The sequence below is a fragment of the Streptomyces sp. NPDC001922 genome, from assembly GCF_042891165.1.
Lineage (GTDB): Bacteria > Actinomycetota > Actinomycetes > Streptomycetales > Streptomycetaceae > Streptomyces.
This window is the reverse complement of record NZ_JBIASV010000002.1, coordinates 279,874-334,679: the sequence shown is the minus strand read 5'-3', so window position 1 is coordinate 334,679 and position 54,806 is coordinate 279,874. Positions and strand designations below refer to the sequence as shown.

General features: G+C 72.0%; 53 protein-coding genes and 3 pseudogenes. 32 read left to right on the top strand and 24 right to left on the bottom strand.

The genetic code is table 11. The features are described 5' to 3' along the window. Positions 1-18: 18 nt before the first annotated feature. The 5 genes from ACFYYR_RS04955 to ACFYYR_RS04935 form a co-directional block, all read right to left on the bottom strand. Positions 19-960 carry a hypothetical protein gene (locus ACFYYR_RS04955; protein ID WP_388846972.1) on the bottom strand — a complete coding sequence of 314 codons (942 nt, stop codon included), beginning with the start codon at positions 958-960 and terminating at the stop codon, positions 19-21. A gap of 129 nt (positions 961-1,089) precedes the next feature. Continuing rightward, complete coding sequence (locus ACFYYR_RS04950; RefSeq protein ID WP_388846970.1) at positions 1,090-1,467, bottom strand: peptidase inhibitor family I36 protein; 378 nt, start codon at positions 1,465-1,467, stop codon at positions 1,090-1,092. A gap of 114 nt (positions 1,468-1,581) precedes the next feature. Then, entirely contained in the window at positions 1,582-1,887 is a 306-nt protein-coding gene (locus tag ACFYYR_RS04945) for a response regulator transcription factor (RefSeq protein ID WP_388846968.1), read from the bottom strand. A 140-nt stretch (positions 1,888-2,027) separates the two neighbouring features. Then, positions 2,028-3,269 (bottom strand): ATP-binding protein, encoded by a 1,242-nt coding sequence (locus ACFYYR_RS04940; RefSeq protein WP_388846966.1) that lies wholly within the window; start codon positions 3,267-3,269, stop codon positions 2,028-2,030. After that, positions 3,266-3,922, bottom strand: coding sequence for a response regulator transcription factor (locus tag ACFYYR_RS04935; protein ID WP_388847281.1), 657 nt, complete (start codon positions 3,920-3,922; stop codon positions 3,266-3,268). Before ACFYYR_RS04935 ends, ACFYYR_RS04940 begins: the two co-directional genes overlap by 4 nt. 143 nt (positions 3,923-4,065) lie before the next feature. Here ACFYYR_RS04935 and ACFYYR_RS04930 point away from each other — a divergent pair, with 143 nt between their 5' ends. The 4 genes from ACFYYR_RS04930 to ACFYYR_RS04915 are packed head-to-tail and all read left to right on the top strand — an operon-like array spanning position 4,066 to position 7,716. Further along, entirely contained in the window at positions 4,066-4,608 is a 543-nt protein-coding gene (locus ACFYYR_RS04930) for a hypothetical protein (protein WP_388846964.1), read from the top strand. Continuing rightward, positions 4,605-5,840: a peptidoglycan-binding protein gene (locus ACFYYR_RS04925; RefSeq protein ID WP_388846962.1), complete on the top strand. Its 1,236-nt coding sequence runs from the start codon at positions 4,605-4,607 to the stop codon at positions 5,838-5,840. Before ACFYYR_RS04930 ends, ACFYYR_RS04925 begins: the two co-directional genes overlap by 4 nt. Further along, positions 5,837-6,520 carry an ABC transporter ATP-binding protein gene (locus tag ACFYYR_RS04920; RefSeq protein WP_388846960.1) on the top strand — a complete coding sequence of 228 codons (684 nt, stop codon included), beginning with the start codon at positions 5,837-5,839 and terminating at the stop codon, positions 6,518-6,520. Before ACFYYR_RS04925 ends, ACFYYR_RS04920 begins: the two co-directional genes overlap by 4 nt. After that, entirely contained in the window at positions 6,517-7,716 is a 1,200-nt protein-coding gene (locus ACFYYR_RS04915) for an ABC transporter permease (RefSeq protein WP_388846958.1), read from the top strand. Before ACFYYR_RS04920 ends, ACFYYR_RS04915 begins: the two co-directional genes overlap by 4 nt. A 116-nt stretch (positions 7,717-7,832) precedes the next feature. Here the strand turns inward: ACFYYR_RS04915 and ACFYYR_RS04910 are convergent, their stop codons facing one another. Beyond that, complete coding sequence (locus ACFYYR_RS04910; protein ID WP_388846956.1) at positions 7,833-8,138, bottom strand: DUF6204 family protein; 306 nt, start codon at positions 8,136-8,138, stop codon at positions 7,833-7,835. A gap of 2 nt (positions 8,139-8,140) precedes the next feature. After that, entirely contained in the window at positions 8,141-8,779 is a 639-nt protein-coding gene (locus ACFYYR_RS04905; protein WP_388846954.1) for a TetR/AcrR family transcriptional regulator, read from the bottom strand. Between the two features lie 74 nt (positions 8,780-8,853). Between ACFYYR_RS04905 and ACFYYR_RS04900 the strand changes: the two genes are divergently transcribed. From ACFYYR_RS04900 to ACFYYR_RS04875, 6 genes are all read left to right on the top strand, one after another. Next, the gene (locus ACFYYR_RS04900; RefSeq protein WP_388846952.1) at positions 8,854-9,633 is read left to right on the top strand and encodes an ABC transporter ATP-binding protein; all 780 of its coding nucleotides are present in this window, start codon (positions 8,854-8,856) and stop codon (positions 9,631-9,633) included. A 125-nt stretch (positions 9,634-9,758) separates the two neighbouring features. Next, the gene (locus ACFYYR_RS04895) at positions 9,759-10,511 is read left to right on the top strand and encodes an ABC transporter permease (protein ID WP_388846950.1); all 753 of its coding nucleotides are present in this window, start codon (positions 9,759-9,761) and stop codon (positions 10,509-10,511) included. A 255-nt stretch (positions 10,512-10,766) separates the two neighbouring features. Beyond that, complete coding sequence (locus ACFYYR_RS04890) at positions 10,767-11,366, top strand: hypothetical protein (protein WP_388846948.1); 600 nt, start codon at positions 10,767-10,769, stop codon at positions 11,364-11,366. A 180-nt stretch (positions 11,367-11,546) separates the two neighbouring features. Beyond that, positions 11,547-12,473: a YwqG family protein gene (locus ACFYYR_RS04885; protein WP_388846946.1), complete on the top strand. Its 927-nt coding sequence runs from the start codon at positions 11,547-11,549 to the stop codon at positions 12,471-12,473. Positions 12,474-12,761: 288 nt separating this feature from the next. Beyond that, positions 12,762-13,391, top strand: a complete 630-nt coding sequence (locus tag ACFYYR_RS04880) for a GNAT family N-acetyltransferase (protein WP_388846944.1) — start codon at positions 12,762-12,764, stop codon at positions 13,389-13,391. Positions 13,392-13,591: 200 nt separating this feature from the next. Then, positions 13,592-14,152, top strand: a complete 561-nt coding sequence (locus ACFYYR_RS04875; RefSeq protein WP_388846942.1) for a nitroreductase family protein — start codon at positions 13,592-13,594, stop codon at positions 14,150-14,152. A 71-nt stretch (positions 14,153-14,223) separates the two neighbouring features. On the opposite strand, the gene ACFYYR_RS04870 is transcribed toward ACFYYR_RS04875, so the two are convergent. Both ACFYYR_RS04870 and ACFYYR_RS04865 read right to left on the bottom strand, forming a co-directional pair. Further along, positions 14,224-14,709 carry a hypothetical protein gene (locus ACFYYR_RS04870; RefSeq protein ID WP_388846940.1) on the bottom strand — a complete coding sequence of 162 codons (486 nt, stop codon included), beginning with the start codon at positions 14,707-14,709 and terminating at the stop codon, positions 14,224-14,226. Between the two features lie 139 nt (positions 14,710-14,848). Beyond that, complete coding sequence (locus tag ACFYYR_RS04865) at positions 14,849-15,586, bottom strand: TetR/AcrR family transcriptional regulator (RefSeq protein WP_388846938.1); 738 nt, start codon at positions 15,584-15,586, stop codon at positions 14,849-14,851. 89 nt (positions 15,587-15,675) lie between these two features. On the opposite strand from ACFYYR_RS04865, the gene ACFYYR_RS04860 reads away from it, so the two are divergent. The 4 genes from ACFYYR_RS04860 to ACFYYR_RS04845 all read left to right on the top strand — a co-directional run bounded on the left by ACFYYR_RS04860 (position 15,676) and on the right by ACFYYR_RS04845 (position 19,430). Next, positions 15,676-16,644 (top strand): ATP-binding cassette domain-containing protein, encoded by a 969-nt coding sequence (locus ACFYYR_RS04860; protein ID WP_388846936.1) that lies wholly within the window; start codon positions 15,676-15,678, stop codon positions 16,642-16,644. Then, positions 16,641-17,477 carry an ABC transporter permease gene (locus ACFYYR_RS04855; protein WP_388846934.1) on the top strand — a complete coding sequence of 279 codons (837 nt, stop codon included), beginning with the start codon at positions 16,641-16,643 and terminating at the stop codon, positions 17,475-17,477. The genes ACFYYR_RS04860 and ACFYYR_RS04855 overlap by 4 nt, the downstream gene beginning before the upstream one ends. Positions 17,478-17,726: 249 nt before the next feature. After that, positions 17,727-18,449 (top strand): DUF4142 domain-containing protein, encoded by a 723-nt coding sequence (locus tag ACFYYR_RS04850; RefSeq protein WP_388846932.1) that lies wholly within the window; start codon positions 17,727-17,729, stop codon positions 18,447-18,449. Between the two features lie 441 nt (positions 18,450-18,890). Then, entirely contained in the window at positions 18,891-19,430 is a 540-nt protein-coding gene (locus ACFYYR_RS04845; RefSeq protein ID WP_388846930.1) for a MarR family winged helix-turn-helix transcriptional regulator, read from the top strand. A 179-nt stretch (positions 19,431-19,609) separates the two neighbouring features. Here ACFYYR_RS04845 and ACFYYR_RS04840 read toward each other — a convergent pair whose 3' ends face one another. Continuing rightward, entirely contained in the window at positions 19,610-20,212 is a 603-nt protein-coding gene (locus ACFYYR_RS04840) for a TetR/AcrR family transcriptional regulator (protein ID WP_388846928.1), read from the bottom strand. A 158-nt stretch (positions 20,213-20,370) separates the two neighbouring features. Between ACFYYR_RS04840 and ACFYYR_RS04835 the strand changes: the two genes are divergently transcribed. After that, positions 20,371-21,279, top strand: a complete 909-nt coding sequence (locus ACFYYR_RS04835) for an NADP-dependent oxidoreductase (RefSeq protein WP_388846926.1) — start codon at positions 20,371-20,373, stop codon at positions 21,277-21,279. Positions 21,280-21,864: 585 nt separating this feature from the next. Then, positions 21,865-22,821 (top strand): NAD(P)-dependent alcohol dehydrogenase, encoded by a 957-nt coding sequence (locus tag ACFYYR_RS04830; protein ID WP_388846925.1) that lies wholly within the window; start codon positions 21,865-21,867, stop codon positions 22,819-22,821. 53 nt (positions 22,822-22,874) lie between these two features. Here the strand turns inward: ACFYYR_RS04830 and ACFYYR_RS04825 are convergent, their stop codons facing one another. Next, on the bottom strand, positions 22,875-23,213 hold the full coding sequence (locus tag ACFYYR_RS04825) for a nuclear transport factor 2 family protein (RefSeq protein WP_388846923.1): 339 nt from the start codon (positions 23,211-23,213) through the stop codon (positions 22,875-22,877). A 421-nt stretch (positions 23,214-23,634) separates the two neighbouring features. Between ACFYYR_RS04825 and ACFYYR_RS04820 the strand changes: the two genes are divergently transcribed. Next, positions 23,635-24,627 carry a phospholipase gene (locus ACFYYR_RS04820; protein ID WP_388846921.1) on the top strand — a complete coding sequence of 331 codons (993 nt, stop codon included), beginning with the start codon at positions 23,635-23,637 and terminating at the stop codon, positions 24,625-24,627. Positions 24,628-24,757: 130 nt separating this feature from the next. Here ACFYYR_RS04820 and ACFYYR_RS04815 read toward each other — a convergent pair whose 3' ends face one another. Then, on the bottom strand, positions 24,758-25,621 hold the full coding sequence (locus ACFYYR_RS04815; protein WP_388846919.1) for an LLM class flavin-dependent oxidoreductase: 864 nt from the start codon (positions 25,619-25,621) through the stop codon (positions 24,758-24,760). 137 nt (positions 25,622-25,758) lie between these two features. On the opposite strand from ACFYYR_RS04815, the gene ACFYYR_RS04810 reads away from it, so the two are divergent. Continuing rightward, entirely contained in the window at positions 25,759-26,733 is a 975-nt protein-coding gene (locus ACFYYR_RS04810; RefSeq protein ID WP_388846917.1) for a GNAT family N-acetyltransferase, read from the top strand. Positions 26,734-26,932: 199 nt separating this feature from the next. Here ACFYYR_RS04810 and ACFYYR_RS04805 read toward each other — a convergent pair whose 3' ends face one another. Continuing rightward, positions 26,933-28,099 carry a magnesium and cobalt transport protein CorA gene (locus ACFYYR_RS04805; RefSeq protein ID WP_388846915.1) on the bottom strand — a complete coding sequence of 389 codons (1,167 nt, stop codon included), beginning with the start codon at positions 28,097-28,099 and terminating at the stop codon, positions 26,933-26,935. A gap of 609 nt (positions 28,100-28,708) precedes the next feature. Here ACFYYR_RS04805 and ACFYYR_RS04800 point away from each other — a divergent pair. Continuing rightward, on the top strand, positions 28,709-29,449 hold the full coding sequence (locus ACFYYR_RS04800) for a PP2C family protein-serine/threonine phosphatase (protein WP_388846913.1): 741 nt from the start codon (positions 28,709-28,711) through the stop codon (positions 29,447-29,449). A gap of 154 nt (positions 29,450-29,603) precedes the next feature. Beyond that, positions 29,604-30,734: a winged helix DNA-binding domain-containing protein gene (locus ACFYYR_RS04795; RefSeq protein WP_388846911.1), complete on the top strand. Its 1,131-nt coding sequence runs from the start codon at positions 29,604-29,606 to the stop codon at positions 30,732-30,734. Positions 30,735-30,872: 138 nt separating this feature from the next. On the opposite strand, the gene ACFYYR_RS04790 is transcribed toward ACFYYR_RS04795, so the two are convergent. Beyond that, positions 30,873-31,745 (bottom strand): response regulator transcription factor, encoded by an 873-nt coding sequence (locus ACFYYR_RS04790; protein WP_388846909.1) that lies wholly within the window; start codon positions 31,743-31,745, stop codon positions 30,873-30,875. Positions 31,746-31,835: 90 nt separating this feature from the next. Here ACFYYR_RS04790 and ACFYYR_RS04785 point away from each other — a divergent pair, with 90 nt between their 5' ends. After that, positions 31,836-33,509, top strand: coding sequence for an AMP-binding protein (locus ACFYYR_RS04785; protein WP_388846907.1), 1,674 nt, complete (start codon positions 31,836-31,838; stop codon positions 33,507-33,509). Beyond that, complete coding sequence (locus ACFYYR_RS04780; RefSeq protein ID WP_388846905.1) at positions 33,506-35,128, top strand: AMP-binding protein; 1,623 nt, start codon at positions 33,506-33,508, stop codon at positions 35,126-35,128. The genes ACFYYR_RS04785 and ACFYYR_RS04780 overlap by 4 nt, the downstream gene beginning before the upstream one ends. A 112-nt stretch (positions 35,129-35,240) precedes the next feature. Here ACFYYR_RS04780 and ACFYYR_RS04775 read toward each other — a convergent pair whose 3' ends face one another. Together ACFYYR_RS04775 and ACFYYR_RS04770 are read right to left on the bottom strand one after the other, a co-directional pair. After that, complete coding sequence (locus ACFYYR_RS04775; protein WP_388846903.1) at positions 35,241-35,987, bottom strand: hypothetical protein; 747 nt, start codon at positions 35,985-35,987, stop codon at positions 35,241-35,243. Between the two features lie 220 nt (positions 35,988-36,207). Further along, entirely contained in the window at positions 36,208-37,665 is a 1,458-nt protein-coding gene (locus ACFYYR_RS04770; RefSeq protein ID WP_388846901.1) for a catalase, read from the bottom strand. 364 nt (positions 37,666-38,029) lie between these two features. Between ACFYYR_RS04770 and ACFYYR_RS04765 the strand changes: the two are divergent. Further along, positions 38,030-38,602 (top strand): annotated as a pseudogene (locus ACFYYR_RS04765) (TerD family protein); the annotation flags it as partial. 389 nt (positions 38,603-38,991) lie between these two features. Here ACFYYR_RS04765 and ACFYYR_RS04760 read toward each other — a convergent pair. The 4 genes and pseudogenes from ACFYYR_RS04760 to ACFYYR_RS04745 form a co-directional block, all read right to left on the bottom strand. Further along, positions 38,992-39,243, bottom strand: coding sequence for an SCO4226 family nickel-binding protein (locus ACFYYR_RS04760; RefSeq protein WP_388846899.1), 252 nt, complete (start codon positions 39,241-39,243; stop codon positions 38,992-38,994). 325 nt (positions 39,244-39,568) lie between these two features. Next, positions 39,569-39,751, bottom strand: a pseudogene (locus ACFYYR_RS04755) (transposase); the annotation flags it as partial. A gap of 170 nt (positions 39,752-39,921) precedes the next feature. Then, a complete protein-coding gene (locus tag ACFYYR_RS04750; protein WP_388846897.1) occupies positions 39,922-40,584 on the bottom strand; it encodes a hypothetical protein in 663 nt (220 codons plus the stop codon). 256 nt (positions 40,585-40,840) lie between these two features. Then, positions 40,841-41,258 (bottom strand): annotated as a pseudogene (locus ACFYYR_RS04745) (ATP-binding protein). Positions 41,259-41,452: 194 nt separating this feature from the next. Here ACFYYR_RS04745 and ACFYYR_RS04740 point away from each other — a divergent pair. Both ACFYYR_RS04740 and ACFYYR_RS04735 read left to right on the top strand, forming a co-directional pair. Next, positions 41,453-42,211, top strand: a complete 759-nt coding sequence (locus ACFYYR_RS04740; protein WP_388846895.1) for a GntR family transcriptional regulator — start codon at positions 41,453-41,455, stop codon at positions 42,209-42,211. A 420-nt stretch (positions 42,212-42,631) separates the two neighbouring features. Beyond that, complete coding sequence (locus tag ACFYYR_RS04735) at positions 42,632-43,126, top strand: lamin tail domain-containing protein (RefSeq protein WP_388846893.1); 495 nt, start codon at positions 42,632-42,634, stop codon at positions 43,124-43,126. 294 nt (positions 43,127-43,420) lie between these two features. On the opposite strand, the gene gcl is transcribed toward ACFYYR_RS04735, so the two are convergent. The 3 genes from gcl to ACFYYR_RS04720 all read right to left on the bottom strand — a co-directional run bounded on the left by gcl (position 43,421) and on the right by ACFYYR_RS04720 (position 47,250). Beyond that, on the bottom strand, positions 43,421-45,127 hold the full coding sequence (gene gcl, locus ACFYYR_RS04730; protein WP_388847279.1) for a glyoxylate carboligase: 1,707 nt from the start codon (positions 45,125-45,127) through the stop codon (positions 43,421-43,423). A 79-nt stretch (positions 45,128-45,206) separates the two neighbouring features. Further along, positions 45,207-46,160 (bottom strand): 2-hydroxy-3-oxopropionate reductase, encoded by a 954-nt coding sequence (locus tag ACFYYR_RS04725; RefSeq protein WP_388846891.1) that lies wholly within the window; start codon positions 46,158-46,160, stop codon positions 45,207-45,209. A gap of 208 nt (positions 46,161-46,368) precedes the next feature. Then, complete coding sequence (locus ACFYYR_RS04720) at positions 46,369-47,250, bottom strand: TIM barrel protein (protein WP_388846889.1); 882 nt, start codon at positions 47,248-47,250, stop codon at positions 46,369-46,371. A 280-nt stretch (positions 47,251-47,530) separates the two neighbouring features. On the opposite strand from ACFYYR_RS04720, the gene ACFYYR_RS04715 reads away from it, so the two are divergent. The 7 genes from ACFYYR_RS04715 (at position 47,531) to ACFYYR_RS04685 (ending at position 53,468) form a co-directional block, all read left to right on the top strand. Then, the gene (locus tag ACFYYR_RS04715; protein ID WP_388846887.1) at positions 47,531-47,782 is read left to right on the top strand and encodes a hypothetical protein; all 252 of its coding nucleotides are present in this window, start codon (positions 47,531-47,533) and stop codon (positions 47,780-47,782) included. A gap of 50 nt (positions 47,783-47,832) precedes the next feature. After that, positions 47,833-48,156 carry a helix-turn-helix domain-containing protein gene (locus tag ACFYYR_RS04710; protein ID WP_388847277.1) on the top strand — a complete coding sequence of 108 codons (324 nt, stop codon included), beginning with the start codon at positions 47,833-47,835 and terminating at the stop codon, positions 48,154-48,156. 190 nt (positions 48,157-48,346) lie between these two features. Beyond that, positions 48,347-48,862 (top strand): 2-oxo-4-hydroxy-4-carboxy-5-ureidoimidazoline decarboxylase, encoded by a 516-nt coding sequence (gene uraD / locus ACFYYR_RS04705; RefSeq protein WP_388846885.1) that lies wholly within the window; start codon positions 48,347-48,349, stop codon positions 48,860-48,862. After that, entirely contained in the window at positions 48,859-49,284 is a 426-nt protein-coding gene (locus ACFYYR_RS04700) for a hydroxyisourate hydrolase (protein ID WP_388846883.1), read from the top strand. Before uraD ends, ACFYYR_RS04700 begins: the two co-directional genes overlap by 4 nt. A gap of 7 nt (positions 49,285-49,291) precedes the next feature. After that, the gene (gene pucL / locus ACFYYR_RS04695; RefSeq protein WP_388846881.1) at positions 49,292-50,248 is read left to right on the top strand and encodes a factor-independent urate hydroxylase; all 957 of its coding nucleotides are present in this window, start codon (positions 49,292-49,294) and stop codon (positions 50,246-50,248) included. 209 nt (positions 50,249-50,457) lie between these two features. Continuing rightward, positions 50,458-51,831 carry an 8-oxoguanine deaminase gene (locus ACFYYR_RS04690; protein ID WP_388846879.1) on the top strand — a complete coding sequence of 458 codons (1,374 nt, stop codon included), beginning with the start codon at positions 50,458-50,460 and terminating at the stop codon, positions 51,829-51,831. Between the two features lie 221 nt (positions 51,832-52,052). Next, complete coding sequence (locus ACFYYR_RS04685) at positions 52,053-53,468, top strand: nucleobase:cation symporter-2 family protein (protein ID WP_388846877.1); 1,416 nt, start codon at positions 52,053-52,055, stop codon at positions 53,466-53,468. Between the two features lie 40 nt (positions 53,469-53,508). Here ACFYYR_RS04685 and ACFYYR_RS04680 read toward each other — a convergent pair whose 3' ends face one another. Next, a complete protein-coding gene (locus tag ACFYYR_RS04680) occupies positions 53,509-54,342 on the bottom strand; it encodes a chitosanase (RefSeq protein ID WP_388846875.1) in 834 nt (277 codons plus the stop codon). Positions 54,343-54,806 lie beyond the last annotated feature (464 nt).

The window sequence follows — 54,806 nt, the reverse complement described above, 5'->3', positions numbered from 1 at the left end:
CCCGCGTGGGGCCGCGGCCTACCGCGGTCCCGCGCGGGACACCCCGGTGGTGACGGCGCGGGCCATGCGCAGCCGCTCCCCGTTCGCCCGCCGGACGATCTGCAGTGCGCCGGAGTTCTTCCGGATGAGTTGCCGCTGGTACGCGGATTCGACGGTGAACCAGATGCCGATCAGATTCGTGCGCTTCTTGCACCGGATGTCGGCCGTGGCGGTGGCCACCGCTTCGGCATTGCCGTCCCCGCGCAACTGGGGATCCGCCATCGGGGACAGCGGGTCCGGGTAGTCGTAGCCGCGCTCCTTCATGCACGCGGACCACGCCCGGGACGCCTTTTTCACCCGGGAGTCCAGCTGTGACCGGTTGAAGGATTCCATGGACAGTTTCTGCGGCAGGTCGAGAGGCGAGGAAGCACTTGCGGAAGACGGCGCGGTGAACTCCCGCTCGGCCGCGCCCGCACACCCTCCCTCGGGAATCCTCTGTCCCCTGACGGTCGATCGCCCCTTGCCGAAGAGCACCGACTCCGCGGCGGGTTCGATTTTCGGGCGCGCGGGAGGGGGCTGCCGGCTCGGGTCCCGGTCGCCGAGACCGTAGCCGTCCTCGGCCGCGAGTTTCGCTTCGGAGATGCCGTACCGCCGCTCCGTCAGGCTGCGCGGGCCGTACTCCCGTTGCGGCGGCGGAATGGTGTAGTCGAATCCGAACCGCTCCATGCAGCGGTCGATCAGTACGACACGGGCCCGGTCCGTTTCGCGCAGCTCCTGCCGGCTGGGGAGATAACGCTCCAGCGGCATCCGCAACTTCGTACTGGCGAGGACCGAGGGAATGCCGGTGACCTCGGGCTCCCGCCGGTCCGGCCCGGCCGTGCCGGAGGAGCAGCCGGCGGACACCAGGAGCGCGCAGCACAGTGTGAGCAGAGTCGCGGCGCGCTGTGCGGGGAGGGGGAGTCGGCGGCCTGGCCTGGGCATGGTGGGCTCCCTGCGGAATGCGGATAGAGTGCGGGCACCGGTGCTCCGCCCAGCTCCAATGGGCGGAGCACCGGCCCCTTTTTGCGTCAGGCGAGTCGGAACGGAACGATTCCGATCAGGCGGGTCGGATCAGGCGTAGTACGCCGACGTCACCGTGTTCTTGAAGGTGGCGCTGAAGTTGGCGTACTGGCCCGGGTTGATGTAGCCGCAGCCGCCGCCGTAGTTGGCGTTCAGGCACACGTACCAGGTGAACGAGTCGCGGTTCCAGAAGGACTCGGTGTTGTTGTTGGCCGAGATGCTGGTGCCCGGGAACACGTCGTTGCTGAAGTCCGCGTCCGAGACGTAGAGGTCGAAGATGGGTGAGCGGTAGTCCGTGAGGTAGTACAGCCCGAGTTCACCGACCTCCACCACGCCGTTCTTCCCGGCGGCGTCCGCCGTGCCGGCCGTGGCGACGCCCAGGCCGCCCAGGGCGGCCAGGGCCGCCGCGGTGGCCAGAGCTCGGTGCATTCTTCGTCTGATATTACCGTGCATGCTTCCCCCAGATTTCTGGTTGCCGATGCGATGGAAATCCGGCCCCTTCGGCCGGACATGGCAATGGCAGCAGATACCGGGAGGTGTCATCTATTGGCCCTTGGGACAGTTCTGGGCGTGATAGGCGCAGGCGATCAGGCAGGCCTGTAAACGGGACTTGACCGCCAACTTGCTGAGAATGCTCGAAACGTGGGCCTTTGCTGTTCGCTCGCTGATGCACAGTGCCTGGGAGATATCGCGGTTCGACGGGCCGCCGGACAGGAGCAGGAGGACGTCCCGCTCGCGGTGGCTGAGCAGGCCGACCCGCTCCAGTACGGCCGTCGTGCCGCCCTCCGCCCCGTGCTCCGGGAGGAGCAGGCACAGTGCACAGATCCGGCACTCGTTGCGCGAGTCCATGGTTGCCTCATTTGCGATCCGTCGATCCGTCCGAGATGTGCCAGGTCCGTTCACCGCCCCCAGTGATGTCGGGGCAGACATAGCGCGCGGAAGACGTATACCCATACATACACGGCGCGTATCGGCGCATCAGGGCACACTCAGTGCGCGGGGAGCGTGACCGCCACCTCCAGTCCGCCCCCCTGGCGCGGTGTCGCAACGGCGGTGCCGCCGTGCGCCCGGGCGACCGAGCGGACGATCGAGAGCCCGAGCCCCATTCCCCCCCGCGCCGAGCCGACCCGGTCGTCGAGGCGCCGGAACGGCTCGAAGAGCGCGGGGACTTCGTGCGCCGCGACGACCGGACCGCTGTTGGCGAGGGTCAGCCGGACGGACCCGCCGCTGCGGCGGCAGGTGCCGCGCACCCACCCGTCGGCGGTGTTGTACCGGATCGCGTTCTGCAGCAGGTTCTGCACCAGGCGCTCCAGCAGCACTGGATCGCCCGTGAGCGGCGCCGGGGTCGCGTCCCAGGACAGCGTCACGCCGGCGCGCGCCGCCTCGGGCCCGGCGGCGTCCACCGCGTGCCGCACCAGGTCGTCCAGGTCCAGCGGCACCGGGTCGGCCACCGTGTACTCGGACCGGGCCAGCATGAGGAGACCTTCGATCAGCCGTTCGTGCCGGGCGTTCACCTCGATCAGGGTCTCCCCGAGGTGCCGGAGCTGCGGCGGCGCGTCGGGCCGGGCCATCGCCACGTCCAGCAGCGTCCGGTTGATGGCCAGCGGCGTCTTCAGCTCGTGGGAGGCGTTGGCCACGAACCGCCGCTGCCCCTCGAACGCCGCGCTCAGCCGTCCCAGCATGTCGTCGAAGGTGTCGGCCAGTTCGCGCAGTTCGTCGCGCGGTCCGGTCAGCGCGATCCGCTCGTGCAGGCTGCGGTCCGCCACCCGCCGCGCGGTGGCCACGATCCGGCTGATCGGCCGCAGCGCCCGCCCGGAGACCAGCCAGCCGATCCACAGGCCCCCCAGGGCGAAGATGCCCAGTGTCAGGGCCCCGCGGCCGATCAGCGGGTCGAGCGTGCGCCGGCGGAACTCCTGCCGGAGCTCCTCGGTGGCGGCGGTGAGCCGCCGCTTGGCCGCCACGGCCTCGCGCTCGTCCCCGCCCGCGGGCAGGGGTGCCGGTGCCCCGGCCGACGCCCGGGGGCCCGGCGAGGCCGGTGCGGACGGCGCGGGTCCGGCCCCGGCGCCCGTCGCGCTCGCCGGCATCCCCGTCGGGGGAGTGATCGGCTGGGTGGCGATGATCCGGTCGAGCATCACATAGGTCACGGTCAGCAGCGCGAGCCCGGCCAGCAGGACCAGCCCGCCGTAGAGCAGGGTCAGCCGAACGCGGATGGTCCAGGAGTTCGGCTTCACGGGATCCGGTATCCGAACCCCGCGACCGTCCGCACCACTTGCGGCGGTCCCAGCTTGCGGCGCAGGGTCATGACCGTGACGCGGACGACGTTGGTGAACGGGTCGATGTTCTCGTCCCAGGCCCGCTCCAGCAGCTGCTCCGTGCTCACCGCGCTGCCCTCGCCCCGCAGCAGCTCCTCCAGCACGGCGAACTCCTTGCGGGACAGCGGGACGTACCGGCCGTCGCGGAAGACCTCCCGGCGGCCGGGGTCGAGCGAGATGCCCGCCCGGACCAGCACCGGGGGAGTGGCCGGGCGGGCCCGCCGCCCCAGCGCCCGTACCCGGGCGACCAGCTCGCCGAAGGCGAACGGCTTGGGCAGGTAGTCGTCCGCGCCGAGCGAGAGCCCGGCGATGCGGTCGCCGACGTCGCCGGCCACGGTCAGCATCAGAATGCGCGTGCCGTACCCCTCGGCCACCACGGCGCGGCACACCTCGTCGCCGTGCACCCGCGGCAGGTCCCGGTCGAGCACGAGGACGTCGTACTCGTTGACCCCCAGCCGGTCCAGCGCCGCCGCACCGTCGTACGCGACGTCCACGGCCAGGGACTCCTGCCGTAACCCCTCGGCGATCGCGTCCGCCAGGAGTTCCTCGTCCTCCACCACGAGCACCCGCACCACCGGCCACCCCTCGAGTCGATTCCCGGATGGTGCGCCATCGCCCATAAGGCACGCATAAGCGCTCATCCTGACAGCGAACTTACAAACCGTTCGCTCTCATCGGCTACGGCACGGACCGGCCAAAGGGAAGGAATCCGACCATGGCTGGACAACGAACGGTACGACTCGCGGCGGCGGCCCTGCTCGCGGCGGTGCTGGGACTCACCGGGTGCGGCAACGACCACGGACCCGGAGTGGCCACGGCCGACGGCTCGCCGACGGCCCGCGGTTCGGCGGACCCGGACGACGGGAAGCGCGCCCGGGAGTACGCCGCCTGCATGCGCCGGCACGGCGTGGTGCTGGAGGAGACCTCCGAGGGACTGCCCCAGGTGGACAAGGACGGCACCCCGGTCCGGAAGATCACCGAAGCGGCCGAGAAGTGCCGCGACCTGCAGCCCGGCGGCACCGCTCCGGAGAAGGCGTCGCCCGAGGACATCGAGAAGCGCGGCCGGTACGCCGCGTGCATGCGGCGGCACGGGGTTCCGCAGTACCCCGACCCCGATCCGCGCACCGGCGAACCGGAGATGGACGCGGAGCTGGCCGAACGGGTCAAGAAGGATCCCCAGACCCCCGAGGCGCTGGAGGCCTGCCGTGAACTCCTGCCCGGCGCCGGCGCCGGCGGATCGGCGGTGAGCGGCGGATGAGGAAGGCAACCCGCCGGACGCGGATCGTGGCGGCCGGCGCCGCCGTGACGGCCGTGGCCGCGGTCGTCGCCGTGGGCGTCGCGGGCACCGGCGGCGGAGACGAGCCGCAGCGCCGCGACGGCCCCGCGGCCACCACCCGTGTCACCCGGCAGACGCTGACCGACGCGACCACCGTGGACGGCGAACTCGGATACGGCCCCGCCACGCCGGTCGCCTCCCGGGCCGGTGGCACGGTGACCTGGCTGCCGGCCGTCGGCAGCACCGTCACCCGGGGCGCACCGCTGCTCCGCGCGGACGACCGGCCGGTGCCGCTGCTCTACGGCGCCCTGCCGATGTACCGCGAGCTGAGGAAGGGCTCCCGCGGCCGGGACGTCCTGCAGTTCGAACGCAATCTGGCGGCGCTCGGCTATGTCGGCTTCGACGCCGACGAGCGGTACACCGCCTTCACGGCCGCCGCGGTCAAACGCTGGCAGGCGCGCCTCGGCCTGCGCAGAACCGGATCGGTCGCCGTCGGGCAGGTGGTGTACGCGCCGGGTCCGGTGCGGATCGCCGGGCACACGGCCCGCGTCGGCGGCTCCGCGGACGCCGAGGTCCTGACCTGCACCGGTACCGAGCGGGTGGTCACGGCCGAGGTGCGGGTGATCGACGCCGGCTGGGCGGTCCGGGGAGCGAAGGTGCGGGTGGAGCTGGAGAACGGACGGACCGTCCGGGGCACCGTCACGGGCACGGGCGCGGACGAGGGCTCCGGCGAGGGCTCGCAGGACGGCTCGCAGGACGGCACGGACGGGAACGCGTCGGGCGGTTCGGGCGGTTCGGGAGGCAGCGGATCTGGCTCCTCCGGATCCGGCGGCGGTGCGGGTGGTGGTGCGGGAGGCGGTGGTTCCGGAGGGTCCGACGGGGGCGGCTCCGGCGGCTCCGGAACCGGCGGCGACGCCACCGTCCGCATCACCGTGTCCGTCGCCGACCAGCAGGCGCTCCGCGGCCCGGAACACACCCCGGTCGGCATCCGCTTCACCGCCGACCGGCGCACCGGAGCCCTCACCGTGCCGGTGGCCGCGCTGCTCGCCCTCGCGGAGGGCGGCTACGGCCTGGAACTCGTCGAACCCGGGCGGAACGGCGCACCACCGCGCACCCGGATCGCGCCCGTGCGCACCGGTCTCTTCGCCGAGGGCCGGGTCGAGGTGCGCGGCGAGGGGATCAGGGCCGGCCGCACGGTGGGGATGCCCGGATGAACGTCGTCGAGCTGCACCGGGTCTCCAAGGTCCACCCCGGTGGCGTGGAAGCGCTGCGCGGTGTCGATCTGACCGTCGCCCACGGCGAGTTGGTCGGCATCGTCGGTCCGTCCGGTTCCGGGAAGTCCACGATGCTGCACATCATCGGCACCCTGGACCGGCCCTCCTCCGGCCGGGTGCTGGTCGACGGGCACGACGTCGCCCGGCTGTCCGACCGCCGGGTCTCGGCGCTGCGGGCCCGCCGGATCGGCTTCGTCTTCCAGCAGTTCCACCTGTCCGCCGGGACCTCGGCCCTGGACACCGTGGCCGGCGGGCTGCTCTACGCGGGCGTGCCGCTGCGCGAGCGGCGCCGGGCGGCCGCCGACGCCCTGGAGCGGGTAGGGCTGGGGCACCGGCTCGGCCACCGCCCGCACCAGCTCTCCGGCGGTGAGCAGCAGCGGGTGGCGATGGCCCGCGCGGTCGTCGGCGACCCGGTCCTGCTGCTCGCCGACGAGCCGACGGGCAACCTGGACTCCGCCTCCGGCGCCGCCGTGCTGGCGGTCCTCCGGGAGCTGCACGCGGCCGGCACCACGGTCCTGGTGATCACTCACGACCGGGACGTCGCCGCCGGACTGCCCCGCCGGGTGCACATGCGCGACGGCCGCCCGGCCTCCGAACCGGCACCGGGCGGGGCGTCGTGACCGGGCCCGGGGAACTGGTCCAGGCGCGGCTGAGCGCCGCCGATGTGGTCCGGGTCGGCACGGCCGGTCTGCGCACCCGTCCGCTGCGGGTCGTGCTCTCCGCGCTCGGCGTGGCCATCGGTATCGCGGCGATGCTCTCGGTGGTCGGCATCTCCGCCTCCAGCCGGGCCGGTCTGGACCGTGCCCTGGACCGGCTCGGCACCAATCTGCTCACCGTCGCCCCCGGCAGCACGATGTACGGCGGCTCGGCCGAACTCCCCGAGCGCGCCGTGGCGATGGTCCGCCGGATCGGGCCGGTGCGGTCGGTGTCGGCGGTCGGCCGGGTCGAGGCGCACGTCTACCGCAACGACCGCATCCCCGTCGGGCAGACCAACAGCATCGAGGTGCTGGCGGCCCGCGCCGACCTGCCGCGCGCCCTCGCCGGCCGGGTCCGCTCGGGCTCCTGGCTGAACGACGCCACCTCCCGCTACCCGGGCGTCGTCCTCGGCGCCTCGGCGGCCCGGCGCCTGGACGTGCGCACCCCCGGACTCCGGGTCTGGCTGGGGGAGGAGTGGTTCAGCGTGACCGGCATCCTGGCCCCGATGCCGCTCGCCGGCGAACTGGACGGAGCCGCCCTCGTCGGCTGGCGCACCGCGGAGCGCTACCTCGGCTTCGACGGACACCCCTCCTGCCTCTACGTCAGATCCGCCGAACCGGCCGTGGAGACGGTGCGCTCCGTGCTCGCGGCCTCCGCGAATCCGGAGGCGCCCACCGAAGTACGGGTCTCCCGGCCCTCGGACGCGCTCGCCGCGCGCCGGGCCACCGACGAGACGCTCAGCGCCCTGCTGCTGGGCCTGGGCGCGGTGGCGCTGCTCGTCGGGGGCATCGGGGTGGCCAACACCATGGTCGTCTCGGTCCTGGAACGGCGCCCGGAGATCGGGCTGCGCCGGTCGCTCGGGGCGTCCCGCGGGCAGATCCGGTTGCAGTTCCTGGCCGAGTCGCTGCTCCTGACGGCCCTCGGCGGGGCGGGCGGGGTGCTGCTGGGCACGGCGGTGACCGTTGCGTACGCCACGGCGCAGGGCTGGTCGGTGGTGGTTCCGTGGTGGGCGGTGTCCGGCGGTCTGGCGCTGACGCTGCTCATCGGCGCCGTCGCCGGTCTCTACCCGGCGGTCCGGGCGTCCCGCATGCCGCCGACGGAGGCGCTGGCCGCGCCGTGACGGCCGTCCTCGCCGGGCCCGACCGGCGCCGGACATCCGCTCGGCGCCGGGCCGGACGAGCCGCCGGCCCGGGCAGCGGGCGCGGCGCGGTAGCCGGGCGGGCTCCAGCCGCCCGGCTACCGCGCCCGCCCCTTGCGGCGGATCTTGATCTCCCGCATGTCCGTCACCGCCACGCGCAGGATCCGGTGCGGATACCCGTGGGCCTCCAGTGCCGTGACGGCCCGCCGGGTGGCCTCCTCCTCGCCGTCGTCGGGGCCGGCGGGGAGCTGGCACCGGAAAGTGAAGGCCGACAGGCTCCGGTCGTAGGTGAAGGTGCCGACCTCGGTGAAGGCGGCCCGGAACGCGTCCGCGTCGGCGAGCAGACCGGCCCGGTCCGCCTCGCTCAGCCCGTCGAAGGTTCCGCGGATGGTCACTCGGAACACGGTCACTCCTCTCGTACGGCGAAGCCCAGCAGGCGTTCGCCGAGCAGATCCTCGCTGACGTCCAGCAGGCGCAGCACCGCCGCGGCGATCGCGTCCGGGCCGGCGCCCGCCGAGGTGAGCCGGCCGATCTCGGCGAAGATCAGCGCGTGCAGGGCGCCGAGTTGGGCCGCCACCACCCGGGGCAGCGGGTCGTCCGGCCCGGTACCGGTCTCCTCGGCCAGGACGAGAGCGAGCGCGTCGGTCATCTGCTGGCCGAGCTCCTCCAGCCGGGCGGTGAGCGTGGGGGCGGCCCGCATCATCGCGTAGACGCGGCCGAACCCCGCGGTCAGGCCGAGGCTGCGGTCCCGGCGGTGCACCTCGTCGCGCAGCGTGCTCAGCACCGCGCCGGCGGCGGATTCGCCGCGGGCGCGCTGCCGCACCATGTCGGCGAGCCGCTCCGGGGACGCCTGGTCCGGCGGCAGGACGAGGTCCTCCTTGGCCTGGAAGTAGTTGTAGACGGTGTTCACGGACACCTCCGCCGCCTCGGCGACCTCGGCGATCGTGACGTGCTCGAATCCGCGCTCCACGAACAGGCCGACGGCCACCTCGGAGATGCGCTTCCGCGTCTGCCGCTTCTTGCGTTCCCGCAGCCCTTCGGTCATGGCCGGAAGTCTAACTGAACGCCAAACTTTAAGTCCATTGCAAGTTTGCAATGCGCTGTGCTTTCATCGCCGGTATGTCCTCACCTGCCATCCGGACCCGGGGCCTCACCCGGACGTTCCGGCTCAAGACCGGTCCCGTACCCGCGCTCCGGGGCCTCGACCTGACCGTCGACCGCGGCGAGATCCTCGGCTTCCTCGGCCGCAACGGCGCCGGCAAGACCACCACCGTGCGCATGCTCGCCACCCTCCTGCCGCCCACCGGGGGTGAAGCCGAGGTCGCCGGGCTCGACCTGCTCGGCGACCCCGCGGGCGTACGCCGCCGGATCGGCTACGTGGCTCAGTCCGGCGGCCTGGACCCCACCTGCACCGTGCGCGAGGAACTGACGACCCAGGGCAGGCTGCACCGGCTGCCCCGGTCCGTGGTGCGGCAGCGCACCGGGGAACTCGCCCGCGAACTGGACCTGCTGGACCTGCTGGACCGGCCCACCGCCGCGCTCTCCGGCGGCCAGCGCCGACGGGCCGAGATCGCGCTCGGCCTGGTCAACCGGCCCGAAGTGCTCTTCCTCGACGAGCCCACCACCGGACTCGACCCGCGCAGCCGCGCCGAACTGTGGGACCTGGTGCGGCGCATCCGCTCCGCCCACGGCGCCACGGTCTTCCTCACCACGCACTACCTGGATGAGGCCGACGCCCTCGCCGACCGCATCGTCGTCGTGGACGAGGGGGCCGTCGTCGCGGAGGGCACCCCGGCCGACCTCAAGACCCGCTACGCGGGCGGCCCCTCCGCCACGCTCCAGGACGCCTTTCTGGCCATCACCGGCCGGAGGGCATCCGACGCGCCCGTCACCCTCTGACGCCGCGGACCGCCCGCTGTGTCCGCGGCCCGTCCACCGCTTCCGCAGCCCACCCGCTGCCAACCGTCCACCTGCCGGATCCGCCGTCCATCGCCGGATTCCGCAGCCGACCCGAGGTTCCCGCCATGACCCTGCTCGCCGACACCGGCATCATCTTCGGCCGCTACCTGCGCGCCACGCTCCGCTCCGGAACCAGCCTCTTCTTCGGCATGCTCCAGCCGTTGCTCTTCCTCGCCCTGTTCGGACCGCTGCTGACCGAGGTCGACCTGGGCACCAGCGGTTCCTCCTGGCAGGCGTTCGTGCCCGGAGTGCTCGTCCAGCTCGCCCTGCTGGGCGGCTCCTACGTCGGCCTCGGGCTGCTGATGGACCGCAACCTCGGGGTGATCGACCGGATGCGCGTCACACCGGTGAGCCCCATGGCCCTGCTGCTGGGCCGCACCCTGCGCGACGTCGTCCAGCTCCTCGCGCAGTCCGTGCTCCTCGTGCTGATCGGCCTGGCGTTCGGCCTCCGCGCTCCGCTGCCCGGCGTCCTCATCGGCCTGCTCTTCGTCGCGGTGCTCGCGGCGGCGATGTCGGCCCTCTCCTACGGCCTGGCCATGAACATCCGGACGGCGCCGGAGTTCGCCGCCGTCGTCAACACGGCGGTGATGCCGGTCATGCTGCTCTCCGGCCTGCTGCTGCCGATGACCCTCGCCCCCGGCTGGCTGAACGGCGTCTCCCGGGTCGTACCGCTCCGCTACACCGCCGACGCGGTGCGCCAGGCCTTCCTCGGGCGCTACGCCAACGGCACCGTGGCCGCCGGCGCCGCCGTCACCCTCGCCCTGGCCGCCGTCTGCCTGCTCGGCGGCGCGCGCCTCTTCGGCCGCGCCCGGGTCTGAAGCCGGGCCCCCGGGCCCGGGTGTGCCGGGTCCGGAGCCCGGTCCGGGGTCGCCCTACGGAAATCCGGAGGTTGCCGGACAACTGCCACTGAATGGACAACAGTTCGGTATGGCTCCCACCAGGATGAATGGCCCGCATACGGTGCTGACGGTGTCGGAATGGGTGGAACCGGGTGACAGTGATGGTCCGTCATGGGACCTTGGTGGCCGTCGGATCGACAACCGGAACGACACTGGGGAATCGGGGGAATCGCCATGCCCAAGGGGAAGTACGCCAAGAGCACGGAGGAAGCGGAAGCGGACCTCATCGCGTACTGCGCGTCGGTCGGGTTCGACCGCGAGTGGCTCGGCGCGAAGCAGTGGAGCACGACGATCGGCATCGCCTGCGACAAGGCGTACGGGTTCGAGCAGGCCCACAAGGCGATCGACAGCGACCAGGTCGAGATCACCTCGACCGCCGCGCGGGAGGCCCGGCAGCGCAAGCTGAGCGCCGACGCCGACGGACTGCTGGCCGCGGTCGAGCAGGACAAGACGCTGAAGGGCACCCGGATCCCGAAGATCCTCGAACTGTGCGCCGACGCCTATGTGGGCGGACAGCGGGTCAACCTGGGCCTGGGCGGCAAGCCCATGAGCAGCACCGCCTACGAGACCCTGCAGGGCCAGTGGGACAAGGCGGCGGGCTTCGCCTCCGGCGACGGTGTCTTCACCGACTTCCACAGCTTCGAACCGCAGGACAAGGCCAAGGCGGGGAAGGGCAACGTCGGGGACACCCTCGACACCCGCGGCGTTCAGGGCAACCTCCTGGTGAGGATCGCCGGGCGGACCTTCAACATGCACATCGACATCACGGAGTAGGCACCCGGCGGCCGCCCCCGCCCGCCTCCGGCTCCCCGTTCGGGGACCGGGGTGCGGGCGGGGGCGGCCGTGGTGTGAAGACCCCGACGTGAACGGGCCGTTGCCCGAGTGGCTTGTTGCCGGGGACAGCCCGTTGCCAGTAACGGTCCGTTGTCAGTGGGGGCCTGCATCATCGTCCCCATGACACACGGCACCACCGACCCGCTGCACGCGCTCGCCCGCGAGCATCTGCCCCACGAGATCGCCGAGCGGTGGATCGGCCTGCTGCGGCCGAGCCTGCGCCTCGACAAGGCCACGGGAACGGGGACGGACAGGGGAGCGGGCACGGGTACGAGCACGGGCACGGGAAACGGCCAGGGCACGGGACATGGCCAGGGCGCGGTGTCCGTCGTCGGCCGGCTCGGCGGCCTGCCGGAGCTCCCGGAGAGCGAGGAGTGGCCCGTCTGGGAGGGGCACGGCCCCCTCTCCTTCGTCGCGTCGCTCGACTGCGCCGCGCTCCCCTCGGCCGGTCTCGACATCGCCCTGCCGACCGACGGCACGCTGGCCTTCTTCTATTTCGACGGGCAACTGGACGACGGCACCGCGGTGGTGGCGCCCGATGAGCCCGACAGCCGGGCGGGCGCGCGCGTGCTGTACATACCGGCGGGCGTGCCCGTCACCGAGCGGCCCGCGCCGGAGGGGATCGATCCGTTCACCGCGATACCGCTGACGGCACGGTCCGAGACGACGGAGCCGTACCCCTGGCACCCCGCTGTCTACCGCGAGTTCGCGCCGATGCCCGACGACCACCCGGTGTGGGGCGAGGACTTCCAGGAGGCGCTGAGCGATCACTTCGAGGGCGCGGAGCACCGCATCGGAGGCCATGCGCACCCGGTCCAGGACGAGGTGGAGGCCGAGGTGGCCCACGGTGTGCTCGGCAGCCCGCCCTGGAACGACCCGCGCATCCAGGAGGAGGCCCTGCGCTGGGTGCTGCTCGCCCAGTTCGACTCGGACGACGACGCCGGCATGATGTGGGGCGACTGCGGCGTCCTCTACTGGCTCATACGCCCCGAGGACCTGGCCCGGCGCCGCTTCGACCGGGCGATGTTCACCTGGCAGTGCAGCTGACTCCTGGACGGACCGCTCACCGCCTCCGTGCCGCGCGAGGAGCAGCGGCCCCTGCGCGACCCGATGCGGCGAGACGAAGACGGTGAGCCCGCCCGTTGGCAGACGTGTCCGCGGCTGGAGTAGTGCCCGGGCACCTACGCGATGCGCTGTTTGTGATCTTTGACGACTGCCCTTCAGATATGCACCCCGGCACAACAGATGCCGCGGTCTGCACCGCGGCGTAATGTGTGATCCCGGCTACTGCCTATTACCTGGCCGTTGATGCGGCCACAGCTTCGGGAGGGTTTGATGGTTGCGGACACAGTCATGACCTGGGTGGCGGGCTGGGCCTTGTCCCGGCGGACGCCCCCGCCTGTCAGGAAGCCCTGGGGGCTCTATGTCGAGGTGGCCGGCAACCCCGACGAAGTGGGACGCCATGTTCTGCCCGAGCCCGAGGAGTCGTTGGTGCGCAGCGCCGCGGCCTCGGTGTCCGTGCCGCGGACTTGGATGAAGATGCCCGCGGAGCCGGAGGAGCTCGAGTCCTGGCTGCCTCAGGGGTGGGTGATGGAGGAGACCGGCCATCTGATGGCCGTTGACCTGATGGCCACGGACCCGGTCGCGCCTGCGGGGTACACCGTGACCGTGGAGACCGTGGGAGCCGTCACCTACGCTCGGGTGCTGGATGCGGCGGGCGAGCAGGCGGCCCAGGGGCAGATGGCATCCCTCGGGGAAGCCGTGGTCGTCGACCGGATGGTGACCGGGGAGGTCCATCGGCGGCGCGGGCTGGGCAACTTCGTGATGCGTACGCTTGCCGACCACGCCCTGGAGACGGGCGCGGTCCTCGGTGTTCTGGGCGCGACCGACGCCGGGCGCGCGCTGTACGAGACGCTGGGCTGGAAACGGCACGCGAAGCTGGCGGAGTGCAGCTACCGGCCCTGAAGCAGGAGATCCGGCCGTACGCGGGGGTGGCCGAATCCGCAGGCACTTCCGGGGCCGACCACCAGGGCGCGTATCGAGTCGTGATCAATGTGCGGGTTTCCCCTCGTGGGCCTTCGTTGCCGGCCGATCGTCCGGCGTGGGCGGTGCCTGCGCTCGCATCGGCCGGAATACCCACTCGTGGTTGCCCGTTGCAGCGGAACATGCACCATCCTCAGGAGCCGTCCAGCGGCATACACCCACTGCTCGCCGGGCGCTTCAGCCCCTACCGGTTCGACCCGTCGGCGGTTGTTGACGATCACGCCCTCGGATTGCTGCTGGAAGCCGCGCGGTGGGCACCATCGGCGGGGAACTCCCAGCCGTGGGGCTTCTTCGTCAGCAGGCCCGGTGAGCCGGAGCACGACCGGGTGCTCTCTCACCTGGCGCCGAGCTCGGCCCGCTGGGCGACGGATGCGGGCCTGCTCGTCGTCACGCTGGCGCGCCGGCACGTCGATGACACGCAGCTGTTCTACTCCGAGTTCGCGGACTACGACCTCGGCCAGGCCGTCGCCCACCTGACTGTTCAGGCCCAGGCCATGGGACTGGCCGCACGCCAATTCCGGGCCTTCGACCTGGAAGGGCTCACCAAGGAGCTGGACCCGAACCCAGGCTGGGCGATCATCTCCATGGTTGCGGTGGGCAAGGCGGCCGGCGGACCTCCGGAGGCCCGTGACCGCCGCAGCGTCGCGCACTTGCGCACCGCTCCCTGGCTACCGGCGGAGTGACAAACGGGTTGCGTTGGTGCCTTACCTGCCGTCGCTCGTCCCATCCGGGAAGCGGGACGGTGGACTCGCGGTCAGGTGGGCAGTGGAAGGGGTTCCACTTCCAGGAAGCGCTGCCGGCCGCGGCCCCGGTACTCCAGGGCCTCCCATCCGAGCGGGCGCAGGACCTCGGCGCACCGCTTCAGCTCGGCCTGCTGGTGCTGCGCCGCGCCGCTGCCCGGCGGACCGAGCCATTCCACGCGGACCGTGCCCGGTGTGCCGGCCTCGCCGACGCAGTACCCGACAGCGGTGCGGCGGCCGTCGGGGCCGGTCGCCGACGGCGGGATGCCCGCGGCCTCCAGCGCCAGGGCCACGGCTTGTACGGGCCGGTGCCGTTCCCATGGGGCAGGAACCGCATGAGGCTCCGCGGCCCCGGTGTTCATCACCGTCCGGATCTGTAGCAACCCTGCGAAGGCGGTGCGCACCTGGGCTCCGCGGTCCTCGGTACTGCCGGTGTGTGCCGCTCCGTTGCCGCTCGCAGCCTCGAAGCGACGGTGCTGTTCGCCGCCGCCGTCGTGCATCCCGTCACCTCCTCGTCCCGGTTCCGGTTCCGTTCCCGGACCGGACGCGCCGTGTTGTCGGACTTCACCGGTCATGACGGCTGCGGTGCCCGGACGCGGTCCGGTGCTGATCACATGAGGCTCGGCCGACCGGCCGTGTTCATCCCGCGTCGCTTTCCGCGGCCCGCCGTGCGACAAGGGCCTCCAGGCCGTCCATGAGGCGCTCGAGTCCGAAGCCGAAGTGGTCGAACTCCTGGGAGAACGTGTCCTCGGACAGGGCGGCCATGCTGGGGAACTGCCCGCTCTGCATGGCCCGTTCCAGGAACGGCCGCTGCCCCTCCCAGAACTCCTCGTGGCTCACGCCGGTCTCCTCGGCGGCCTGCGCCGACTGGATCTCCATCCGGGCGATGCCCGTGGCGAAGCTCTGCACCGCGATGATCACCGAGATCGTCTCGGGGTCGCTCAGGCCCATGCTCCGGAGGCCGGTCACGCAGAGCTCCAGCCCGCGCAGGGTGCTGGGGCCGAGGGCGGACCGGGCCTCGTTGACCCCGATCAGCCAGGGGTGCCGGTGGAAGAGCTCCCGATGGCTGCGGGCCAGGAGGCCGACGGTCGCGCGCCAGTCGGCGGCCCGTGGCGGATCTGTGGCGAGGGACTCGGCCTGGACGCGGTCGAGCATCAGATCGAGGAGCTCGGCCTTGCCGGGGATGTACCGGTACAGCGACATCGTGCCGACGCCGAGTTCGGTGGAGACGCGGCGCATCGAGACGGCCGTCAGGCCCTCCGCGTCGGCGACTTCGACGGCGGCGGTGACGATCCGGTCGAGGCTGAGGCCCGGTTTGGGGCCGCGGCTGGGGCGTTCGCCGGTGCCCCACAGGAGTTCGAGGCTGCTGCTCGTCATGGGCTCACTCTATGCCTCCGCCCCAAAATCGAGTACACCGTACGCTGAAAAGGGTACGGTGTACTCAGTTCCTCGAAGGGGTGACGCACATGAACGGACGGCAGGAGTACGCGGTATGGGCCGACGGCCTGCGGAAGCGCTACGGAGAGACCTGTGCTCTCGACGGTTTCGACCTGGCGGTGCGCCGGGGCACGGTGCACGGACTGCTCGGCCCCAACGGCGCGGGCAAGACCACCGCGGTCCGGATCCTGGCGACCCTGGTCCGGCTGGACGGCGGCCGGGTGACCGTTGCGGGGGTCGATCCTGCGCGCGACCCGCAGGGAGTGCGGCGGCGCATCGGTCTCACCGGGCAGTACGCCGCCGTGGACGAGAGCCTCACCGGGCGGCAGAACCTGGAAGTGTTCGGGAGGCTCTTCCGCCTCGGCGGCCGACGCGCCGGGCACCGGGCCGGTCAACTGCTCGAGGAGTTCGGCCTCACGGAGGCGGGCGACAGGGGAGTGGACGAGTACAGCGGCGGGATGCGGCGCCGGCTCGACCTCGCCGTGTCGATGATCCTGACCCCCGAGGTGCTCTTCCTCGACGAACCGACGACCGGACTCGACCCGCGGGCTCGGGGCGAAGTCTGGGACACCGTGAGGACCTTGGTGGCAGGCGGCACGACCGTACTGCTGACCACGCAGTACCTGGACGAGGCCGACCGGCTCGCCGCGCACATCACGGTGATGGACCGGGGGAGGGCCATCGCCGATGACACTCCCGGCGGACTGAAGAACACGGTGGGCGGCGACCGCATCGAGGTCGTCACGGCCCACGCCCGCGACCTGAGGCGGGTGGCCGCGGTGATCGCCCGCGTCGCCGCCCCCGGCGCCGAGCCCGAAACGGTCGAGAGGGAGCGCCGGGTGCACGCACCCGTCAACGACCGGGTGGCCGCGCTGACGGAGGTCGCGCGGACCCTGCGCGACGAGGGTGTTCAGGTCGAGGACCTCGGACTGCGCAGGCCGAGTCTCGACGATGTCTTCCTGCGTCTGACCGGACACCGTACGGAGGCTGCCCGATGACCACTGCTGTCGAACCGGCCGTCCCACGGGCGGAGAGTCTGTACGAGCGGAGCCGCTGGGCGCTCGTCGACTGCGGGAATGTCGTACGCCGCGGCATGCTGCACTACCGCCGTCAGCCGGTCGCGATTCTCTGGCGACTCGGCTTCCCCATCGTCTCCGTGCTGCTGTACGGCTTCGTCTTCGGCGGCGCCATGCAGGTGCCGGACGGCGGCGACTACCGGCCGTTCCTGATGCCGGGGATGTTCGCCACGACCATGGTGTTCGGCTTCATGAGCACCGCGATGGCCGTGGTGGCGGACTCGGCCAAGGGGGTCACCGATCGCTTCAGATCCATGCCGATGGCCCCTTCGGCGGTGGCGTCGGGCCAGGGGGTGGCCGATCTGGTCGTGGCCGCCGCGGAACTCGCCATCCTCGCCGCCACCGCCCTCGTGATCGGCTGGCGCTCCGACGGTGGGCTCGCGGCGACGGCTGCGGCCTTCGGGCTGCTGCTGCTCCTGCGCTTCAGTCTGATCTGGGTGGGGGTGTGGTGCGGCCTCGTGGTGCCCGACGCGGAGGCGGCGGGCGGCCTGTACGCCGTGGTCTTCCCCCTCACCATGATCTCCAGTGTCTATGTGGCGCCTTCGCTGATGCCGGCCTGGCTGGCCCCGGTGGCGGCCTGGAACCCCGTCTCGTCCACCGTCGCCGCAACGCGCGAGCTCTTCGGGAACCCGGGCGCCGGGGGCGACACGTGGGTCGAGCAGCACGCGCTGCTCATGGCAGTGGTGTGGCCGTTGGTGATCACGGCGGTCTTCCTGCCTCTGGCGGTGCGGCAGTTCCAGCGGCTGAGCCGGTGAGATGACCGGGCCGGGGTCCGGGGTCCGGGGGGCGGGCTTTCAGGCTTCGCGCTCGGAGTGCGTGGCTCCGGGCCGCGGGCTTCGGGCCCCGGCTTCGGGCTCCTGGTTCTTGGCTGCGGATTCCCGGATCCGATGCGTGCGTGCCACTACTGAACGCTGCGCGGGGTGCGTCCGTACTGCAGGAGAGCGCGCCGTGCCAGCCGCCCCTCCCGCGACAACGTCAGCACCTGTGTCGAGGGAGGCACCACCATGTACCACCACCGTCGCGATGCCCAGCCGAAGGGCAAAACGCGCACGATCGTCATCACCTCTGCCGTCGCCGCCGCGGCGCTCGCCGGCCTTTCCTTGTTCGCCGTTCAGCAGAGCGACGCGAGCCAGACCTCGGCGGACGGAACCGTGGGCGTCGGCAGCGCCTCGCCGCACGGTGCGGGCCACGGGGCCGGGACGGAGGCGGGCTCCGCGGCCGGCCGGGCGGCGCCGGGGCCGCAGCCCGTCACTCAGGTCGACAAGACGTTCCTGGTCAAGGTGCGCCAGGCGGGGCTCTGGGAGATCCCGGCCGGTCGACTGGCGCAGACCCACGGCGAGAGCGAGGCGGTGAAGCGGGCCGGGCTGCATCTGCTCGACGGGCACAGCAAGCTGGACCAACTGGTCCGGGAGGACGCCGAGATCCTGGGTGTGGGGCTGCCCGAGGAGGCGTCCGCCGAGCAGCAGGGCTGGGTCGACCAGCTCAAGAAGGCGCACGGGGCCGAGTTCGACCGGCTGTTCGCGAATCTGCTCCGCGCGTCGCACGGCAAGATCTTCGCCACCATCGCCGAAGTGCGGGCATCGACGCAGAACGACCTGATCCGCCGTCATGCCCGGCAGGCGAACCAGACCGTCATGGACCACATGGAGGTTCTGGAGGACACCGGCCTCGTGAGCGAATCCACCTTCAAGGAGGTCGAGGAGGCCGTCGCCCCGAGGCCGGAGTAGACGACGGCGCTCGGGCCGTTCCGAAGTGCACTGCTGACAGGTACTCGGCGGCCCCCGTCTCTCTTCTGCTGCCCCACGCCTGGACTTTTGCACTGTGCAATGATGAAGTGGTGAAGGGCTTGCCGGACAGGCGAGCTCGGGGAGGGCGCGGCACTGGCACGGTGCGCCGCCGTTCCGGCGCTGGTCGGGCATCTCTCGCGGGGCCCCGTATGTCCCATGCGGCATACGGCGCCGCACTGTTCGGAACAGGGCCCCGGCCGTCTTCGGAGCAGGATCCTGATCGCCTCGCCGTAACAGCACGTCGTTCGCCCACCGGTCCGCCGCTGCCCGGTGCTTTGTCCCGTCCCTTGAGCGCCGGGTCCGTTCGGTCGTGTGCCAGGCGCCGGGCGAGGTGTCCGAGTGGCGTCGGCACGGGGTGCGGCTTCGGGTAGAAAAGAGGGCATGGCCGATGCAGAACGCCCCGCACAGGACCTCGACGATCTTGCACGGGACCTCGACGATGTGGACGCCGTGACGCAAGCGGTGATGACGGCGTCCCGGCTGCTCGTCGCCATGTCGGCCCGATCGCTCGCGGCCGTCGAGGACCGGCTGACGCTCCCGCAGTTCCGGCTCCTGGTCGTGCTCGCGACGCACGGGGCGGCGAAGCTCGTCGTCCTGGCCGAGAGCCTGGGGGTCAACCCGTCCACCGCGATGCGCATGATGGACCGGCTCATCGCGGCCGGACTGGCCGACCGCCAGGTCAATCCGAGCAACCGGCGGGAGAGCCTGTTGCGGCTCACCGAGGAAGGGCGAACGGTCGTCGACCAGGTCATGACCAGGCGGCGCAACGAGATCGCGCGGACCATCGCGCGCATGGCTCCCACCCAACGGGCAGCCCTGGTCGAAGCCCTGACGGCCTTCACCGACGCCGGGGACGAGCCCGCCGTCCGCGACTCGGGGCGTGACCTGTATCCGCTCGGCTGGTCGGTCGAGCGGGGGTGAGGGGCGGCCCCGCCCGGTCCTCTGTGGTCCGGTTCCGGTTCCGGTTCAGGATTCCGGTTCCGGGGCCGTGAAACCGTGCGCGTACCTGGTTGCGGCCGTCGGTGCCGCGGGATTCCGGAGCCGCGACGGGGCGTGGGGAAGCACACCGAGGCGAGGTGGGGGCGGGCGCACCGGCCTCGTCAGTCCTGCGGAGCCCCGGGCTGTCGCCGCCCTTCGAGCGTGGTGACCCACTGGTCGACGACGGTGTCGATGAACACGTCGGTCACCTGGCCGCGGTCGAAGAAGAGGCGGGCGAGGACCGGCCCGTAGAGCAGGGTGTGTTCGGTGTCGTCGATCTGGATCCCCGACGGCTCCAGCAGCCGGTTCAGGGCCGCGCGGCGGTCCTGGCCGATGCGCGTCAGGGCCTGGGCGCTGTCGGGGTCGTGGTCGGCCTGAGCGGTGACGGCCAGGACCGCGGTGCGGATGGCCGGTTCGCTGATGCCGTCGCGCAGGCTCTTCAGCCAGTCGGTGGCCACGACGCGTACGTCGTCGCCCGGCTCGGGGTAGTTGCCGAGGTCGGGGCCCTCCAGGATCAGGTCGAAGAGCAGGGCGGCGCGGTGGGGCCAGTGGCGGTAGAGGGTCTGGCGGGTGACCTCGGCGCGCTCGGCCAGCAGCGCGTACGTCAGTCCGGCCGGTCCGAGCTGGGGCAAAAGATCTCGCGCGACGGACAGTACGCGGGTGCGGGTGCGCTGGACGCGCGGATTGCTCGGGGTCGGCCGACGGCGGTGGAGGGGCTCCTGCATGGGCCCATCCTAGCGAAGAATCATACGTATCGTGTGATTCAGGCCACACCTCTCATCATCCCGCCTGTGTGAATCATCCAGCGCGTGTGATGCAACGGAATCACACGCTCTGGATGATTAGTGTTTCCGGTGCGGTTCTCGATCCCAGGAAGTGCCTGATGTCCACTGCAATGACCTTCTCCGAGTACGGCGGGCCCGACGTCCTCACGCCGGCCCGGGTCGCCATCCCCGAACCGGGCCCCGGCCAGGTCCGCATCCGCGTGCGGGCAGCCGCCGTCAACCCCATCGACCTGCGGATACGCGCCGGGATGATGCAGGACGTCTTCCCGGTCGACTTCCCGGCGGTCCCCGGCTGGGACGTGGCCGGTGTCGTCGACCGCGTCGGCGAGGGCGCCACCGCGTCGGTCGGCGACGAGGTCTTCGGCGTCGCCTCTGCCGGCGGCTACAGCCGGTACGCACTCCTCGACCGGTCCGTCACCAAGCCGGCGGAGGTGTCGTTCGAGACCGCGGCCGCGGTGGTCACGGTCGGCGAGGCCGCCTGGCGGGCGATCGAGCACCTCGGCGTGCGGCCGGGGCGGACACTGCTCGTCCACGGCGCCGGCGGCAGCGTGGGCGCCATCGCCGTCCAGGTGGCCGCCGCCCGCGGTGTCACCGTGATCGGCACCGCCGCCGGGCAGGACGTCGAGCGGGTCACCGGCCTCGGCGCGGTCGCCGTGCGCTACGGCGACGGCTGGGTGGAACGGGTCCGGGCCGCCGCCCCGGGCGGGGTGGACGCCGTGTTCGACACCTCGGGCGCGGGCGTCCTCGCCGACTCCGTCGCCCTGACCGGCGACGCGGGCCAGGTCATCACCATCGCCGACCCGTCCTTCGCCGAGCACGGCGTGCGGTTCACCGGCATGGACCCGGCCGACCGTTTCCCCGAGGCCCTTCCGCGGCTGGCCGCCCTGATCGCCGACGGCAGCCTCGACGTGCCCGTCCGGCACACCTACCCGCTCGCCGAGGCCGCCCGCGCCCACACCGACATCGAAGCCCGCCGTACCCGGGGCAAGGTCGTCCTCCTGCCCTGACCCGGGTGCGGGGCCTCGGCCGATCCCGTGAACTCACAGTCCGTCAGCCCGTAAACCCGCAGCCCGTCAGTCCATAAACCCTGAGCCCCTGATGCCGTCCGGGCAGGGTGCGACCGCCACCACGTCCCCCAGGTGACCGACCACCTGGGTTGATCGCACGGCCCGCACACTGGCACCCGCGCACTGGCACCCGCGCACTGGCATCCGCGCAGCGCTCCGCGGCCCCACGAGCCGCTTACCTGCCGGCCGTTCGAGACATGGCCCCGAGCCGGCGCGGACCCGCCCGCGTGAGCGCTCCCCTTCCGGAGCGCACTCACCGCGATTCCGGCGCACTCCCACGTGACGCCCCGGGCGCACTCCCCAGCAACAAACGCCGCAGCAGCCGAAGCCGCAGCGACAGGCGCCCCAGCAACAGACGCCGCAGCGACAGACACCGCGGCGGACAGCCGTCCGGGTGCCCGGCGGACCTGTGCCGAACACGCCACCGCCACCGCACTGACCGCCACCGCACTGACCACCACCGCACTGACCACCACCGCACTGACCACCACCGCACCGACCAGCACCAACCGATAGGAGCAAGACATGAAGGCCGCCCAGATCACCGGTTACGGCGACGCACCAGCCGTCCTGCGGATCAACGACGTCGACCGCCCCGCCCCCGGCCCGGGTGAGGTGCTGGTGGCGGTCGAGGCGTCCAGCGTGAACGGACTCGACACCATCGTTCGCGCCGGGGGACTGCGGATCGTGACCGGACGCCGGTTCCCGATCGGCGTGGGACTGGACTTCGCCGGGGTCGTCGCCGCGGCCGGTGCCGATGTCCGTGACCACCGGGTGGGGGACCGCGTGTGGGGCACCGTGCCCCCGCTCAAGCGGCGCGCCGTCGGCCCGGCCGCCGAGTACGTCCTGGTCGGCGCGGACCGCATCGGGCCCGTGCCGGCAGGCATTTCCTCGGCGGAGGCGGCCTCCCTCGTCGTCGCCGGGACCACCGCACTGACCGCACTGCGCGACACCCTGCGCTTCACCAGCGGCGAACGCCTCCTGGTACGCGGCGCCGCCGGCGGAGTCGGCACGGCAGCCGTGCAGCTCGCCCACGCGATGGGCGGACACGTCACCGCGCTGGCCCGCGGCCGCCATGCCGAGGCGCTGCGCGCGCTGGGGGCCGACGAGGTCTTCGACTACGGCGTAACGGCACCGGACGGGATCGGCCCCTTCGACGTCATCCTGGACACCGTCGGCTCCGGACTGCACGGCTACCGGCGTCGGCTGACCCGCAACGGCAGGATGGCCACCATCGCCCTGTCGGCCTCCTCAGTGGCCGCGATCGCCGTGTCGACCGTGCACGGCGCGCGCCGCATCCGCACCTTGAGCTCCGACCCCGACGCGGCGGTGCTGCGCGCCCTGGCCGGCCACGTGGCCTCCGGTGGGCTGCGGCCCGTGGTCGACAGCGTGTATCCGCTGGCGGACATCGCCGCGGCGCACCAGGCGTTCGAACGAGGCGGTGTGGTGGGCAAGCAGGTGGTGACGGTGTCCGGCACGTGACCGCGGCACAGGGCGGTGTGCCCTCCTCTGTGATGCGTCGGCGCAGGGGCGGGTCAGACCGCGAACCACACCTTCTCGATGTGGTCCTCGCCGACCTCGTACAGGGCGACCGCGGTCCGGACCTCGCCGCCCATGAAGCCGGTGACGACCTCCTGGTCGATCACGAGCCGACCGTGGACCACCCGCGAGACGAGTTCCGCGTGCAGATCCGGGCTGGCGTCGAAGAGCGCGGTGTAGCGCTCCCGGAACGCCGGGCCCGAGCGGTCCGTCATCACCTCGCCGGACGGGAAGGCGTGCACGGGGACGTCTTCGGCGTAGTGGCCCAGGAACGCCTCCAGGTCACGCGCGTTGTAGGCGGCCAGCTGGCTGTCGACGATCTCCTCCGGAGACATCGGATACCTCTCGTTCGTCGGCCCGCCGGCACCAGGACGGTGCAGCGGGAGCGGTTGCGGATGACGGGCAGCGCGCCTGTCGACGCGATGCCCCCGGCGATGTGCAGCAGGTCGAGGAACAGCAGGCCGCCGGACAACTCCAGCAACAGGCCCACGGTCTGCCCGCCCAACACCGCACCCGGACAGAAGATCACGCTTGCTCGGACCTGGCCGAGCCGCTCCCCGGTGCGGGCGCCAGGATCCGCGCGGCAGGGCGCCGCGTACGGACCGCAGCCGATGATTACCCGTGGGTAACTTAGCGTACAGTGCTGCATCCGCGGGCAGACGGCCCGCCGTTGGCTGTCTGTCGTGCAGTCAGCCGACGCACATACGGGCTGCCTCCCCCCACGCGCAGCCCGAGCAACGGAAAGGATCTGTCCTCATGGCCCCCCCACGCCGGCTTCGCGCCGTACTGCTGCCACTGGCCCTGATCGTCTCCGCCGCCACCCTGGGCACCGGAGTCGCCATGGCCGGACCGGAGGACAAGGCCTCCAAGACCACGCCCCGCACCACCGAGCAGCGCCCCACCTGGGCCATCGCCCACCGGGTGCTGACCACGGGCGGGGTGACCACGGCCCTCGAGAACGGGGCCAACGCGCTGGAGATGGACGCAACGGCCTGGCGCAAGGGCTGGTGGGCCGACCACGACGGCACGCTCACCAGCTACGGGGACACCATGTCCGCCATGTTCGACCGGGTGGCGAAGGAGCATGACGACGGGCGTCAGGTCTCCTTCGTCTGGCTGGACATGAAGAACCCCGACTGGTGCGACAGCAGCGACCCCGAGTGGCGCCACTGCTCCGTGGCCGGGCTGCGGGACATGGCGCGCAAGAAGCTGGAGAGCCGGGGCATCCGGGTGCTCTACGGCTTCTACGGCAAGGAGGGCGGCAGCGGCTGGAAGACCGCCCTCGGTGACCTGAACTCCAAGGAAGCGGTCAGCTACAGCGGCGACTACGCGCAGGTCCGGGACGGCTTCGCCGAGCACGGGCCGAACGTCCCCGGCAGCCAGCGCGTCATGGACAACGGCAAGTTCAACATGGCCTTGAAGTTCGGCAGCATCCGGGAGGAGCTGGAGTCCGCCCGGAAGGCCCGGGACGCAGGAGAGCTCGGGCAGACCGTCGGCTGGACGGTCGGCAAGGGCGACGAGGAGCGTGCCACCACCCTGCTCGACTCCTCCGACGGGAGTGCCGCCGTCGACAGCCTGATCTACGGCAACCGGATGTCGTGCTACCCGGACGGCGTCAGCGGCCCGAAGGGCTGCGGCACGGACGACAGCGGGGTGCGGGAGACGCTCTCGTACATCACGGACTACGTGAAGGCCCACCCGGACACCCGCCGGATGGCCACCCCCCGGGACATCCCCTTCGGCAGCTGAGGCCCCGAGCTGACCCGCCCGGCCCCGGTGCCGGTCAGCGCCGTCGCCGCCAGGACCGCCGCGGACCGATTCGGACGCGGCGGTCCGCGGCCACACCTCGAACGCGTACGGCACAGCTTCGAACGGCTGATCAGACCACCGGCGGCCCCGCCTCGATGCGACGCAGGACCGGGGAGAGGCGGTCCAGGTCCGGGCCGGTCTGGACCTGTCGCTCGTCCCACCAGGTGGCGCCGGCGTCGCGCAGCGGACCGATCACGTCCCTGGCCTTCGCCGCGTCCGGGGGCGTCGCACCGCCGAGGACGAACTCGAAGGGGCGCTCAGCCCCGGCCGTACGGTGCTTGCGCACGTAGCCGACCAGTTCCCGCACCTCCGCCACGTCCGGCACATGGCCGTGCCGGGCCGACTCGAAGAGCGGCACCGCGCCGTCCCACCGCGCTGCCCGCCGCATGGGCGCACGACGCGGCCAGAACCCGCCGATCCACACCGGCGGACCGGGCCGTTGCATGGTGGCGGGCAGCAGCGTCACGTCCCGGACTTCGTAGTGCGGGCCGTGGTGGTTCACTTGCGTGCCGGACCAGAAGCGGCCCAACAGGTCCAGTCCCTCGTCCAGCCGCTCGGCGAGGAGGCGCGGCTCGGCGGCGTCGCCGAAGCTGCGGTATTCGTCCTCGACCGGGCCGCCCAGGCCGGCGGCGAAGGTCACCCGGCCGCCGCTGAGGTGGTCCAGGGTGGCCACCTGGCGGGCGAGTTGCTGCGGACGGTAACGGGGGACCGGCGTCAGCAGTGGGCCCAGCCGGATCCGGGAGGTGGCCAGCGCGGCCGCGGTCAGCAGCATCCAGGGGTCTCCGAAGGGACGCCCCTGGTGCTGCCGGTGCAGTACGTGGTCCCAGACGAAGAGCCCGTCCCAGCCGGCCTGTTCGGCGGCGGCCGCAACGGTCGCCACCTTGCGCGGGTCGGCGAAGTCACCGAAATTCGGGATGTTGATGGAGAAACGCATCCCAGCAGGATGCGCAGCCGGCCACGAAGCGGCAACCGGTTTCGCCGCTCGATCCTCGAGGTACCGCCGGACCTGTCGCTTCGCCCGCGGCGCACGTCCGTGGTCCGATGGAACCGGGGGCGGAAAGGAGAGCGATCATGTCCGCAGCGAAGCGACCGGGTGTCGCCGCCTCGGTGTCGGTCCGCCCGCTGGTCGAGCCGGACCTGGACCGGGCCGACGAGATCTTCAGGGGCGCCTTCGGGACCTTCCTCGGGGCCCCTGAGCCGGAGACGTTCTTCGGGACCGCCGACTATGTCCGCACCCGCTGGGCGGCAGATCCGCACGCGGCCTTCGCGGCGACCGTCGAGGGCGAGGTCGTCGGATCGAACTTCGCCGCCAACTGGGGCAGCGTCGGGTTCTTCGGCCCGCTGACCGTACGTCCGGATCTGTGGGACCAGGGCATCGGCAGGCGCCTCATGGAACCGGTCATGGCCTGCTTCGACACCTGGGAGAACCGCCACCTCGGCCTGTTCACCTTCTCGCACAGTCCCAAGCACCTCGAGCTCTACCGCCGGTACGGCTTCTGGCCCCGATTCCTCACCGCCATCATGAAGAAACAGGTCGCCGCCGGTGCCGAAGTCCCCGGCCGAGTGCTCTACGGCGAGCTGACCGCCGCTGAGCGGCCGGGCGCACTGAGCCTCAGTCGCGCACTGACGGGGGCCGTGTACGAGGGCCTGAGCCTGGAGCGCGAGATCATGGCCACACAGGCGCAGGGGCTCGGTGACACCGTCCTCCTCGAGGGCGCCGGCTCCGGCCTCGACGGTCTGGCGGTCTGCCACTGCGGAGCGGGGTCGGAGGCCGGTGAGGACGTGTGCTTCGTCAAATTCGGCGCCGTACGCCCTGGCCCGGACGCTGCGGAACGGTTCGAACGACTGCTGAATGCGTGCGAGCGGCTGGCCGCCGAGAGGGGACTGGGGCAACTGGACGCCGGAATGAACCTGGCCCGCCAGGATGCCTACCGGCGCATGGTCGACCGCGGTTTCCGTACCTGGCTGCAAGGCGTGACCATGCACAAGCCCAACGAACCCGGCTACAGCCACCCGGACGCCTACGTGATCGACGACTGGCGCTGAGTCCACCGCCGTACTCGGCTTCGGGGAAGACCCGATGCCGTCAGGAGACGACTGACACCAGGACTCCACGCCGAACGACCTGGCGCTGACCGTCCGTCACCGTTCCTGCTGACCACGTCGGCACGCCGCAGGGATCACGAGACGGCACGGGTGAGCGTCGCTCCTGTCTCGCAGGTCATGCGCTCGCACGGCCGATGGCTCAGAGCCAGCCCCGCCGCTTGAAGATGACGTACAGGCTGACGCACACCACGCCCATCAGGGCGATGGCGAAGGGGTAGCCGAACACCCAGTGCAGTTCCGGCATGTGGTCGAAGTTCATCCCGTAGATCGTGCCGACCAGGGTCGGGGCGAAGAGGATGGCCGCCCACGCCGAGATCTTCTTGATCTCCTCGTTCTGTTCGAACCCGGCCTCCGCCAGGGCCCGCATCTCCGCGTTCTGCTGCTGTCCCACGAGGGTCGCGTTGACCGTGAGGATGTCGGCGAGCGCCTGGCGGAAGCTGTCCACCCGCTCACTGGTGTGGGTGACGTGGTCGGCGACGTCCCGGAGGTAGCGCTGCAGCTCCTCGTCGGTGCCGTACTTCGCGAAACCGGCCATCAGGCCGTTGAGCATGCCGACCAGCGGACGGGTGGCCCGCTGGAACTCGACCATCTCGCGGGCCAGTTCGTAGATCCGGCGGGACACTTCCGGCTTGCCGAGGAAGACTTCGGTCTCGATCTCGTCGAGGTCGTTCTGCACCCCCGCGACCACCGGGACGTACCCGTCGACCACCGCGTCGAGGATCGCGTACAGCACCGCCTCCGGGCCCAGGCTCAGCAGTTCCGGCGTCTCCTCCATCCGGCGGCGCACCCCGGAGAGGTCCGGTGCCGCGCCGTGCCGCACGGTGATGACGAAGTCCGCGCCGACGAACACATGCAGCTCACCGAAGTCGATGTCCTCGGGGTCGTCCAGGTAGCGGGCGGCACGCAGCACCACGAAGAGCGTGTCGCCGTACCGCTCCAGCTTCGGACGCTGATGGGCCTCCAGGGCGTCCTCGACCGCCAGCGGGTGGAGGTCGAATTCCTCCGCGAGCGACAGCAGCTCGGCCTCGGTCGGCCGGTGCAGGCCGATCCACGCCATGCCGTCCTGCTGCTCGCGCAGCTCGCGGAACGTTTCGGCGAGGGACGCCGGAGTGCTGACGCGCCGGCCGTCCCGGTACAGCGCGGCGTACACCACGCTGCTCTCCCCGTTGCCCGTGGCCCCGCCGCCGGCCTCCGCCGGCTCGGGCGCGGGCCCGGACGGGGGCACGTTCGCGGGCCGGGCCGAGGAGGGGCGCAGCCAGGAGTGCTTCCGCACGGGGATCAGGGGGCGAGGACGGCGCTCGGACATGGGGGTCCCTTCGGTGGGGAACGGCAGGGTCGGCATCGGTTCGCACCGCGCGCACCGTTCCCGGCTCTCCGCTAGCGCAGGGACAGGCAGCGCAGGGACGGGCCGGTGCTCCACGGCGTACGACTGGGGGGTTCGCTGCGCATCACAGCCCCACCTCCTGCCTCGCCCGCATGTCACTGAGCCACCAGGCAGGATATACGGCGCGAAAGCCGCAGGCGAACCTCGCACGGGTGAGCGGGAGCGGGCCGGGGACGCGGCATCCGGCAGGCCCGTCGCCGGAACCGGCAGCACAATGGAGGTACGCGGCAGGCGGGCGGACGCTGCTCCCCGGGGCCCGTCCCGGAGGCGGGACAGCCCGTCCGGGACGCCGGGGAGCCGAGGCGGGACGCCGTGGAGCCCGGCCCCGCACCCGGGGTGCCGGTTCCGCGTACGAGGGGCCCCGGACGCGGGCGCAGGCCCGGTTCGAGGGGCCCGTGCAGGACACAGCAGCCCGCGCAGGCCCGCGCAGGACACAGCAGCCCGCGCAGGACACAGCAGGGAGCCCTCCGGGAGGCAGGCCGGAGACCGCGCAGCCCTCCGGGAGGTCCCGTCCGGAAGACGAGGACATCCATGGCCTACATCGTGGTGAGCGCGCTGAGCCACGCGGGGCTGCTGCGCGACAGCAACGAGGACAGCCTGGTCGTCGGGCCCTGGACGCTGTGCAGCACCGCCACCGAGAGCCCGCAGACCCTGCTCTTCCCGCTGGGAAATCCGCTGGTCGTGGCGGTCGCCGACGGGCTCGGCGGACATCCGGCGGGCGAGGTCGCCAGCGCCATGGTGGTGCGCAGGCTGTCCCGGGTCGGTCCGGCGCTGGACAGCGAGGAGACCGTCCGGGACGCCCTGGAGGACTGCAACCGGGCGGTGTACGCCGCCGCCGACGGCGACCCCGACCTGATCATGATGGGCACCACCGTGGCGGGCCTGGTGCTGACCCGGGACCGGGCCATCGTCTTCAACATCGGCGACAGCCGGGTGTACGGGGCCGGCGCCGAGGAGGTGCGGGAGCTGACGCTCGACGACAACCCGCCCCTCGCACCCGGCGAGCGCAGCTCGACCGTCGTCACCCAGACCCTCGGCGGCACGCCCGACTTCAGCCCCGTCGACCCGCATGTGTCCGGCACACCGCTGTCCACCGGCGACCGCTGGCTCATCTGCTCGGACGGGCTGACCGACCCGGTGCCGGACGAGGAGCTCGGCGGGATCCTCCGGGTGCACGCGGACGGCAGAGCCGCCTTCGAGCTCTGGAAGGCCGCCATGGACGCCGGCGGACCGGACAACGTCACGCTCGCCCTCGTCCGCATCGGCGAATAGCGCCGCCGCACGCTGCGCCCCGCCTGCCGGGTGGTCCGCCGCACGCTGCGCCCCGCCCGGCGCGCCTCCGCGCGGCAGGCGGCTTCCGGCGCCGGCCCGCATCGCCTCGCCCAAGCGGACGGGAACTGACCGCAAGGCGCCCTAGCGTGGAGCCATGCCGACCCACGCCGCACGCTCCGCCGCCACCGCGCCGGTACTCGGCCCCCGCGCGCTCAACCGTGCCCTGCTCGGCCGGCAGCTGCTGCTGCGCCGGGCGGAGCTGTCCGCGGAGGAGGCGGTGGAGCACCTCGCGGGCGTGCACGCCCAGGTGCCCAAGGTGCCGTACTACGCCCTGTGGGCCCGGCTGGCCGGGTTCCGCCCGGAGACGCTGTCGGAGCTCCTGGCCGGCCGCCGGACCGTCCGGATCTCGCTCCAGCGGTCCACCCTGCACCTGGTCACCGCCCGCGACTGCCTCGCCTTCCGGCCCGTTCTCCAGGAGATGCAGGACCGCCGCTACCGGGGCACCTTCGGTAAGCGCATGGCGGGCGTGGACCTGACGCGGCTCGCGGAGGCGGCCCGGGCCCTGGTCGAGGAACGGCCGCTGACCTTTGCCGAGCTGGGCACCGCGCTGGCCGAGCTCTGGCCCGAACGGGAACCCCTGGCGCTGTCCATGGCCGCCCGCACCGCCCTGCCCCTGGTGCAGGTGCCGCCGCGGGGGCTGTGGGGCCGCGGCGGGCTCGCCCGGCACACCACCGTCCGGCAGTGGCTGGGGGAGGAGCCCGGGGAGCCGACGGCGCAGGGGGTGGAGGCGCTGGTGCTGCGGTGTCTGACGGCGTTCGGCCCCGCCTCGGTGCGGGACGTGCAGGTCTGGTCCGGGCTCACCCGGCTCCGGGAGGTCGTCGACGGGCTGCGGCCGCGGCTGCGCACCTTCCGGGACGAGCACGGCGTGGAACTGTTCGACGTGCCGGACGGCGCGCTGCCGGATCCCGCGACCCCGGCACCGGTCCGCTACCTCCCGGAGTACGACAACCTCTTCCTCTCGCACCACGACCGCACCCGGGTGATCGCGGACGGCCACCGGAAGCGGATCTGGCAGGGCAACCAGGCCTTCAGTCCGGTCCTCGTGGACGGATTCATCCGCGCCGTCTGGCGGATCGACCGGGACGGCGGCACGGCGGCCCTGGTCGTCGAGCCGTTCGAGCCGCTGTCCCGTGCCGAGCGGGAGGCGATCGGGGCGGAGGGCTCCCGGCTGCTGGACTTCGCCGCCCCCGACGCCTCCCACGACGTCCGGCTCGCCCCGCACTGACGGGCCCGTCCACCACAGGCCCGTCCACAGTCCCGTCCACCACAGGCCCGTCCACCCACAGTCCCGTCTCCGATCAGACGCTGCGCCGCCCCTGCCGCCGCGGGCCCCGGCCAGGGCCTGCGGCACAGCCCCGACCGGCTACGGCAGCAGCCCGGCCCGGCGGGCCGTGACGACCGCCTCCAGCCGGGTGCGCGCGCCCAACTTGCGCATCGCCGACCGCAGATAGCCCTTCACCGTCTCCGGGCGCAGCCCCAGCCGCTCTGCCGCCCCCGCGTTGGTCGCCCCGGACGCCACGCAGGCCAGCACGTCGAGCTCGCGCGGCGCCAGCCGGATTCCGGGCGCCGGGCCGTCCGCCTCGCACGGGGCGCCGCCGGCCGCCGTGGCCAGCCGGCCGCAGGCGCTGAGGATCTCCTCCCGCAGTGCCGGGTCGGCCACCCGCGCCGCCAGGGCCCGCAGGTCCCCGTGGGCCGCGCGGACCTCCTCCCAGGCGACGGGGCCGGGGTCCGCACCGTCCGGTGACCGGCGCGGGTCCGCCGTGCGGGGCCGGACGGCCAGCAGCCGCTGCACCTCGTCCCGTTCGGCCAGCGCCCGTTCCAGCCCCCGGGCGGCCTCCATGGCTGCCGCGATGGTCCGGTCGCCGAGCGGCATCCGCTCGCGGAGCGCGCCGTACAGCACCCCGCGCACCCGGTGGCGCACCACCACGGGCACCGCGAGCACCGCCCGCAGGCCCTCCTCCGCCACCGCCGCGTCGTACTCATGGCTGATCGTCCGGGACACGGGGTAGTCCGCGACGGCCGTGGGACGGGTCAGGGCGAGCGTCTTCCCGCCGATGCCGTTGCCCGTGGCGACGCTCAGCCCGCGCAGCGCGTCCGTCTCCGTCCCGGTCAGCTGGCGGATCCGCAGCCGCCCGTGATCCTCCAGGAGGCCGCCGAACACCACCGGCAGGCCACTGGTGCAGCGCAGCCTGAGCAGCGCTGCTCGTACGTCGACTGCTTCGCCCGTCTGCACCACGGCCAACCCCTTCACCCCCGTCCGGGGGTAGTGAGACCCATGTCACTGATTCCACGATGCTAGTCAGTGGTCCGGCAATGAGGAGGACACATGGCGGCAACCAGTGCGACGGAGGAGTTCCGGAAGGCGCGGGATTTCCTGTTGCGGCACCGGGAGGACTACGAGACGGCGTATGCGGGGTTCCGCTGGCCCCGGCCGGAGCGGTTCAACTGGGCGCTGGACTGGTTCGACCGGATCGCGGAGAACAACGACCGTCCCGCGCTGCACATCGTCGAGGAGGACGGCTCGGAATCCCGTCTCACCTTCGCCGGGCTGGCGGCCCGGTCGAACCGGGTGGCGAACTGGCTGCGCGGGCTGGGCGTCCGGGCCGGTGACCGGATCGTCGTCATGCTCGGCAACCAGACCGAACTGTGGGAGACCGCGCTCGCCGCGATGAAGCTGCGGGCCGTGGTCATCCCGGCGACCCCGCTGCTCGGCCCGGCGGACCTGCGGGACCGGATCGACCGCGGCCGGGCCGCGCACGTGGTGGTCCGCGCCGAGGACACCGCCAAGTTCGACGAGGTGCCGGGCGCCTACACCCGGATCCGGGTCGGCGGCGGCGCCCCCGGCTGGGCCGACTACGGCGAGGCGTCCACCGCGTCCGAGGTGTTCGAGCCGGACGGGCCGACCCTCGCCGACGACACCCTGATGCTCTACTTCACCTCCGGCACCACCGCCCGGCCCAAGCTGGTCGAACACACCCACACCTCCTACCCCGTGGGCCATCTCGCGACGATGTACTGGATCGGGCTGCGGCCCGGGGACGTGCACCTCAACATCTCCTCCCCGGGCTGGGCGAAGCACGCGTGGAGCAACCTCTTCGCCCCCTGGAACGCCGAGGCGACCGTCTTCCTCCACAACTACACGCGGTTCGACGCCGCCCGGCTGATGGCCGAGATGGACCGGGCCGGCGTCACCAGCTTCTGCGCCCCGCCCACCGTCTGGCGGATGCTCATCCAGGCCGATCTGGGACTGCTGCGCACCCCGCCGCGGGAGGCCGTCGCCGCCGGTGAGCCGCTCAATCCCGAGGTGATCGAACGGGTCCGTGCGGCGTGGGGCGTCACCATCCGGGACGGCTTCGGCCAGACCGAGACCGCCGTGCAGGTGGCCAACACCCCCGGTCAGCCGCTGAAGACGGGCTCCATGGGCCGGCCCACCCCGGGCTTCACCGTGGCGCTGCTGGACCCGGTCACCGGCGAGCCCGGCAACGAGGGGGAGATCTGTCTCGACCTCTCCGCCCGGCCCGTCGGTCTGATGACCGGTTACCACGGTGACCCGGAGCGCACCGCCGAGGCGATGGCGGACGGCTACTACCGCACCGGCGACATCGGCTCCCGCGACGAGGACGGCCACATCACCTATGTGGGCCGGAGCGACGACGTCTTCAAGGCCAGCGACTACAAGATCTCCCCCTTCGAGCTGGAGAGCGCCCTGCTGGAGCACGAGGCCGTCGCCGAGGCCGCGGTCGTCCCGGCGCCCGACCCGCTGCGCGCCGCCGTCCCCAAGGCGTACATCGTGCTCGCCGAGGGGTGGAAGCCCGGCCCGGAGACCGCCCGGGCCCTCTTCGCGCACTCCCGGGCGACCCTGGCGCCGTACAAGCGGATCCGCCGGATCGAGTTCGCCGACCTCCCCAAGACCGTCTCCGGCAAGATCCGCCGCATCGAGCTGCGGGAACGTACGGCCGGGGGCAGCACCGCCGAGTACACCGAAGAGGACACCGCATGACCGAACTCTCCTACACCAGCGGCACCGGCACCGGACCGCTCCTCGGCGACACCATCGGCGTGAATCTGGACCGCGCCGTCGCCGCCCACCCCGACCGCGAGGCGCTCGCCGACGTCGCCTCGGGACGGCGGTGGACCTACGCCGAGTTCGGCCGGGACGTCGACGAGGTGGCGCTCGGCCTGCTCGCCAAGGGCGTCGCCAAGGGCGACCGGGTCGGCATCTGGGCCGTCAACTGCCCCGAGTGGGTCCTGGTGCAGTACGCGACGGCCCGCATCGGCGCCGTCATGGTCAACGTCAACCCCGCCTACCGGGTGCACGAGCTGGCGTACGTGCTGAACCAGGCCGGAGTGGACGTCCTGGTCTCCTCCGTCGCGTACAAGCACAGCGACTACCGCGGCATGGTCGAGGAGGTGCGCGGCGACTGCCCGGCCCTCCGGGACGTCGTCTTCATCGGCACCCCGTCCTGGGACGAACTGCTGGCCGCGGGCCGGGAGGTGCCGCGGGAGCGACTGGCCGCCCGCGCCGCGGAGCTGAGCTGCGACGACCCGGTCAACATCCAGTACACCTCGGGCACCACCGGCTTCCCGAAGGGCGCCACGCTCTCCCACCACAACATCCTCAACAACGGCTACTGGGTGGGGGAGACGGTCGGCTACACCGAACAGGACCGGATCTGCCTGCCCGTCCCCTTCTACCACTGCTTCGGCATGGTCATGGGCAACCTCGCGGCCACCAGCCACGCCGCCTGCATCGTCATCCCGGCCCCCGTCTTCGACCCGGAGGCCACGCTCCGCGCCGTCGAGCGCGAACGCTGCACCTCCCTCTATGGCGTGCCGACGATGTTCATCGCCGAACTGGGGCTGCCCGACTTCGCGTCCTACGACCTGTCCTCGCTGCGCACCGGGATCATGGCCGGATCACCGTGCCCGGTCGAGGTGATGAAGCGGGTCGTCTCCGAGATGCACATGGCGGAGGTGTCCATCTGCTACGGCATGACCGAGACCTCCCCGGTGTCCACCCAGACCCGGCGCGAGGACGATCTGGAGCGTCGCACCGGAACGGTCGGCCGGGTGCTGCCGCACATCGAGGTCAAGGTGATCGACCCGGCGACCGGGGTGACCGTTCCCCGCGGCGCGCCGGGGGAGCTGTGCACCCGGGGCTACTCGGTGATGCTGGGCTACTGGGAGGAGCCGGAGCGCACGGCCGAGGTGATCGACGCCGGCCGCTGGATGCACACCGGCGACCTCGCGGTGATGCGTGAGGACGGCTACCTCACGATCGTCGGCCGGATCAAGGACATGATCATCCGGGGCGGGGAGAACGTCTACCCGCGGGAGATCGAGGAGTTCCTGCACGGGCACCCGAAGATCGCCGATGTGCAGGTGGTGGGCGTGCCGGACGAGAAGTACGGCGAGGAGATCCTGGCCTGTGTCGTGCTCCGGGACGCCGCCCGGCCGCTGACCCTCGACGAAGTCGCCGACTACTGCCGGGGGCGGCTCGCCCACTACAAGGTGCCCCGCCACCTCCAGCTGCTCGACACCTTCCCGATGACGGTCAGCGGCAAGGTCCGGAAGATCGAGCTGCGGGAGCGGTTCGCGGAGCGGCCGACGGGCGCGTAGCGGCGGCCGGATGCCCATGAGCAAGGTCCGGCGGGCCGCCGAAGGGCCCGCCGGACAACCGGCCGCGGCGCCACGGGGCGTGGACGCGCCCTACCGCTCGTGACCGGAACACCTACTGCGCCCCCATGCGGATCAGGTCGTCCGCCGCGTCGTTGACCGGCTGCGGGGTGCCCGTGAGATCCATGACGAAGAGCGGGATGTGCAGGTCGTCGGCGCGGGCGCGGGCCTCGCGGCGGTAGCCGGCCAGGGAGAAGAAGACGCTCTCCACCGAGTCGGTGAGACCGTTCAGCCACAGGCACTCGACATCGCGGAGCGTGGACGGCCGGGTCGTGGGATCCACCTGCGCGACCACGCCCCTGCCCCGCACGGAGACCCCGGACGTCGGCCGGTCGTCGGCCTCCAGCACTTCACGGAAGCCCAGCCACTTCAGGTACTCGGCCGCGGCGGTCACGGCGTCCCGGCTGGTGCGGATCGTCACCGGCCGGAACGCGGGCCGCAGCACGGCCGAGGACGGCGGCTGCGTCCGCGCCGGTGACCCGGGCCCGGGGTGCCGCGCGCCCGCGGCGGAACCCCGCGGCCCGGCGTCGGACCGCTCCGGTGGCGGCGCCACCGGCAGCCGCAGCACACAGCCGCAGGGACACCCCAGTTCGGGGTGCGGCCACTGGTCCTCCCGGCCGCAGGACGGACAGCGGGCCGTCACCCAGGACTCCTCCCAGGTGTGGTGCTCCATCGGTTCCGCCGGGGCCTCCGTCTGCAGGGTGAGGGTCACCGGGGCGCCGCAGGGACAGGGGAACGTGGGCGGGGTGAACGAGTGCTCGCGGCGGCACGCCGGGCAGCGCACCGGCACGCTCTCTGCCATGTTCGGCTCCAGCACAGATCCGTAGGAGGGATGTTCGCTCCATCGTCCATCAAAGCGTGCCGGGTTGGGAGGGAGTCGGCGGTTTTGTTCTCGGCCGGGGGTATCGGTGGCCGGCGGCCGGAAGGGCATCCCGCGGCGGGGCCGCTCCGGGGCCCGGCCGGGACACCTCCGGCCGCACGCTGCGCCCACCGGTCCCTCCCGGTGGGCGGCCGTCCGCCCGTCAGCTGTCGCGCAGCCGCTCCACCGCGGCCTCGACCCGCTTGCCGTAGTCCGGGTCGGCGGCGCGGAAGTGCGCCAGGTTCCGCTCGACCACGTCCTCGCGGGTCACCTGGGACAGCCCGCCCGCGATGGTGGCCACCAGGCGCTCCCGCTCCTCCTCCGACATCAGCCGGTACAACTCGCCGGCCTGGAAGAAGTCGTCGTCCTTGGTGTGCGCCGGCGCCGCGTGGGTCCCGGTGTGCCCGGAGACCGGGAGCGGGGCGGACAGCGCCTGACCGGTCTCCACCGGCCCGCCGTACGAGTTCGGCTCGTAGTTCTTCGCGAAGCGGCCGCCGGCGTTGACCGCCATCAGCCCGTCCCGGCCGTAGTTGTGGGCGGTCGTCGCCCGGGGCGCGTTGACCGCGAGCTGGGTGTGGTTGACGCCGAGCCGGTAGCGGTGCGCGTCCGCGTAGGCGAACAGCCGGCCCTGGAGCATCTTGTCCGGCGACGGCCCGATGCCCGGCACGAAGCTGTTGGGGGAGAAGGCGGCCTGCTCGACCTCGGCGAAGACGTTCTCCGGATTGCGGTTCAGCACCAGCCGGCCCACGCGGCGGAGCGGGACGTCGGCGTGCGGCCACACCTTGGTGAGGTCGAACGGGTTGAAGGGGTGATCCGCCGCCTCGGCGGCCGGCATGACCTGCACGTACAGCGTCCAGGACGGGTGCATGCCGCGCTCGATGGCCTGGAGCAGATCGCGCTGGTGCGAGTCGGCGTCCCGGCCCACCTGCTCGGCCGCCTGCTCGTTGGAGAGGCAGCGGACGCCCTGGTCGGTCTTGAAGTGGTACTTGACGAAGAACGCCTCGCCCTCGGCGTTCGTCCACTGGTAGGTGTGCGAGCCGTAGCCGTTCATGTGGCGGTACGAAGCGGGGATGCCACGGTCACCCATCAGCCAGGTCACCTGGTGAGTGGCCTCGGGGGAGTGCGCCCAGAAGTCCCAGACGTTGTCCGGCTCCTGGCTGCCGGTGAACGGGTCGCGCTTCTGCGAGTGGATGAAGTCGGGGAACTTCAGCGGGTCCTTGATGAAGAAGACCGGGGTGTTGTTGCCGACGAGGTCGTAGTTGCCCTCCTCGGTGTAGAACTTCAGCGCGAAGCCCCGCGGGTCCCGCACCGCGTCCGCCCCGCCGAGGCTGTCGGCGACGGTGGAGAACCGGGCGAACACCTCGGTGCGCTTCCCGACCTCGCTCAGGAAGCCGGCCCGGGTGAAGCCGGTGACGTCGTCGGTCACCTCGAAGTGGCCGTAGGCGCCGGAGCCCCGGGCGTGGACGACGCGCTCCGGTATCCGCTCGCGGTTGAAGCGGGCGAGTTTCTCCAGCAGGTGCTGGTCCTGGAGGAGGAGCGGACCGCCGGCGCCGGCGGTGGCGGAGTTCTGGTTGTCGGCGACGGGGGCGCCGGATTCCGTCGTCAGCGTGGGCTTCGGCATGGTGACCTTCCGTCCGGGAGCGCGGAATTCGACGTCCGCGTCTGGAGCGTAGGGAGCCCTTCGAGCGAACGTCAACAGTTTGTTGAAAGCCGGCGGGGGTGACGGCGCCCGGGTCCGGGGTGGGTGAGCGGCGTTCCGCTTCTCCGTGGCCTCGGGGCGGCGGGCGCCGGTGGGGCGGCCGTTGCTGCCGTGCCTGTGGTGTCCCCTGTCGCCGATTCCGGCCGATCGCCACAAGTTGACGCTTCATGCGCACTACAGTTTTCCGTGTGCGGCACGTCACATCGTGGCATGCCGGCAGGCGCGCGAGGCAACGGCGCCTCCGCGCTTGACGTGCGGGTTTGGGGGGCTTTGTGTACGAGATGGCCTCCGGCTCGGCGGCGAACTCGGCCAGAAGGTGCTCCCCGTCCTGCGCGCCAAGCGCGGAACCGACCCGGGCGAGCGGCGCACCCGCCTCGCCGACCGGCTCTGCCGTGAGGGGCGGCTCCAGTCCGAGCTGCGCATCGAGGGCACCCCGGGCGTACTCGCCATCAGCGCCGACCTGCGCACCACCAGGCTGCGCACCTCCATCGAGATCCCGGCACCCACCCAGGGGTACCCCCTGACCTGGGCGAAGCGGCTCATCCAGCGCCTCGCGGACGCGCCGGCCGACCTCCACGTCGAAACCCTCGTCGAGGGGGAGGTGAGCGGTCCCCGGGGCACGCTGGAACGGCTGCGCCCGGAGCCGGCGGACATGCTCCCGAAGAACGGCACCGCGATCACCGGCTTCCGGCTCTCCCTCTTCAAGGGCATGGGGAGCGGCCGGGGCAATGCCGAATCCGGCTTCATCCGCAGCGTCGACGACGCCGTGCACCGCTTCTACGCCACCGTGGTGGTCCACCTGGACCAACCGGCACCCCGCCGGGCTTCGTCCGCGCAACGGGCGGCGGTGACGGTGTGAGGGGGCGGTACGAGAGTCGGTGTCCGTTTCGCCCTTTCGGGAGGGGGGAGCGAGCTGGCCGCAGCGCCGCCGGGCGGCTACGGCCGTCGCTGGGTAGACAAGCCCAGCGACGACGAGCAACGACCAACGACGACCACCCTCAACCGCTCAGCCGCAGCTCAGTTGGGGCGTGCACTCCTCTGTTCAGGGCCGAAAAACGGGCCCGCCAGACCAGGGGAAGAAGAAGTAGGTTTTGTGAACACGCCCCCTGCCTGCGGTTTCTCCGCAACCAGGAGACACGTCTACTCATCAACGTCCTCACACACAAAGGTTGATCATTGCTCGGTGAGGGCCCCGGTCCCCTGCCCGCGACCCCGCGGGAAGGGGACCGGTGCTGTGCGCACCATGGCTCACACCATCAGCGGTACCGCATGAATCTCGTCCGGCGCGTCAGCGCCCCCGCGCTCGTGCGCGCGGCGGACCGCCTCGGGCGAGGGGCCCTCGCTGAGGCAGTAGACTGTGCCGGAATCGGGATCCGCCCAGGCGTGTTCGAAGTGGACTCCTTCTTCCCGCTCGCCCGCGGCAGCGGCCTCGTGGCCCTGTTGCAGCTGTTCGGCCGTGATGCCCTGCATTCCGTGGTGGATATCCATGAACCGTGTCACAGGCCTCGCACCTCCTTCCGCTTCCCGGAGCGCGCCGACCTGCTCTCCTCCTCCTTCCATACTGCGCCCGTACGGCACGACCAGCACGGCGAGCGTGATTCGGAACCGAGCCCGGTGAGCGTGTCCAGCACAGCAAAGGGCCCCGGCGCGTCCATCGCGCCGAGGCCCTCACCGTCGTACGAGATCTGTCATAGGGATACGAGGGCTGATGCTCGTTTCGCCCTTTCGGGAGGGGCAAGCGGGCTGGTCCGCGACGTCGCCGGGCGGCTACGGCGTGGTGAAGGAGTACATCACCGCGCCGCGCGGCGCGGTGATCGTGCGGAAGCAGGTCCCACTGGCAGCCGGTGCGGCCCTGGTACAGGGGCGCGTTGACGATCTCCCGCATCTCGTACCGGCCCCGGTGGCCGCTGACCGAGCGGTGTGCGGCCTTCCACGCGGCGATCACCGGCTCGATCAGCACCCGCTGCCCGTCGGACAGGTCGGTCTTGCAAGGCTTGGGCTCGCTCACGATTCAGTCCAGCACGCCCCAGCCCGCCGACCGGCCGGGATGCCGCAGTCCCACACGTTCAGGTGCGGGCAAATCACCTACCGACTCGCATACCGCCCTCTGAGGGGGTGGCCGGGAATACCTCGCGGAGCCGAGCGCTCGTCGGTCGCGACCGACGAGCGCTCGGCTCCTCACGAGTCGTCGCCCGCCGCGAGGATGTCCTGCTCCACGTGTTCCATCAGTTCGCCCAGGTCCCGCACTTCGTGGTCGAGTTCCGCGGCTCGGGGTGCGGCCTGCTGGACCATCGCCACCGTGGCCCTTGCCAGCGCCACGGCGTCCTCGGGCCGGTCCTCGCCGAGGAGCGCCTCGATGGCGGACCCGAGCCCGGCCAGGGTCTCGTCGTCGGTGGGCGGGACCAGATGGTGCTCCAGGCCCGGCGGATACGGCGTCCCCTCCCGCACCTCGCGCACCGCGGTCACGACCGCGGGCCGGGCGCTGTACTGGTCGAGCAGTTCGACGAGGACGTACAGCCGGGCCGCGAGCCGCGGCCGGCCGGGGTGCCGGTCCAGCCAGGCGAGCAGTGCGCGTGGGCCGTCGAGATGGTCGGTGAGCCGCGCCAGCGCCTCCGCGATCTTGTTCGGCAGGTCCCAGTGGAACGGCATGAGCCCGGCCACCTGCTGGGCGAGAGTCGCCTCACCCTGCGGGTCCAGCGTGCCGGCGATGAAGGCATCGACCAGAGCGATGTCGAGCACGGATTCATCCGGCCCGGACCGCTTCCGTGAGCCGTGGGACGCGGCGTCGCGACGCTTGCGGAACAACCGGGCGCCGACGCTCCTCAGCGGCTTGTCCCGCATGAATCCTCCCAGCTCCGGTGGTGCTGTCCTCGTCGGATCTCGTGCGTGCTGCTCGGCGTCGCTCCGTCGTCTGGGCGCGACTGTGTCCCGGGCCCGGCGGTGGCCGCTCAGAGCTCACTCACACAGTGCCGCCCGCCGAGGGAGCGTGCGCGCCTGTTAGCCCATGCGGACCACCACTCGCAGCGTGAACGGAGCGCCGCATGCTGCGGGCGGTCCAGTGCCGGGGTCGGCTCATGAAGGCCGTGGCGCTCCCGGCTCACGGCCATTGCGCCCCCAGGGGCGCCGGTGGCAGACGGATTTCGGCAGTGATGGTGCGGCCGGTCCGGTCGCCTTCGACATGAACGTGAGTGGCAAGTAAGGCGACGATGCCAAGTCCTCGACCATGAAGGGAATCGCCGTCGGGGTGTTCGACCCGGGGGCTGCTGTCGGTTCCTCCCCCCGTCGGTAACGGAGATCGCGAGGACGTGGGCGGAACGGATGAGGGCGACGTGAAAGACGTCGGTCCGGCTTGCGGTGTGGATGAGCGCGTTGGTCGCCAGTTCGCTGACGATCAGTTCGGCGTTGTCGGACTTGGGGCAGTCGCGGAGGACATCGAGGGCCCAGCGGCGGGCACGGCGGACCTCTTCGGGAAAGCCCGGGCAAGTGAGGCCCCAGATTCGGACAGGGGGCGGGATGGCGAGAGAAGTGGCTTGCTGCACGGAGTCCCTCCTGAGTCGGCAACATCTCTAGAGATGTTCAATGAAAGGGCTCCATCTCTAGAGATGTCAAGGCTGAATGTGTGGATTTCAGGGATAGGGGTGAACTGCCCGTACACGTGGGCGAAGCGAGAGCCCCTTAGGGTGTCTAGAGAAGAAAGGAGGGGTGCCTGATGGTCAATCGGGGTGCGGGCAGCCGGCCGAAGTATCAGCGGATCGCCGACGACCTGAAGCAAGCGATCCGTGAGGGCCGCTACGGCTCGGGTGATCGGCTCCCCGGTGAGAACGACCTCATGGCGACCTATGAGGTGGCCCGGATGACGGCACGGCAGGCCCTCGGGGTGTTGCAGAACGAGGGGTTGGTCGAAGCGCGCAAGGGTGCCGGAGTCTTCGTTCGGTCCTTCCGGCCGTTGCGACGGCGTGGCATTCAGCGGCTCGCCGAGGAGGCCTGGGGCAACGGGCGCTCGCTGTGGTCGGCCGACGACGACGGGCGCAGCGTCACCGTCGACCGGGTCTCCGTCGACGAGCAGCCTGCGTCGGCGCGGGTCGCTGCGGTGCTCGGGCTGGCGGAGGGGGACGCCGTCTGCGTCAGGAGTCGGCGGTACGTTCTCGACGGCAAGCCGGTTCTTCTCGCGGTCTCGTATCTTCCGGCAGCCCTGGTCTCCGGCTCGGCGATCACCCGGCAGGACACCGGTCCGGGCGGCATCTATGCCCGTCTCGCCGACCTCGGTCACAAGCCGGTGCACTTCCGGGAGGAGATCCGCTCCCGAATGCCCTCCGCCGGCGAGGCCGACTGCCTCGAACTGTCCATGGGCACGCCGGTGTTCCTGGTCGCCCGGACGGCTTTCACTGCTGACGGCCGAGCGGTGGAGGTCAACGAGATGACCCTCGACTCGGCCTCGTACGTTCTCGAGTACGACTTCGACGGGTGACCCGACCCCCTTCGGCCTGGGTCGAAGGGGCGGCGTGCGAACTCTCCGCGCCGGTGTCAGATCCCGTTTCCCTTGGGTGGGCTCAACTTTCGGGCACCTCGGTGCGCGAGCGCCCAACCCTGGTGGCTGACCGCTGGCTCCGTCCGCGTGTGTCGTCAGCGGCCGGTCGCGCGCGGGTCACCGATGCTCCGGCCTCGCTGCGTGGGGCGTTCGGGCGGGCCGGCCGGACCCGCGGTCCCGGCTGCCCGTGACTGCCGCGCCCTCATGCGCGGTCCGCGCCCGGATCCGGTGTCCTTCTCCGCCCCTTGGCGATCACTTCTGATCAGCTGCAGACAATTTAGTTCACCGTGCAACCATCGCGCCTCGTTGCGAGTCCTCCACATGCAACACAGTTCCATCACCAATGGAGGGGGATCTCTCATGCGCAAGTTTCCCGTCATAGCCGCAGCCGTCGCTGCCGGCGCGATGGCCGTTCTCACCGCCGTTCCGGCCCAGGCCGCGGAGTACAGCTCGGCGTTGAAGGTGCGTGGCGTCCAGTACGACGCGCCCGGCCGGGACTCCAACAGCTGCTCGTCCGGCAACACCGACGAGGAGTACCTGACGGTCAAGAACTACTCGTCCTCGGCGACCGTGAACCTCAAGGGGTACGTCGTGAAGGACGCCACCGGGAACCGCTTCACCTTCACCGCGAACCACTACCTGCAGCCCGGTGACTACGTGAAGCTCCGCGGCGGCCACGGCTCCGACTCCGACGCGCGGAACGTGGTCTACCGCGACAACTGCAACTTCCTGTGGAACAACGACCGCGACACGATCTACCTGTACAAGCCCTCGGGCAGCCGCGCGGACGTCCACTCCTACACCCGGAGCGGATCCGACCGCGACGGCAACGGCTACATCGGCTACCACTCCTGAGGGATCGATGTCTCGGCTCGTGGGCCTTTCCGGGTTCCTGAGCCCCGGAACTCCTGAGCCCCGGAACTCCTGAGCCTCTGAGCTCGCTGCGTTCCCGAGCTCGTGAGCCGTCCGTGCGGGCCCCGCTTCCGACGTACCGACGTGGAGGCGGGCCCGCCCCGCAAGCCGTTACCGGGGGTAGTGCCCGTGGGGCGGGGTAGACGGGCGGCAGGGGTGGACCGAGGGTTCCGGACGGCGGCGCCTGGCGCGACAGGACAGGGTGTCGGCGCCGCCGCCCGGGGCTGAGGGGGCCCGTCAGGGCTCCGGCTCGAACTCCCGCACCGCGTCGATGTCCGGGCCGTGCGGGGTGTTCGCCTCGCGCTCGATGAGGATCTCCACCAGCACCGGCCGGGAGGTCGCGACGGCTTCCCGGCGCGCCCATTCGATCGCCGGTCGGATGCCGGCCGGCTCGGCGACGCGGCGGCCGGAGCAGCCGTACGCCTCCATGAGCCGGACGTTGTCCGTGCCGTGCTCGTCGTAGTGGACGTCGACCTGGTAGTTCATCCCGTAGCCGAGGGAGGCCTGCCGGATCAGTCCCAGGTACTCGTTGTTGAGCATGATCAGGACGTACGGCACCCGGTACTGTGCCGCGACCGCCAGCTCCTCGACCATGTACTGGAAGCCGTAGTCACCGACGATGCCGACGACTTCGGCGTCCGGCCGGCCCATGCCGTCCAGCGCCTTGCGGACCCCGATCGCGGCCGGGATCTCCCAGCCGAGCGGACCGGCCTGGCCGCACACCTGGTAGTGGCGCGGCAGATGGGCCTTCTGATGCTGGCCGCCCCAGATCTGGTACAGGCCGATGGCGGTGACGAAGTAGGTGTGCTCGTCGAAGATCTCGTTGATCTCCCGGTAGATGCGCGGGGCCTTGACCGGGACCGCGTCGAAGTCCTCCCTGCGCACCAGCGTCCGTTTGAGCTCCTGGCAGCGCGCCACCCAGGCCGCGACGTCCGCCCGCGCCCGGCGCCGCCGTGCGGCGTCCAGCAGGGCGCGCAGGAAGAGCCGTGCGTCGGAGACGATGCCCAGGTCCGGTTCGAACACCCGGCCCAGCTGGCGCGGTTCGATGTCCACCTGCACGAAGGTCCGGTCGCCGCGGTAGACGGAGAGGTCCGCGCCGGTGTGCCGGTCGCCGAACCGGGCCCCGACCGCCAGCACGAAATCCGACTCCAGGAACGAGGCGTTGGCATAGCGCTGCGAGGTCTGGATGCCGGTGGTGCCCAGGTTCAGCTCGTGGTCGTCCTCGATGACGCCCTTGCCCATCAGCGTGACCTGGAACGGCACCCGCAGATACTCGACGAGCTCCCGCAGTTCCGCGGACGCCTCGGCCAGGATCACTCCGCCGCCGGCGAGGACCAGCGGACGCCGGGCCGCCAGCAGCAGATCGAGGGCGGCCTCGACGCGCGGCAAGTGCGGTGGGACGGCCGGTACGGGCAGCGGGGTGTCGAGCGAGGCGTCGTAACTGATCTCCCGCCGGGCGATGTCCACCGGGATGTCGATGAGGACCGGGCCCGGACGGCCCTCCCGGGCGATGCGGAAGGCCTCCCGGAACGCCCAGGGGATCTGCGCGGCCTCCTTGATCTGTACGGCCCACTTGGTCACCGGCCGGGCGATCTCCACGATGTCGACCGCCTGGAAGGCCTCCTGGTGCAGCTTGGGGGAGACCGCCTGACCGGTGACGCAGAGCAGCGGGATCGAGTCCGCCTGCGCGGTGTAGAGGCCGGTGACGAAGTTGGTGGCGCCCGGCCCCGAGGTGGCGAGGGCGACGCCCACGCGGCCGTTGGTCCGGGCCCAGCCGTCGGCCATGTGGGTCGCGCCCTCTTCGTGACGGACGATCAGATGCTCGATCCCGCCGACCTGTTCCATCGCCCGGTACAGCGGCAGGATGGCGGCGCCGGGGCAGCCGAACGCGATGTCGACGCCCTCGTCCTTCATGATGTGGACCGCCGCCTCCATGGCCGGCATCCGCGCCGCGCCGGTGTACGGGGGCCGGGGCGGCGTGCCGTCGGCGGTGCGCTGCGCGATCGTCTCCGCGGTCATGGCGTCAGCCCCCGGCCCGCGGTCCGGAAAGCCGCTCGACGCCCCGCAGCAGGGCGGAGTGGTCGAGCCCGCCGTCGCCCTGGGCGCGCAGCGAGGCGACCAGCCCGGCCACCAGCGAGCCGGCCGGCAGCGCCGCCCCGACGGCGCGCGCCGCGTCGGTGACGATGCCCATGTCCTTGTGGTGCAGGTCGATCCGGAAGCCCGGAGCGAAGTCCCGGTCCAGGAAGTTGGCCCGTTTGCGGGCCAGCACCGTGGACCCGGCCAGGCCGCCGCCGAGCACGTCGAGCGCCGCCGGGAGGTCCACCCCCGACTTCTCCAGGAACACCACGGCCTCGGCGACCGCCTGGAGGTTGACCGCCACGATCAGCTGGTTGGCGGCCTTGACGGTCTGTCCGGAGCCGTGCGGGCCGCACAGCACGATCGTCCGGCCCAGCGCCTCGAGGACCGGCCGCGCCCGGTCGAAGACGGCCCGCTCGCCGCCCACCATGACCGACAACGCCGCCTCCACGGCTCCCGCCTCGCCGCCGGAGACGGGGGCGTCGAGGACGTCGATCCCGTACGGCGCCGCGGCCGCGGCCAGATCGACGGAGGTCTGCGGGGTGATCGAGGACATGTCGATCAGCAGGGCGCCGCGGCGGGCGTTCGCGAGGATGCCGTCCTCGCCGTAGGCGACCGCCTCGACCTGCGGGGAGGCCGGGACCATCGTGATCACCACGTCGGCGGCCCGGACGGCTTCGGCGACGGAACGGGCGGCCGTGCCGCCGTTCGCGGCCAGCCGGTCCAGCTTCTCCCGCTCCAGGGTGAACCCGGTGACGGGGTAGCCGGCCTTGACCAGGTTCTCGGCCATCGGGGAACCCATGATGCCGAGGCCTATCCAGGCGATGCGCGGACGGGCGTCGTCGGAGGGAGCGGCGCCGGTGTCCGGTGGGAGTGCGGTGCGCGGGGAGTCCTGGGCCATGAGTGGTGCCTCTCTGGGAGCGTGCGGGAAGGTGCGGCTTTCGGGGGCGTTCATTCGGGGGATGCGGCCTTCGGGGATGCGGCCTTCGTGGGTGCGGGTGGCCGGGCTGAACGGTCGGGGCAAGGACCGGGAGAGCAGCGCCGAACAGGCAGGCAGTGCCGAACAGGCGGGCAGTGCCGAACGGGCAGGAAGTGGCGGCCGGGCCTGATCAGCGCCCGGCCGGCGCCGCGCGGCGGTCCGTCGGTAGCCAGGCGAACGCCTCCGGGCCCTCGCCCCGGTACTCGAGGCCGATCCAGCCGTCGTAACCCGCCGCCCGGAGGGCGTTCAGCGCTCCGGCCAGGTCCAGGTCGCCGGTCCCGGGCGCACCGCGGCCCGGGGTGTCCGCGATCTGCACGTGACCGGTCCGGCCGGCGTGGCGGCGGATGACCTCGTACGGGTCCTCGCCGTTCCGGGACAGGTGGTAGAGGTCCATCAGGAACGCGGCGTTGCCGAGCCCGGTGGCGGCGTTCACCCGGTCCGCGAGCTCGACGGAGGCGTCGGCGGTCTGCAGCGGGTACCGCGGTGACTCGGCCCGGTTCAGCGTCTCGATCAGCAGCGTCGCGCCCACCCGGTCGGCGGCTCGGGCGGCCAGGGCCAGGTTCTCCAGCGCCAGGGCGTCCTGCACCCGCGGGTCCACGCCGTCGGTCCGGTTGCCGTACAGCGCGTTGAGCGCCCGGCAGCCGACGGATCCGGCGAAGTCGGCGGCGATGTCGATGTTCGCGCGGAAGCGGTCGGACTCCTCGCCGGGGACCGACAGCGCGCCCCGGTCCGGCCCGGGCAGCCGGCCGGCGTAGAAGTTCAGGCCGACGAGCCGGGTGCCGGCCCGGTGCAGCGCCGCCCGCAGGGCGTCGAGCTCCGCCTGCTCCGGCGTGGGGGTGCCGGTCCACGGCCACCAGAGTTCGACGGCGGTGAACCCGGCCGCGGCGGCCGCCGCCGGCCGTTCCAGCAGCGGCAGTTCGGTGAAGAGGATCGAAAGGTTCACATCGAAGCGCCAGTCGTGCCAGTCGTGCGCGTCGCGCCGGTCCGTGCCGCCGGTCTCCGGAAGAGCCATGACACCTACCTCGCTTCCGTCTCGGGTGACCGATTCCATCATCGCGTAATTCCATAATGTGGAATCTGGTTTCTGCTTCATGGAAGCGTGCCCAGCGCCCGCCGGGACTGTCAAGGGGCGCGGCCGGGTTCCCCGCCGTCCGCACCCGACCGTGCGCGGTGCGGCCGGAGGTGGCGCGGCGGCCGGTGGCCGACGGGCGCGGCGGCCCCGGTGTCACGGTCCGGGCACGTCCCCCTCCGGAGATGTCGCGGCCCGGCGGCGGCGCAGTAGGTTGAGGGGCGTGAGACTCAGGGTTGAATTCACCACCGAGCCGTTCGACCTCGACGAGGCGCCGCCCCACGCGGTGGTCGCGCGGGAGGTCGTCCAGTCCGCCGAGCTGGACGCCGTCGACGTCGGCCCGTTCGGCAACACCGCCGAGGGGACGTCGGGGGCGGTGCTCAGTGCGGTCGACACCCTGCTGCGCAAGTCCCTGGAGGCGGGCGCCACCCGGGTCTCCCTGCAGGTGAACGTGGTCGGGGAGGGTGACGCGTGACCGAGGCCGACCACCCCTTCATCGCTGCGGTCAAGCCGCTGGTCGACGCCATGGGCGGCGAGCTGGTGGAGCCCGAGCACGCCCGGGGGGACGACGTCGTCCTCGCCTGGGAGGGCCGGGACGTCCTGGCCGTGCGGCTGCCCCACCTGTCCGACTCGCTCGACCACATCCTGGCGGACCTGGAGCGGCGCCACGGCGTGCCGCTGGCCCAGCTCGACCGCAAGACGAAGCAGTCGGTGGTCCGGGTGCTGGAGGCGCGCGGCGCGTTCTCCGTGCGGCACGGCGTGGAGACGGTGGCGGGCGCCCTCGGGGTCAGCCGGTTCACGGTCTACAACTACCTGAACCGCGAGAACGCGGCGAAGGGCGACGGCTGAACGGCCCCGGGTCTGCGGGGTCCGTGCCGCACGCCCCGGCCGCCCGGCACCGCGCCGCGCGTAACGCACCGTTCACAAGATAGCTTCAACAAAGTGTTGACGTGATGTTGCGGGAAGGCGTTAGCTAGGCGAAGCCCGTCCGGCACCAGCCACGGGCGGAGCCCGTCCAGCCCAGGCCACGGAGGCACCCGTGACGTCGACTTCGCCACCGGGTCTCGCCCGGTTCAACACCGCGGAGGCCGGTGCCGCCCGCGCCGCCCTGCACGAGGTGTGCGCCAGTACGGCGTGGGGGAGCCGGATCCTCGACGGCCGCCCGTACACCGGCCTCGACGCCCTGCTCGCCGCGAGCGACGCCGCCATGGCCGGGCTCACCGCGGCGGACCTCGCCGAGGCCATGGCCGGACATCCGCCGATCGGGCGACCGAAGCCCGGCGACCCCACCTCCGCCCGCGAGCAGAGCGGGATGTCCGGCGCGTCCGACCGGCTCAAGGCCGAGATGCTCGAACTCAACCTGGCCTACCAGGAGAAGTTCGGGCACGTCTTCCTGATCTGCGCCACCGGCCTCACCGGGGAGCGGATGCGGGACGCCCTCCGTGCCCGCAGCGGCAACGCGCCGGAGCAGGAGCGCGAGATCGTCCGGCAGGAACTGGGGAAGATCAACCGCATCCGGCTGACCCGTCTCGCAGAAGGAGGGGCCGCGGCATGAGCGACGGCACCACCACCTCCGTGTCCACCCACATCCTGGACACCAGCATCGGCCGCCCGGCCGCCGGAGTCGCCGTCGAGATGTCCGTCAGCGGCGGGAGCGCCGCGTGGACCGTCCACGGCACCTCCGTCACCGACGCGGACGGGCGCTGCAAGGACCTTCCGGCCCTGCCGGAGGGCACCACCCGGGTACGGCTCTTCTTCGCGGTCGAGCCGTACTTCACCCACCGCACCAGCGACCACCACAGCCACCAGCACCGTCACGACCGGCCAGCCGAGGAACAGCAGGACGCCCCCCGCGCAAGGGACAGCGGAGCCTTCTTCCCGGAGGTGGCGATCACGTTCGCCGTCGAACCGGGCGAGCACTACCACGTGCCGCTGCTGCTCAACCCGTTCGGCTACTCCGTATACCGAGGGAGCTAGCACCGACATGTCACCGAACCAGCCGCCCGCCAGGCCCGTGGTTCTCGGGCAGAACCAGTACGGCAAGGCGGAGAACCGCGTCGTCAAGATCGTGCGCGAGGGGGACACCCACCACATCAAGGACCTCAACGTCTCCGTCTCCCTCTCCGGGGACATGGACGAGGTCCACTACTCGGGCAGCAACGCCAACGTGCTCCCCACCGACACCACCAAGAACACCGTGTTCGCCTTCGCCAAGGAGCACGGCATCGCGTCGGCCGAGCAGTTCGGCATCCATCTGGCCCGGCACTTCGTGACCAGCCAGGAGCCGATCCACCGGGCGCGCATCCGCATCGAGGAGTACGCCTGGGAGCGGATCGCCCCCTCCGAGGCCAACTCCCGCTTCATCGGCGCCGACGAGGTACGGCACTCCTTCGTCCGCAAGGGCCAGGAGACCCGCACCGCCCAGATCACCTACGACGGCACGTCCTGGGAGGTCATCGGCGGCCTGAAGGACCTCACCGTCCTCAACTCCACCAACTCGGAGTTCTGGGGCTATGTGAAGGACGAGTACACCACCCTGCCGGAGGCGTACGACCGCATCCTCGCCACGGACGTGCACGCCCGCTGGCGCTACCGCTGGGCCGCCGACGACGACCGGATGCCCGACTGGAACACCTCCTACGACCGGGCCCGGAAGCACCTGCTGGAGGCGTTCGCGGAGACCTACAGCCTCTCCCTCCAGCAGACCCTCTACCAGATGGGGTCCCGCGTCATCAGCAGCCGGACCGAGATCGACGAGATCCGGCTCTCGCTCCCCAACAAGCACCACTTCCAGGTCGATCTGGAGCCGTTCGGGCTGCAGAACGACGCCAAGGACGGAGCCGTCTACTTCGCCGCGGACCGCCCCTACGGGCTCATCGAGGCGACGGTCCTCCGGGACGGCGTCGAACCGCGCATCCCGACCGACCTGACCAACCTCTAGCCACGGCCCGCCGCTCGCGGCGGGACCCTCCGACGTACGCGCCGGCGTCGGTCCCCGGGAACCCTTCCCGGGGATCACGGAGGGGAGCGGGGGCACCTGCGCACCCCACCGCCCGGACGGTCCCGAACCGGCCGCCCGGGCACCACGGACCCGGTCGTCACCCCGCTCGGCCCCCGGGCCGTCCACCAACGGAAGAACGAGGAACCGCCATGGCAGCCCCGCGCACCGTCATCGAGAACTGCGCCATCGCCACCGTGGACGCGCACGACACCGAACACGCCTCGGGCCATGTCGTCGTCGCCGGGAACCGCATCGAATCGGTGGGCGCCGGCAGAGCCCCCGACGATCTGCGGGACGTGGTGCGCCGCGTCGACGGCACCGGACACCTGCTCACCCCGGGCCTGGTCAACACCCACCACCACTTCTACCAGTGGCTCACCCGCGGCCTCGCCCAGGACTCCAACCTCTTCGACTGGCTGGTCGCCCTGTACCCGACCTGGGCGCGGATCGACGAGGAGATGGTGTACGCCGCCGCCCGCGGCTCGCTCGCCATGATGGTGCGCGGCGGCGTCACCACCGCCATGGACCACCACTACGTCTTCCCCCGCGGCGCCGGTGACCTGCTCGGCGCCGAGATCCGGGCCGCCCGCGAGCTGGGCGTACGGTTCAGCCCCACCCGCGGCTCCATGGACCGCGGCGCCTCGGACGGCGGCCTGCCCCCGGACTTCGCCGTCGAGACCACCGAGGCCGCGCTGATCGCCACCGAGGAGGCGATCGACACCCACCACGACCCCTCGTTCGACTCGATGCTGCGCATCGGCGTCGCCCCCTGCTCGCCGTTCTCCGTCTCCACCGAACTGCTGCGCGAGGCCGCCACCCTGGCCCGCCGCAAGGGCGTCCGGCTGCACACCCACGGCTCGGAGACCGTCGAGGAGGAACAGTTCTGCAAGGAGCTGTTCGGGATGGGGCCCACCGACTACTTCGAGTCCACCGGCTGGCTCGGCGACGACGTGTGGATGGCGCACTGCGTCCACATGAACGACACCGACCTCGCGGCGTTCGCCCGCACCGGCACCGGTGTGGCCCACTGCCCGTCCTCCAACGCCCGGCTCGCCGCGGGCACCGCCCGCGTCCCCGACATGCTGAAGGCCGGGGTGCCGGTCGGCCTCGGGGTGGACGGAACCGCCTCCAACGAGTCCGGCGAACTCCACACCGAACTGCGCAACGCCCTTCTCGTCCACCGTCTCGCCGGCGGCGAGAAGGCCCTGAACGTCCGTCAGGCGCTGCGGCTGGGCACCTACGGCGGAGCCCAAGTCCTCGGCCGGGAGCGGGAGATCGGCTCCGTGGAGGCCGGGAAGCTCGCCGACCTGGCGCTGTGGAAGCTGGACGGCCTCGGCCACTCCACGATCGCCGACCCGGTCGCGGCCCTCGTCCTCGGCGCCGCCGCACCGCTCACCCTCCTCCTCGTCAACGGCCGGCCCGTCGTCGAGGACAGCCGGCTCACCACCGCCGACGAGGACGACATCGCCCGCACCGCGCGCGACGAGGCACAGCGGCTCGCGCGGATCGCCGCCGAGAGCTGACCCGACGTCCGGCCGGGAGGGACGGCTCCCGGCCGGCGGCCACGGCACCGAGCGGGAGCCGTGGCAGGCCGTACTCGGGGGCGCGCACTCCGCGCCCCCGAGTACGCCGGCCGCGCCCTCACCACCGACAGCGGCCCCGCCCCGCACCCCACGCACCGCACCCGCAAGGCCTCCCTGAAGCCGTGTCGTCCGCGACACGAAAACCGACAGGAGGAACCCCCGTGGCCGCAGCGCCCAGGCTCCCCAGGATCACCCGCTCCCCGCAGCCCGACCCGGCCACGCACCCGGTCGACCGCACCCTTCCGCCCCTCCGGATGTTCACCAGCGGCCTCCAGCACGTGGCCGCCATGTACGCGGGCGTGGTGGCCCCGCCGATGATCCTCGGGCCCGCCGTCGGCCTGAGCGCCACCGAGACCGCCTTCCTGATGGGCGCCAGCCTCTTCACCGCGGGCCTGGCCACCCTCCTCCAGACCATCGGCTTCTGGAAGGTCGGCGCCCGGCTGCCGTTCGTCAACGGCGTCTCCTTCGCCGGCGTCACCCCGATGATCGCCATCGGCAAGGCCCACAGCCCCGACGACGCCCTGCCGGTCATCTTCGGCGCGGTGATGGTCGCCGGAGTCCTGGGCTTCCTCCTCGCCCCCTGGTTCTGCAAACTCGTCCGGTTCTTCCCACCGGTGGTCACCGGCACCGTCATCACCCTGATCGGGGTGTCGCTGCTGCCGGTCGCCTTCAACTGGTCCCAGGGCGGCAATCCGGCGGCCGACGACTACGGCTCCCCGCGGGCCATCGGCCTCGCCGCCCTGACCTTCGTGATCGTGCTGCTGCTCCGCCGGGTGCTGCGCGGCTTCCTCCAGCAGATCGCCATCCTCCTCGGCCTGGCCGCCGGAACGCTCCTCGCGATCCCCTTCGGCCTGACCGACTTCGGCGCCCTGAAGAACGCCGGACTGATCGGCTTCCCGACCCCGTTCCACTTCGGCGCGCCGCAGTTCGACACCGCCGCGATCGTCTCCATGGCCATCGTGATGCTGGTCTGCATGACCGAGTCGACCGCGGACATGCTGGCCCTCGGCCGGATCGTGGACCGCCCGGCCGACGAGCGGACCATCGAGGGCGGCCTGCGCGCCGACACCCTCGGCACCGCCCTCAGCCCGGTCTTCAACGGCTTCGCGTGCAGCGCCTTCGCCCAGAACATCGGCCTGGTGGCGATGACCCGGGTGCGCAGCCGGTACGTCGTGGCGACCGCGGGCGGCATCCTGATCCTGCTCGGCCTGTGCCCCGTCGCCGCCTCGGTCATCGCGCTCGTACCGCTGCCGGTCCTGGGCGGCGCCGGCATCGTGCTGTTCGGCTCGGTCGCCGCCAGCGGCATGCAGACCCTGGCCACGGCCGCCCTGGACCAGGGCGAGAACGCGCTGATCGTGGCCGCCGCGGTCGGCGTCGGACTGATCCCCATCGCCGCACCGGACTTCTACCACGCCTTCCCGGACGACCTGCTGGTCATCCTGGACTCCGGCATCAGCACCGGCTGCATCGTGGCGATCGTCCTCAACCTGCTCTTCAACCACCTGGGCGCCAAGGACCGGAACCCCGACCCCACCAACACCGACACCCCCGCACCGGAACCGACGGTGGCCGCCTGACCCCGGGTGCCGGGCCCCAGGGCCCGGCACCCACGGGCCGTCAGTCGAGGTGGTACCGGTCGCCGTAGACCTTCCAGTCCAGCGGCGTGTCCAGCGCGAGATTGCCCCGCTCCAGGAAGACCCGCTGGGCCGTGTCGACCCGGCTGGTGTCCCGGTGCGCCTTCTCCTCACGCATCGCGGCGACCCGGGCATCGAGAAAGGCGTGCAGATACCGCACCTCGTCACCACCCCGGGCCGGCGGCTCCGCCCCGCGCACGGCCTTCTCCCGAATCGTCCGCAGACCCCGCACACCGTGCACCACCGCCGCGTCGTAGTAGGCGAACTGGCCCAGCACACCCACCCCGTCCGCCTTCGCCCGCCGCACCGCGGGACCGAAGTAGCCCCGGTCGCGCTCCTCGTCCTGCGCCCGGCGGAACGCCGGATCCTGCGCCGCCGCACGCCACGCCCGCGGAAACCCGGGATCCAGCCCCTCGTGCGAGGCGCTGCCCACGGCCTGCCGCAGCGCGGGCAGATACCGGGCGAGCCCGTTGTCCGGCCGGACGCCGGTGTACGCCCGCACCACCTTCAGCAGGTCCCCGGTGCCGGAACAGAACCCGATGATGCCCGCGGTGTAGCCGCGCCCGTCCCCGATGTCCTCGATGTACGCGTACTGCGCCCGCCAGTCCAGCGAGGAGTTCTCCGCACTGGAGACCAGCCGCATGGCGATCTCCTTCTTCACCGGATCGTCCAGCCCGGCCCGCACCACAGGCCCCGGCGCCCGCGGGGCGGGACGCTCGGGCCCCGAGGACACCGCCACCGCCACAACGGGCACCGCGAGCACCACCAGCCCGAGAGCCGTCCACGAGACCTTGCGTCCCCTGCCGCCCCGGGCCATGCGCACTGTGCTCCTCCGATGCCACGAATCCATCAGCACCGGCATTCTCGTATCCCCAGGACCCCACCACCCCGACAACCCACGTTCCGGCCACCGCCCGCACGTTGAACGGCGTGGGCCGAAGCTGTCCGGACGTCAACGCGTGGATCCGCAGGCGAGGGCTGGACGGTCGTCAGGGGCAAAGACGGGCCTGGGCCCGTCCACGAGGGCCACAGGGCGCCGGACCAAGGCGGCCCCGAACCACAACGGACCTGGGTCCGGACATGACGCAGCGGGTGCCGCAGGGCCGGGTGCACGAAGAGGCGCGGTGCCACCGGCCCGGTCCGGACATGACGGCAGCGGGTGCCGCAGGGCCGGGTGGACGCAAGGGGGTGGGGGCGCAGGGGTGGGGGGTTCCGGAAGCTGCCGTGCATTTGTGGCCCGCCAGGGCCGTAAATATACGTTCCGGAACCCCCCCCCCCCCG

Excerpts from the sequence above, each read along its gene's own strand:
- ACFYYR_RS04950 (WP_388846970.1), bottom strand. The coding sequence starts at position 1,467 with ATGCACCGAGCTCTGGCCACCGCGGCGGCCCTGGCCGCCCTGGGCGGC.
- ACFYYR_RS04720 (WP_388846889.1), bottom strand. The coding sequence starts at position 47,250 with ATGGCTCTTCCGGAGACCGGCGGCACGGACCGGCGCGACGCGCACGAC.
- ACFYYR_RS04875 (WP_388846942.1), top strand. The coding sequence starts at position 13,592 with ATGCACCATCCTCAGGAGCCGTCCAGCGGCATACACCCACTGCTCGCC.
- ACFYYR_RS04725 (WP_388846891.1), bottom strand. The coding sequence starts at position 46,160 with ATGGCCCAGGACTCCCCGCGCACCGCACTCCCACCGGACACCGGCGCC.
- ACFYYR_RS04810 (WP_388846917.1), top strand. The coding sequence starts at position 25,759 with ATGTCCGCAGCGAAGCGACCGGGTGTCGCCGCCTCGGTGTCGGTCCGC.
- ACFYYR_RS04900 (WP_388846952.1), top strand. The coding sequence starts at position 8,854 with ATGTCCTCACCTGCCATCCGGACCCGGGGCCTCACCCGGACGTTCCGG.
- ACFYYR_RS04920 (WP_388846960.1), top strand. The coding sequence starts at position 5,837 with ATGAACGTCGTCGAGCTGCACCGGGTCTCCAAGGTCCACCCCGGTGGC.
- ACFYYR_RS04860 (WP_388846936.1), top strand. The coding sequence starts at position 15,676 with ATGAACGGACGGCAGGAGTACGCGGTATGGGCCGACGGCCTGCGGAAG.
- ACFYYR_RS04780 (WP_388846905.1), top strand. The coding sequence starts at position 33,506 with ATGACCGAACTCTCCTACACCAGCGGCACCGGCACCGGACCGCTCCTC.
- ACFYYR_RS04850 (WP_388846932.1), top strand. The coding sequence starts at position 17,727 with ATGTACCACCACCGTCGCGATGCCCAGCCGAAGGGCAAAACGCGCACG.
- ACFYYR_RS04680 (WP_388846875.1), bottom strand. The coding sequence starts at position 54,342 with ATGGCCCGGGGCGGCAGGGGACGCAAGGTCTCGTGGACGGCTCTCGGG.
- ACFYYR_RS04805 (WP_388846915.1), bottom strand. The coding sequence starts at position 28,099 with ATGTCCGAGCGCCGTCCTCGCCCCCTGATCCCCGTGCGGAAGCACTCC.
- ACFYYR_RS04795 (WP_388846911.1), top strand. The coding sequence starts at position 29,604 with ATGCCGACCCACGCCGCACGCTCCGCCGCCACCGCGCCGGTACTCGGC.
- ACFYYR_RS04865 (WP_388846938.1), bottom strand. The coding sequence starts at position 15,586 with ATGACGAGCAGCAGCCTCGAACTCCTGTGGGGCACCGGCGAACGCCCC.
- ACFYYR_RS04845 (WP_388846930.1), top strand. The coding sequence starts at position 18,891 with ATGGCCGATGCAGAACGCCCCGCACAGGACCTCGACGATCTTGCACGG.
- ACFYYR_RS04820 (WP_388846921.1), top strand. The coding sequence starts at position 23,635 with ATGGCCCCCCCACGCCGGCTTCGCGCCGTACTGCTGCCACTGGCCCTG.
- gcl (WP_388847279.1), bottom strand. The coding sequence starts at position 45,127 with ATGCCGGCCATGGAGGCGGCGGTCCACATCATGAAGGACGAGGGCGTC.
- ACFYYR_RS04740 (WP_388846895.1), top strand. The coding sequence starts at position 41,453 with ATGGTCAATCGGGGTGCGGGCAGCCGGCCGAAGTATCAGCGGATCGCC.
- ACFYYR_RS04930 (WP_388846964.1), top strand. The coding sequence starts at position 4,066 with ATGGCTGGACAACGAACGGTACGACTCGCGGCGGCGGCCCTGCTCGCG.
- ACFYYR_RS04690 (WP_388846879.1), top strand. The coding sequence starts at position 50,458 with ATGGCAGCCCCGCGCACCGTCATCGAGAACTGCGCCATCGCCACCGTG.
- ACFYYR_RS04735 (WP_388846893.1), top strand. The coding sequence starts at position 42,632 with ATGCGCAAGTTTCCCGTCATAGCCGCAGCCGTCGCTGCCGGCGCGATG.
- ACFYYR_RS04785 (WP_388846907.1), top strand. The coding sequence starts at position 31,836 with ATGGCGGCAACCAGTGCGACGGAGGAGTTCCGGAAGGCGCGGGATTTC.
- ACFYYR_RS04775 (WP_388846903.1), bottom strand. The coding sequence starts at position 35,987 with ATGGCAGAGAGCGTGCCGGTGCGCTGCCCGGCGTGCCGCCGCGAGCAC.
- ACFYYR_RS04825 (WP_388846923.1), bottom strand. The coding sequence starts at position 23,213 with ATGTCTCCGGAGGAGATCGTCGACAGCCAGCTGGCCGCCTACAACGCG.
- ACFYYR_RS04870 (WP_388846940.1), bottom strand. The coding sequence starts at position 14,709 with ATGCACGACGGCGGCGGCGAACAGCACCGTCGCTTCGAGGCTGCGAGC.
- ACFYYR_RS04945 (WP_388846968.1), bottom strand. The coding sequence starts at position 1,887 with ATGGACTCGCGCAACGAGTGCCGGATCTGTGCACTGTGCCTGCTCCTC.
- ACFYYR_RS04955 (WP_388846972.1), bottom strand. The coding sequence starts at position 960 with ATGCCCAGGCCAGGCCGCCGACTCCCCCTCCCCGCACAGCGCGCCGCG.
- pucL (WP_388846881.1), top strand. The coding sequence starts at position 49,292 with ATGTCACCGAACCAGCCGCCCGCCAGGCCCGTGGTTCTCGGGCAGAAC.
- ACFYYR_RS04895 (WP_388846950.1), top strand. The coding sequence starts at position 9,759 with ATGACCCTGCTCGCCGACACCGGCATCATCTTCGGCCGCTACCTGCGC.
- ACFYYR_RS04880 (WP_388846944.1), top strand. The coding sequence starts at position 12,762 with ATGGTTGCGGACACAGTCATGACCTGGGTGGCGGGCTGGGCCTTGTCC.
- ACFYYR_RS04750 (WP_388846897.1), bottom strand. The coding sequence starts at position 40,584 with ATGCGGGACAAGCCGCTGAGGAGCGTCGGCGCCCGGTTGTTCCGCAAG.
- ACFYYR_RS04830 (WP_388846925.1), top strand. The coding sequence starts at position 21,865 with ATGAAGGCCGCCCAGATCACCGGTTACGGCGACGCACCAGCCGTCCTG.
- ACFYYR_RS04770 (WP_388846901.1), bottom strand. The coding sequence starts at position 37,665 with ATGCCGAAGCCCACGCTGACGACGGAATCCGGCGCCCCCGTCGCCGAC.
- ACFYYR_RS04835 (WP_388846926.1), top strand. The coding sequence starts at position 20,371 with ATGTCCACTGCAATGACCTTCTCCGAGTACGGCGGGCCCGACGTCCTC.
- ACFYYR_RS04890 (WP_388846948.1), top strand. The coding sequence starts at position 10,767 with ATGCCCAAGGGGAAGTACGCCAAGAGCACGGAGGAAGCGGAAGCGGAC.
- ACFYYR_RS04700 (WP_388846883.1), top strand. The coding sequence starts at position 48,859 with ATGAGCGACGGCACCACCACCTCCGTGTCCACCCACATCCTGGACACC.
- ACFYYR_RS04840 (WP_388846928.1), bottom strand. The coding sequence starts at position 20,212 with ATGCAGGAGCCCCTCCACCGCCGTCGGCCGACCCCGAGCAATCCGCGC.
- ACFYYR_RS04800 (WP_388846913.1), top strand. The coding sequence starts at position 28,709 with ATGGCCTACATCGTGGTGAGCGCGCTGAGCCACGCGGGGCTGCTGCGC.
- ACFYYR_RS04710 (WP_388847277.1), top strand. The coding sequence starts at position 47,833 with ATGGGCGGCGAGCTGGTGGAGCCCGAGCACGCCCGGGGGGACGACGTC.
- ACFYYR_RS04855 (WP_388846934.1), top strand. The coding sequence starts at position 16,641 with ATGACCACTGCTGTCGAACCGGCCGTCCCACGGGCGGAGAGTCTGTAC.
- ACFYYR_RS04925 (WP_388846962.1), top strand. The coding sequence starts at position 4,605 with ATGAGGAAGGCAACCCGCCGGACGCGGATCGTGGCGGCCGGCGCCGCC.
- ACFYYR_RS04905 (WP_388846954.1), bottom strand. The coding sequence starts at position 8,779 with ATGACCGAAGGGCTGCGGGAACGCAAGAAGCGGCAGACGCGGAAGCGC.
- ACFYYR_RS04885 (WP_388846946.1), top strand. The coding sequence starts at position 11,547 with ATGACACACGGCACCACCGACCCGCTGCACGCGCTCGCCCGCGAGCAT.
- ACFYYR_RS04815 (WP_388846919.1), bottom strand. The coding sequence starts at position 25,621 with ATGCGTTTCTCCATCAACATCCCGAATTTCGGTGACTTCGCCGACCCG.